The 57,671-nt window shown below is 41.8% G+C and carries 53 protein-coding genes and 2 pseudogenes (1 of these 55 running past the window's edge); 22 read left to right on the top strand and 33 right to left on the bottom strand.

What is annotated here, in order from left to right; translation table 11 throughout:
• The coding region annotated (locus H5185_RS04525) for an Hsp70 family protein (RefSeq protein ID WP_259396159.1) crosses the window boundary (this coding region is incomplete at its 3' end): on the bottom strand, nt 1-142 show 142 of its 675 nt. The annotated region extends 533 nt beyond the left edge of the window.
• 699 nt (nt 143-841) lie between these two features.
• On the opposite strand from H5185_RS04525, the gene H5185_RS04520 reads away from it, so the two are divergent.
• Entirely contained in the window at nt 842-1,177 is a 336-nt protein-coding gene (locus tag H5185_RS04520; RefSeq protein ID WP_124017657.1) for a hypothetical protein, read from the top strand.
• A gap of 102 nt (nt 1,178-1,279) precedes the next feature.
• Here H5185_RS04520 and H5185_RS04515 read toward each other — a convergent pair whose 3' ends face one another.
• The 4 genes from H5185_RS04515 to H5185_RS04500 all read right to left on the bottom strand — a co-directional run bounded on the left by H5185_RS04515 (nt 1,280) and on the right by H5185_RS04500 (nt 7,635).
• Nucleotides 1,280-2,554, bottom strand: coding sequence for a glutamate-5-semialdehyde dehydrogenase (locus H5185_RS04515; protein ID WP_182697851.1), 1,275 nt, complete (start codon nt 2,552-2,554; stop codon nt 1,280-1,282).
• Nucleotides 2,555-2,564: 10 nt separating this feature from the next.
• Nucleotides 2,565-3,674 carry a glutamate 5-kinase gene (gene proB / locus H5185_RS04510; protein ID WP_124017659.1) on the bottom strand — a complete coding sequence of 370 codons (1,110 nt, stop codon included), beginning with the start codon at nt 3,672-3,674 and terminating at the stop codon, nt 2,565-2,567.
• Nucleotides 3,675-3,957: 283 nt separating this feature from the next.
• A complete protein-coding gene (locus H5185_RS04505) occupies nt 3,958-5,247 on the bottom strand; it encodes an NCS2 family permease (RefSeq protein WP_182741465.1) in 1,290 nt (429 codons plus the stop codon).
• 846 nt (nt 5,248-6,093) lie between these two features.
• A complete protein-coding gene (locus H5185_RS04500) occupies nt 6,094-7,635 on the bottom strand; it encodes a leucyl aminopeptidase family protein (protein ID WP_182741464.1) in 1,542 nt (513 codons plus the stop codon).
• Between the two features lie 182 nt (nt 7,636-7,817).
• On the opposite strand from H5185_RS04500, the gene H5185_RS04495 reads away from it, so the two are divergent.
• Nucleotides 7,818-9,281, top strand: a complete 1,464-nt coding sequence (locus H5185_RS04495; RefSeq protein WP_182741463.1) for an aminoacyl-histidine dipeptidase — start codon at nt 7,818-7,820, stop codon at nt 9,279-9,281.
• Nucleotides 9,282-9,374: 93 nt separating this feature from the next.
• Here the strand turns inward: H5185_RS04495 and dinB are convergent, their stop codons facing one another.
• The 20 genes and pseudogenes from dinB to H5185_RS04400 form a co-directional block, all read right to left on the bottom strand.
• Nucleotides 9,375-10,454 carry a DNA polymerase IV gene (dinB, locus tag H5185_RS04490; RefSeq protein ID WP_182722054.1) on the bottom strand — a complete coding sequence of 360 codons (1,080 nt, stop codon included), beginning with the start codon at nt 10,452-10,454 and terminating at the stop codon, nt 9,375-9,377.
• 136 nt (nt 10,455-10,590) lie between these two features.
• Nucleotides 10,591-11,058, bottom strand: coding sequence for a bacterioferritin (gene bfr, locus H5185_RS04485; protein WP_124015678.1), 468 nt, complete (start codon nt 11,056-11,058; stop codon nt 10,591-10,593).
• A 12-nt stretch (nt 11,059-11,070) separates the two neighbouring features.
• Nucleotides 11,071-11,541, bottom strand: a complete 471-nt coding sequence (gene bfr, locus H5185_RS04480) for a bacterioferritin (protein WP_124015677.1) — start codon at nt 11,539-11,541, stop codon at nt 11,071-11,073.
• A 232-nt stretch (nt 11,542-11,773) separates the two neighbouring features.
• Nucleotides 11,774-11,997: pseudogene (nqrM, locus tag H5185_RS04475) on the bottom strand ((Na+)-NQR maturation NqrM).
• A gap of 85 nt (nt 11,998-12,082) precedes the next feature.
• Nucleotides 12,083-13,096, bottom strand: coding sequence for an FAD:protein FMN transferase (locus H5185_RS04470; RefSeq protein ID WP_124015675.1), 1,014 nt, complete (start codon nt 13,094-13,096; stop codon nt 12,083-12,085).
• Between the two features lie 122 nt (nt 13,097-13,218).
• A complete protein-coding gene (gene nqrF, locus H5185_RS04465; protein ID WP_124015674.1) occupies nt 13,219-14,466 on the bottom strand; it encodes an NADH:ubiquinone reductase (Na(+)-transporting) subunit F in 1,248 nt (415 codons plus the stop codon).
• Between the two features lie 46 nt (nt 14,467-14,512).
• Nucleotides 14,513-15,121 carry an NADH:ubiquinone reductase (Na(+)-transporting) subunit E gene (gene nqrE, locus H5185_RS04460; RefSeq protein WP_101085796.1) on the bottom strand — a complete coding sequence of 203 codons (609 nt, stop codon included), beginning with the start codon at nt 15,119-15,121 and terminating at the stop codon, nt 14,513-14,515.
• A 5-nt stretch (nt 15,122-15,126) separates the two neighbouring features.
• On the bottom strand, nt 15,127-15,759 hold the full coding sequence (locus H5185_RS04455) for an NADH:ubiquinone reductase (Na(+)-transporting) subunit D (protein WP_011636426.1): 633 nt from the start codon (nt 15,757-15,759) through the stop codon (nt 15,127-15,129).
• Entirely contained in the window at nt 15,759-16,544 is a 786-nt protein-coding gene (locus tag H5185_RS04450) for a Na(+)-translocating NADH-quinone reductase subunit C (protein WP_124015673.1), read from the bottom strand. Before H5185_RS04450 ends, H5185_RS04455 begins: the two co-directional genes overlap by 1 nt.
• Nucleotides 16,537-17,736: an NADH:ubiquinone reductase (Na(+)-transporting) subunit B gene (locus H5185_RS04445; RefSeq protein WP_124015672.1), complete on the bottom strand. Its 1,200-nt coding sequence runs from the start codon at nt 17,734-17,736 to the stop codon at nt 16,537-16,539. The genes H5185_RS04450 and H5185_RS04445 overlap by 8 nt, the downstream gene beginning before the upstream one ends.
• Nucleotides 17,736-19,070 carry a Na(+)-translocating NADH-quinone reductase subunit A gene (locus H5185_RS04440; RefSeq protein ID WP_182697845.1) on the bottom strand — a complete coding sequence of 445 codons (1,335 nt, stop codon included), beginning with the start codon at nt 19,068-19,070 and terminating at the stop codon, nt 17,736-17,738. Before H5185_RS04440 ends, H5185_RS04445 begins: the two co-directional genes overlap by 1 nt.
• 456 nt (nt 19,071-19,526) lie before the next feature.
• Nucleotides 19,527-21,602 carry a TonB-dependent receptor gene (locus tag H5185_RS04435; RefSeq protein ID WP_182741462.1) on the bottom strand — a complete coding sequence of 692 codons (2,076 nt, stop codon included), beginning with the start codon at nt 21,600-21,602 and terminating at the stop codon, nt 19,527-19,529.
• Nucleotides 21,603-21,798: 196 nt separating this feature from the next.
• Nucleotides 21,799-22,308 (bottom strand): S-ribosylhomocysteine lyase, encoded by a 510-nt coding sequence (luxS, locus tag H5185_RS04430; RefSeq protein WP_124015669.1) that lies wholly within the window; start codon nt 22,306-22,308, stop codon nt 21,799-21,801.
• Nucleotides 22,309-22,397: 89 nt separating this feature from the next.
• Nucleotides 22,398-23,535 (bottom strand): annotated as a pseudogene (locus H5185_RS04425) (TRAP transporter substrate-binding protein).
• 145 nt (nt 23,536-23,680) lie between these two features.
• Entirely contained in the window at nt 23,681-23,980 is a 300-nt protein-coding gene (locus H5185_RS04420; RefSeq protein WP_124015667.1) for a BolA family transcriptional regulator, read from the bottom strand.
• A 119-nt stretch (nt 23,981-24,099) separates the two neighbouring features.
• Nucleotides 24,100-25,521 (bottom strand): DASH family cryptochrome, encoded by a 1,422-nt coding sequence (locus tag H5185_RS04415; RefSeq protein ID WP_182741461.1) that lies wholly within the window; start codon nt 25,519-25,521, stop codon nt 24,100-24,102.
• 296 nt (nt 25,522-25,817) lie between these two features.
• On the bottom strand, nt 25,818-26,198 hold the full coding sequence (locus H5185_RS22875) for an alpha-ketoglutarate-dependent dioxygenase AlkB (protein ID WP_310741656.1): 381 nt from the start codon (nt 26,196-26,198) through the stop codon (nt 25,818-25,820).
• A gap of 18 nt (nt 26,199-26,216) precedes the next feature.
• On the bottom strand, nt 26,217-26,477 hold the full coding sequence (locus H5185_RS22870; protein WP_259396158.1) for a hypothetical protein: 261 nt from the start codon (nt 26,475-26,477) through the stop codon (nt 26,217-26,219).
• Nucleotides 26,478-26,506: 29 nt separating this feature from the next.
• Nucleotides 26,507-27,475: a magnesium transporter CorA family protein gene (locus H5185_RS04405; protein WP_182722060.1), complete on the bottom strand. Its 969-nt coding sequence runs from the start codon at nt 27,473-27,475 to the stop codon at nt 26,507-26,509.
• A 41-nt stretch (nt 27,476-27,516) separates the two neighbouring features.
• Nucleotides 27,517-27,843, bottom strand: coding sequence for a winged helix-turn-helix domain-containing protein (locus H5185_RS04400; RefSeq protein WP_182741460.1), 327 nt, complete (start codon nt 27,841-27,843; stop codon nt 27,517-27,519).
• 228 nt (nt 27,844-28,071) lie between these two features.
• Between H5185_RS04400 and H5185_RS04395 the strand changes: the two genes are divergently transcribed.
• Genes H5185_RS04395 through H5185_RS04385 form a run of 3 tightly spaced genes read left to right on the top strand, consistent with a single transcriptional unit; the run spans nt 28,072 to nt 31,013 of the window.
• Nucleotides 28,072-28,815 carry a PH domain-containing protein gene (locus H5185_RS04395; RefSeq protein WP_182741459.1) on the top strand — a complete coding sequence of 248 codons (744 nt, stop codon included), beginning with the start codon at nt 28,072-28,074 and terminating at the stop codon, nt 28,813-28,815.
• The gene (locus H5185_RS04390; RefSeq protein WP_182741458.1) at nt 28,808-30,451 is read left to right on the top strand and encodes a PH domain-containing protein; all 1,644 of its coding nucleotides are present in this window, start codon (nt 28,808-28,810) and stop codon (nt 30,449-30,451) included. Before H5185_RS04395 ends, H5185_RS04390 begins: the two co-directional genes overlap by 8 nt.
• Before the next feature lie 4 nt (nt 30,452-30,455).
• On the top strand, nt 30,456-31,013 hold the full coding sequence (locus tag H5185_RS04385) for a DUF924 family protein (protein WP_182741457.1): 558 nt from the start codon (nt 30,456-30,458) through the stop codon (nt 31,011-31,013).
• Between the two features lie 52 nt (nt 31,014-31,065).
• Here the strand turns inward: H5185_RS04385 and H5185_RS04380 are convergent, their stop codons facing one another.
• Entirely contained in the window at nt 31,066-31,497 is a 432-nt protein-coding gene (locus tag H5185_RS04380) for a universal stress protein (protein WP_124015659.1), read from the bottom strand.
• A gap of 301 nt (nt 31,498-31,798) precedes the next feature.
• Between H5185_RS04380 and H5185_RS04375 the strand changes: the two genes are divergently transcribed.
• Both H5185_RS04375 and H5185_RS04370 read left to right on the top strand, forming a co-directional pair.
• Nucleotides 31,799-33,220 (top strand): coniferyl aldehyde dehydrogenase, encoded by a 1,422-nt coding sequence (locus H5185_RS04375; protein ID WP_182741456.1) that lies wholly within the window; start codon nt 31,799-31,801, stop codon nt 33,218-33,220.
• Between the two features lie 137 nt (nt 33,221-33,357).
• Nucleotides 33,358-33,945 (top strand): TetR/AcrR family transcriptional regulator, encoded by a 588-nt coding sequence (locus H5185_RS04370; RefSeq protein ID WP_259396157.1) that lies wholly within the window; start codon nt 33,358-33,360, stop codon nt 33,943-33,945.
• Between the two features lie 16 nt (nt 33,946-33,961).
• On the opposite strand, the gene H5185_RS04365 is transcribed toward H5185_RS04370, so the two are convergent.
• Nucleotides 33,962-34,279 carry a DUF1289 domain-containing protein gene (locus tag H5185_RS04365; protein WP_182741466.1) on the bottom strand — a complete coding sequence of 106 codons (318 nt, stop codon included), beginning with the start codon at nt 34,277-34,279 and terminating at the stop codon, nt 33,962-33,964.
• A gap of 217 nt (nt 34,280-34,496) precedes the next feature.
• Between H5185_RS04365 and H5185_RS04360 the strand changes: the two genes are divergently transcribed.
• The 3 genes from H5185_RS04360 to H5185_RS04350 all read left to right on the top strand — a co-directional run bounded on the left by H5185_RS04360 (nt 34,497) and on the right by H5185_RS04350 (nt 36,593).
• Nucleotides 34,497-35,036 carry a DUF4136 domain-containing protein gene (locus tag H5185_RS04360; protein WP_259396160.1) on the top strand — a complete coding sequence of 180 codons (540 nt, stop codon included), beginning with the start codon at nt 34,497-34,499 and terminating at the stop codon, nt 35,034-35,036.
• 117 nt (nt 35,037-35,153) lie between these two features.
• Entirely contained in the window at nt 35,154-35,798 is a 645-nt protein-coding gene (locus tag H5185_RS04355) for a DUF2913 family protein (RefSeq protein ID WP_182697835.1), read from the top strand.
• 51 nt (nt 35,799-35,849) lie between these two features.
• Nucleotides 35,850-36,593 (top strand): ABC transporter substrate-binding protein, encoded by a 744-nt coding sequence (locus tag H5185_RS04350; protein ID WP_182741454.1) that lies wholly within the window; start codon nt 35,850-35,852, stop codon nt 36,591-36,593.
• 40 nt (nt 36,594-36,633) lie between these two features.
• On the opposite strand, the gene H5185_RS04345 is transcribed toward H5185_RS04350, so the two are convergent.
• A complete protein-coding gene (locus H5185_RS04345; RefSeq protein WP_182741453.1) occupies nt 36,634-37,206 on the bottom strand; it encodes a DsrE family protein in 573 nt (190 codons plus the stop codon).
• 114 nt (nt 37,207-37,320) lie between these two features.
• Here H5185_RS04345 and H5185_RS04340 point away from each other — a divergent pair, with 114 nt between their 5' ends.
• From H5185_RS04340 to H5185_RS04330, 3 genes are all read left to right on the top strand, one after another.
• Nucleotides 37,321-37,812 carry a GNAT family N-acetyltransferase gene (locus tag H5185_RS04340; RefSeq protein WP_182741452.1) on the top strand — a complete coding sequence of 164 codons (492 nt, stop codon included), beginning with the start codon at nt 37,321-37,323 and terminating at the stop codon, nt 37,810-37,812.
• Nucleotides 37,813-38,444: 632 nt separating this feature from the next.
• Nucleotides 38,445-38,699 (top strand): DUF2960 domain-containing protein, encoded by a 255-nt coding sequence (locus H5185_RS04335; RefSeq protein ID WP_124015653.1) that lies wholly within the window; start codon nt 38,445-38,447, stop codon nt 38,697-38,699.
• Nucleotides 38,700-38,726: 27 nt separating this feature from the next.
• Nucleotides 38,727-39,236, top strand: a complete 510-nt coding sequence (locus H5185_RS04330; protein WP_124015652.1) for an RDD family protein — start codon at nt 38,727-38,729, stop codon at nt 39,234-39,236.
• Nucleotides 39,237-39,331: 95 nt separating this feature from the next.
• Here H5185_RS04330 and lptG read toward each other — a convergent pair whose 3' ends face one another.
• Nucleotides 39,332-40,390 (bottom strand): LPS export ABC transporter permease LptG, encoded by a 1,059-nt coding sequence (gene lptG, locus H5185_RS04325; protein WP_124015651.1) that lies wholly within the window; start codon nt 40,388-40,390, stop codon nt 39,332-39,334.
• Nucleotides 40,387-41,499 (bottom strand): LPS export ABC transporter permease LptF, encoded by a 1,113-nt coding sequence (gene lptF / locus H5185_RS04320; RefSeq protein ID WP_182741451.1) that lies wholly within the window; start codon nt 41,497-41,499, stop codon nt 40,387-40,389. Before lptF ends, lptG begins: the two co-directional genes overlap by 4 nt.
• Before the next feature lie 273 nt (nt 41,500-41,772).
• Between lptF and pepA the strand changes: the two genes are divergently transcribed.
• Complete coding sequence (pepA, locus tag H5185_RS04315; protein ID WP_124015649.1) at nt 41,773-43,281, top strand: leucyl aminopeptidase; 1,509 nt, start codon at nt 41,773-41,775, stop codon at nt 43,279-43,281.
• Between the two features lie 114 nt (nt 43,282-43,395).
• On the opposite strand, the gene punR is transcribed toward pepA, so the two are convergent.
• Complete coding sequence (gene punR, locus H5185_RS04310; RefSeq protein ID WP_182722071.1) at nt 43,396-44,298, bottom strand: DNA-binding transcriptional activator PunR; 903 nt, start codon at nt 44,296-44,298, stop codon at nt 43,396-43,398.
• A 203-nt stretch (nt 44,299-44,501) separates the two neighbouring features.
• Here punR and punC point away from each other — a divergent pair, with 203 nt between their 5' ends.
• The gene (gene punC / locus H5185_RS04305) at nt 44,502-45,785 is read left to right on the top strand and encodes a purine nucleoside transporter PunC (RefSeq protein WP_182741450.1); all 1,284 of its coding nucleotides are present in this window, start codon (nt 44,502-44,504) and stop codon (nt 45,783-45,785) included.
• A 675-nt stretch (nt 45,786-46,460) separates the two neighbouring features.
• Nucleotides 46,461-46,586 carry a hypothetical protein gene (locus H5185_RS22865; RefSeq protein ID WP_259396156.1) on the top strand — a complete coding sequence of 42 codons (126 nt, stop codon included), beginning with the start codon at nt 46,461-46,463 and terminating at the stop codon, nt 46,584-46,586.
• Nucleotides 46,587-46,709: 123 nt separating this feature from the next.
• Here the strand turns inward: H5185_RS22865 and H5185_RS04300 are convergent, their stop codons facing one another.
• Entirely contained in the window at nt 46,710-47,465 is a 756-nt protein-coding gene (locus H5185_RS04300) for an SDR family NAD(P)-dependent oxidoreductase (protein ID WP_182741449.1), read from the bottom strand.
• Nucleotides 47,466-47,581: 116 nt separating this feature from the next.
• On the opposite strand from H5185_RS04300, the gene H5185_RS04295 reads away from it, so the two are divergent.
• The 6 genes from H5185_RS04295 (at nt 47,582) to H5185_RS04270 (ending at nt 54,687) form a co-directional block, all read left to right on the top strand.
• The gene (locus H5185_RS04295) at nt 47,582-48,505 is read left to right on the top strand and encodes a LysR family transcriptional regulator (protein WP_182741448.1); all 924 of its coding nucleotides are present in this window, start codon (nt 47,582-47,584) and stop codon (nt 48,503-48,505) included.
• 13 nt (nt 48,506-48,518) lie between these two features.
• Nucleotides 48,519-48,890: a hypothetical protein gene (locus H5185_RS04290; RefSeq protein WP_182741447.1), complete on the top strand. Its 372-nt coding sequence runs from the start codon at nt 48,519-48,521 to the stop codon at nt 48,888-48,890.
• Between the two features lie 85 nt (nt 48,891-48,975).
• Nucleotides 48,976-49,425 carry a DNA polymerase III subunit chi gene (locus H5185_RS04285; protein ID WP_182741446.1) on the top strand — a complete coding sequence of 150 codons (450 nt, stop codon included), beginning with the start codon at nt 48,976-48,978 and terminating at the stop codon, nt 49,423-49,425.
• A gap of 33 nt (nt 49,426-49,458) precedes the next feature.
• Nucleotides 49,459-52,365 carry a valine--tRNA ligase gene (locus H5185_RS04280; protein WP_182741445.1) on the top strand — a complete coding sequence of 969 codons (2,907 nt, stop codon included), beginning with the start codon at nt 49,459-49,461 and terminating at the stop codon, nt 52,363-52,365.
• A 217-nt stretch (nt 52,366-52,582) separates the two neighbouring features.
• Nucleotides 52,583-52,921, top strand: coding sequence for a PBPRA1643 family SWIM/SEC-C metal-binding motif protein (locus H5185_RS04275; RefSeq protein WP_124015643.1), 339 nt, complete (start codon nt 52,583-52,585; stop codon nt 52,919-52,921).
• Between the two features lie 230 nt (nt 52,922-53,151).
• Nucleotides 53,152-54,687 (top strand): MFS transporter, encoded by a 1,536-nt coding sequence (locus H5185_RS04270; RefSeq protein WP_182741444.1) that lies wholly within the window; start codon nt 53,152-53,154, stop codon nt 54,685-54,687.
• Between the two features lie 647 nt (nt 54,688-55,334).
• On the opposite strand, the gene H5185_RS04265 is transcribed toward H5185_RS04270, so the two are convergent.
• On the bottom strand, nt 55,335-57,671 hold a 2,337-nt coding region (locus tag H5185_RS04265), incomplete at its 5' end, for an OmcA/MtrC family decaheme c-type cytochrome (protein ID WP_182741443.1).

The following is a 57,671-nucleotide window of genomic DNA, read 5'->3' as shown; positions in this document are numbered from 1 at the left end:
TAATTTCATCATCGGTGTACGCGATGATTGAAGGGGTTGTGCGATCACCCTCTGCGTTTTCAATTACGCGTGCTTTGCCGCCATCAAGGACTGCTACACACGAGTTTGTTGTGCCTAAATCGATACCAATAATTTTGCCCATGGGGTCCTCCGAAATTGACGTTATTCGTCGCAAATATGTTATTTGATGTTGATATGGGGATGAACAACCAGTATTTCAAGCATTTTATTGCTTAACTTGAGATTCATATTAACCACTCATATCAGCCTTGATACCTATATTGGGACAGCAAAGTGAATTACAAGGGGAATGCTAAAAATTTATCGTGTTTTACTGATATTATTGACGCAGCATCAATGAGCGAAGGGGTTTTCTCTTCAACTAACAACAACAGCTTAAATAATTGTATTGTCGAGCTTACCACTGCAATGTGAGGCTAAACCGCCTGTTTATTTTATTTTGGTTAGCTGTAGCAAGGCGCAAGCTCTGCCATGTCTTTACTATTACCCCTTAAGCCTTTTACGTCTTATAACAGCATGAACTGCTCGAATATTAGTCTCAAATAATCCAACGTTACTTAGGCACTGATGACTGACCTTTGCAGCCGAGTTTACCGATGGCTAACATCAGCTAACTCAGAGAGAATAGGCACTCGGGTATGTTTTAATCCTCCTCATATTAGCTAACCCTATCAGCAGAACTTATTGTCAGGATATTAAACAGCGACAGATAAGCATTAAATAACGCTATTCATTTGATAAAAACACAACTAAAGTTATAAAAGTATCAAGGATGCTTAGAAAACAATCAAAATGCAATTAATTGAAGAGGTAGTAGGCAATGGGACTGCCAAGATGGAATTTAAGTGATAACACGGAACGTAAAATACGCATTATTATTTTAATCGTTGTAGCATTAATCCTTATCTATGAAAAGTTTTGTGGCATGAGCTCCACTCAATATCCAGCGATGTATTTAAGCGTGTTTTCACTGATAGCCACGTTTATGACCAATGCGGTACAGCGTCGCTATTTCACCTATGTAATGGAATACGCTCAAGCATTTAGAATTGTAGCCATATTAATGACCGGAGCATTTTTTGTGATTTGGTTGTTAACCACCTATGAACGCTTGAATGAATCCGCAATGCCAAGCCATCTTATTTATAATATGTAATGCGCTATTTGATTGTCAAAAACCAGCTCTACATTCACAAATTATCAATAATAAGGACGCTTAACAGCGCCCTTATTATCATGAATACCATCACCCAATCAGTTATTGTCTACAAGTATAATCGCCCCAGGCGAGCCACTTATAAGTCGTCAAAGCATCTAACGCCATGGGACCACGAGCATGCAATTTTTGGGTACTCACGGCAACTTCTGCGCCAAGACCAAACTGTGAACCATCTGTAAAACGAGTACTGGCATTCACATACACTGCAGCGGAATCAACTTGATTCATAAAGTCGCTCGCTGTGTGAATGTTATCCGTTAAAATAGCCTCAGAGTGTCCTGTTGAATATTGACGAATATGCTCCACGGCTTCGTCAATATCATTGACCACTTTGATCCCTAACGTAAGTGATAACCACTCAGTTGAGAACGACTCATCATGCGCTGGAGTAACATCAAAACCTAGACCGTCAAGATAAGGTAAGGCAATGGCACAAGCATGGAAACGTACCCCAAGCGAATGTAAATGTGAGGCAATATTTGGAATAAATTCAGCGGCTACCTGTTGATGTATTAGCAATGTATCTAAGGCATTACACACTGTTGGGCGTTGCACTTTAGCGTTAGCAATCACATCAATTGCACGGACTAAATCGGCCTGTTTATCAACCAATAAATGACAGATGCCAATCCCACCTAGAATAACTGGAATACTCGATTGTTCAGCACACAACCGCTGCAGATTTTGTCCACCACGGGGGATAATCATATCGACATATTTGTCGAGCCTGAGCAAACCACTAACAAGACTACGCTCAGGTGAATCAATAAGCTGCACGGCATCTTTAGGTAAATCTAGGCTCACGAGTGCATCTCGAATGACTTCACTTAGCACTTTATTGGAGGTCAGGGTTTCTTTACCGCCACGCAAAATCACAGCATTGCCAGTCTTTAACGCTAACACAGCAATATCAACGGTGACATTTGGCCGAGCCTCATAAATCACTCCCACTACCCCTAATGGGACACTGCGACGTGTTAAGCGTAAGCCGTTATCTAATACTCGACTTTCAGCTTCTTTACCGACAGGGTCAGCTAGGGCGATGACATTATCAATGTCAGCGATAATCCCGCCAAGCCGTCCTTCGTCCAGCATCAACCTATCGATCATGGCTTCGGTTAAACCACTTTGCTTCGCAGCAATGATATCTTGTGCATTGGCTTGTAAAATATCATCTTTTCGCTGAGCTAAGTGATCGGCAATAGTTGCTAACAACAGGTTTTTCTGTTTTGCCGTTAAACTCGCTAAGATAAAACTGGCAGCCTTAGCGCGTTGGCCGAGTAGGGTTAAATATTCTGTTTCTGTGGCTGACATCTGCTTATCCTTAATTATCGAGTACGACCATATCATTGCGATGAACCACGGCATCCCCGTAGTTATAGCCGAGTAAACTTTCTATGTCATCAGAGTGTTTACCGCTAATTTTAATTAAATCATTGGCACAATAACGGCTAATGCCTTTAGCCAAAATCTTACCGATTTGATTCACGATCAGTAAAGTCGCACCGCGCTCAAAATGACCTTCTACATCAATAATACCTTTAGACAATAAGCTACGACCATTAGCAACTACAGCAACCGATGCTCCAGCATCAATGACTAATTTACCTTGCGAAGCTGGGCCGGCAAGGATCCATTGCTTGCGACTTTCTAATGGATTTTCTATGGCACTAAAATGAGTACCAACAGACTCTCTAGCCGCTACTCTGGCGATAACATCAGGATGATGACCGGAAGCGATGACCACTTCAATACCCGCACGGCGAGCCACATCGGCAGCTTCTAGTTTGGTTGCCATACCACCCGTTCCAAGTCCAGACACAGAACCGCCAGCTAACAAACGCAAACTGTCGTCGATATTAACAACTTGTTTAATCAACTGTGCTTCTGGATGCGTGCGCGGATCGGCATCAAATAAGCCTTTTTGGTCAGTCAGTAAGATCAGTAAATCAGCATCGCAAAGCAAGGCTGCACGGGCGGACAAATTATCATTATCACCCACCTTAATTTCATTGGTGGCAACGGCATCATTTTCATTAATGATCGGGATAATATTATGAGCTAATAATGCATTTAAAGTGTCACGGGCATTTAAATAACGTTCGCGATCTTGCAAATCAGCACGAGTTAACAATAACTGGCCAACATGTAAGCCGTAAATACTGAACAATTGTGACCACGCCAAAATTAACTGACTTTGACCTACAGCTGCAAGTAACTGTTTATTCGCCATAGTGTCGGGCAACACCGGATAATGTAAATGCTCTCGCCCAGCAGCTATTGCGCCCGATGTACATAATACAACTTCAACGCCTGAACGCATAAGCGAGGCCATTTGCCTGGCCAATTCAACCATATGTGCTTTATCGAGCTTTTTACTGCCAGATGTCAGCACGCTGGTGCCTAACTTAACTACTACGCGGCGATAACCCATTTATCTCACTCAGCTTGCAAAAAATATTCAGTTCATTTTTATACCCAATTCACTCGATAATTCATAGTGAAAGCCGCTAATAGTGGAATATTTATCGAGATTAACTATTTTCAGGTTAATAAATGGTTATCAAACAGTCTCTAATCCTGCTAACTCAGTTTCATTAAGCTTAAATAGCTTGGCTATTGGCGCCTTATTAGAAAAACAAAAAAAGGGCTAATAGCCCTTTTTTGTTTTGGCCTTAGCCAATTTATAACCATTTACCCTATTGATGGGCAAAGGATTAACTATAAATAAATTTCGCCACAAACAATGCTGCTACAACTAAAATACCTGAATTTAAATCTTTAAAACGTCCTGTCATCAATTTGATTGCAGCGTAAGAAATAAACCCAAAGCCAATAGCATTGGCAATAGAGAAAGTTAACGGCATTAATAAACATGTCACCACCACTGGAGCGGCTTCCGTTATATCTTCCCAATCAACATTCACCAGACCCGACATCATTAAAATAGCCACGTAAAACAAGGTACCAGTTGTTGCATAAGCTGGCACCATAGCAGCTAACGGCGATAAAAATAACGCCGCAACAAACAACAATCCAACCACCACAGCGGTTAAACCTGTGCGGCCGCCAGCACTTACCCCTGCAATACTTTCAATATAGCTAGTCGTCGTTGATGTACCCAATGCCGCACCGGTAATGGTGGCAACACTGTCTGCTGTTAATGCACGTTTAACTCGCGGCAAGCGGCCTTTTTCATCCAGTAATCCACCACGTTGTGCAACAGCAACTAAGGTGCCGGATGTATCGAATAAATCAACAAACAAAAAAGCAAAGACGACAGATAACATGCTAATTTCTAATACACTAGACAAGTCCATTTTCATGAATGTCGGTGCAATAGACGGTGGCATAGCAACTAAGCCTTGATACTGTACGTCACCAAAAATCATGCCGAGAGCCGTCACGATCAAAATACTAAAAATAACTGCCGCTTTCAGGCCACGATGCACCATAGCAATAATTAAGAAGAAACCTAACGCCGCCATCAAGGCTGGAAATGAGGTAATGTCACCCATAGTCACTAATGTTGCAGGACTTGCCACAACAATGCCGGCATTTTTTAAGCCAATTAATGCTAAAAATAAACCAATACCTGCCGCGATACCAAATCGCAATGACATAGGAATACAGTTAACAATCCACTCGCGGATCCTAACTAGAGATAGAATTAAGAAGCACACTCCAGACATGAACACCGCACCAAGGGCCGTTTCCCAGCTATAACCCATTTCACCTACTACAGTGTAAGTGAAAAAAGCATTAAGCCCCATACCAGGCGCTAATGCGATAGGGTAATTAGCCAATAAGCCCATAACTAAGCACCCTATGGCAGCGGCTAAACATGTGGCAACAAATACCGCACCATGATCCATTCCTGCATCAGCAAGCATCATAGGGTTGACGAAAATAATGTAGGCCATGGTTAAGAAAGTAGTAAGACCGGCTATCGCTTCTTGTTTAAGACTCGTGTTGTGTTGTTTAAGTTTAAATAATTTTTCTAACATGGAGCGAAGGTCCTTGGGCAAAGGTTAACGTTGAGTTTATCGTTTTAATCGTTACAGATGAGGATAAGGCATGCTTACATGCTAAGCCGACATCTTTACGCAGGATAGGTGTGAATCAGCGGGAAATTATAAGTACTTACGACCTTGATAGCTATCAATTGCCTTTTTATTGAAAGATTTCAGTTTTTTATATAACGCACTAACCAATTGGCTAAATTTCAGGTAAAAAAAAGCCTACTCAAAAGAGTAGGCAGACATGTTACAAGCATTCCGTATGGGGAAAGGAAAGCTAGCACCACTGAATGTGATGTGGTAATAAATATATTAGTTTATCACCTTGTCTAAACCGTCAAACGAGACGAACAAAAGGTTGATGGATATTAAAACGACGTAAAGAGGGTCAATTCTTAACGTTTCATGGCGAATATACCGCCACGTAAAACTGTCACATCAGCAAACCAAGTGTTTTGCCAATAAAATTTGCTGCTACCTGTATAAGACATGGTCTTCTCCTGAATAAAGTTAAGTTGCATAAACCTAGTAAAGCTTGGCTCGGTTCCCTGGAACGTACATTTCTCAAATCCATTGAGACAACTTGTCACTCAGATCCTTGGAGGCTATATCCATCCTGGATTAACTAGAGCCGGCAATGATATTCCTTGCCGACGAAATGAATTATACAAAACTGTAATTTAATTACAAGTATTATTTGCTTTAATTCACAAAAACTTCATTAAAAGTGATTTAATTACAATAATTTCTGATTATAACCATGTTAACTCATTGTTATCGGCATGTTATATTTAAAATAATACCATTAATTACAACAGCTTAATCGCGCGACACCTACAAAAAAGAAAACTGTAATAAAGCAACCAAAGGGCTTGCAGTTGGCTTTCCGTAGAGAGGATCGCCCTCAACAGCACTGCCTGCAATATCGATATGGGTAAATGCCAGTTGTGTTTCGGCTAATCCAGACGCTTTTATCAAGAAAGCGGCAGGATATTGATGCCCACGAGCCGTAATTGAAGACGGAGCATTATTCGATGACATCACATCTGCAGCGCCATTTTTATCGGCAACTTTATCAAAGTCTTCTGGACGTAATTGTGAAACCTCAAATGGTTCCCCCCATAATTGCCCCACTTCAGCTAATGTTGCTGCAACACCTTGCTTTTTAGCCACGCTATTTTCAACTAATGCAGGGTAACCACCGTAGGCTCGTACAACATGACCGGTTAACGTCGCCACCGAAAACAATTTTGGATTCACCGCAGTTTGAGCCTGTAAACGTAAATGGGATAACAAATCGGCTAGCACTAAACGCCCTTCAGCATCGGTATTACCTATACGGACTCGCACACCTGCGTGACTGGCAATAATTTCATCGGTAACAAATGCATCACTGCCAATACTGTTTCTCACTAATCCAAGCTCGGCGACCACTTTGATCCCTTTAGGTTTAAGTATCGATAGCGCCTTCATTAAACCGGCAACCGCAGCTGCGCCACCTTTATCACGGCTCATGCCAGCCATTGACCCGGCAACTTTAATATCAGCGCCACCAGTGTCGTAAACCACGCCTTTACCTGCAAAGAATAAGGTTTTGGTAATAGTGCCTTCACCAACATATTCAAGCTTTACCACTCGTGGATGATGACGAGCCACATCAAAAGAGCTTCTGCCAACAGCGCTTAATAATGGATATTGCGCTTTTAACTGCTCGGCTTGATCAATCACAGAGACAGCCAAACCGCTATCAGCAAAAGCATCAACACAATATTGTGCAAACCCAATAGCCGACATACGCTCAGGTTCTGTACCACAAAGATCGCGCGCCAATACTCGTCCAGACTCTGCCGCATTAAGTAATAAACTATGGGTGGCGGTATTCAATAGTCCAATCGCGGTTAAACTCGGTGGCAAAGACTTTGCTTCTCGTGCTTCTAACGGTTGCCAAAGCTCTTGTCCACACGCCAGTGCGGCAACTTGTTCAGCATTAGCAAAACGCTTGTCAGTTACGCTTGGTACAACTAATAAAGGTTTAGTGGCACCTGCGGCTTTAGCAATGGCAATCCCCTCTCGAGCAGCTTTGGCAAAAATCCTCACATCGCTATACTCATTGCCGCTATCAGCCACTGGAGAGATGATCAATCGACCACCGGCCAACCCTGGTGCAAAAAGGAGCGTGGCACTTTTACCGACACGCATATCAATTTGGCGGGCGTGTGCAGCAAGCAAACTCACTTCATCTTGTTTAATCTCAGCTAAACTCGTCGCTATCACGACAACAGCGTCCCAACCTTCGCCTTCAAAAATAGCCCCATCACTTGTGACATCAATAATTGGCACTTGGAACGCGGTAACCGCTTTATTCACTTGGGTCATACAAGATCCTTACTCTTTAGGAATACAGATAAATTAGTGGGTTCATAATTATTTACAGATTTGTGGACTAAACCTTGGCAAATCGGTATCGCAATATCAAGTAACTGCGCAGAATATGTTAAAATAATTGCAGTTATATTCTGTGTCGTATATCGACTTGATTTCATCTTAGAGGGCGTTTCGTGACTGCATTAACTCAATTATATCCTCAGCCTCTATGGCAATGGTTTGAACAAATTTGCGCTATTCCACATCCATCAAAGCATGAACATGCGTTATCACAACATATTCAGCAATGGGCAAAAGCTCAAGGCCTTGCGGTTGTTGAAGACAAAGTCGGTAACTTGATCATCCGTAAGCCTGCCACAGCAGGAATGGAAAACTGTAAAATAGTGGTGTTACAAGCGCACATTGATATGGTGCCGCAAAAAAATGCCGACAAAGTACATAACTTTGAAACCGATCCGATTGAAGCTTATGTAGACGGTGATTGGGTTAAAGCTAGAGGAACAACCTTAGGTTCTGATAACGGTATTGGTATGTCTTCGGCGCTGGCTGTTTTAGGCAGTAAAGACATTAAGCACGGGCCACTCGAAGTACTGCTCACCATTGATGAAGAAGCTGGCATGACGGGCGCTTTTGGTTTAGAAGCCGGTTACCTTGATGCAGAAATCTTAATCAACACCGACTCTGAGCAAGAAGGTGAAATCTACATGGGTTGCGCCGGCGGTGTTGATGCACAGATAAGTGTACCAATGTCTTGGCAAGCACCAGAACAAAGCAACACCAGCTTTTCACTGACCATGTCAGGATTAAAAGGCGGTCACTCTGGGGTTAACATTCACCTTGGACGTGGTAATGCTAATAAGTTATTAGCGCGCTTTTTGTTTAAATACAGTGACGAATTAGCCCTAGAGCTAGTTAGCTTTAGTGGTGGCTCGCTGCGTAATGCCATTCCGCGTGAAGCTAACGTGCAATTTATGCTACCAGTAGAAAATATTGACGCACTAAAGCAAGCCATTGAATCGTTCCAAGCCCTAGTTCGTGAAGAATTAGCCGTTGCAGACCCAGGCATGCTACTGAGCTTAGCCACCATAGATGCACCCACCAAAGTCATGGGCGAAGAAGCGCAAAATACCTTAATCGACTTATTACATGCTTGCCCTAATGGTGTAATGCGCATGAGTGATGAAGTGGAAGGCGTCACTGAAACATCACTAAATATAGGCGTTATCAGCACTGAAGATGAAAGCGTAGAAATATTATGCCTTATTCGTTCATTAATTGATTCAGGTCGTGAAGAAGTCACCGGTATGCTAACCGCACTATCAAACCTATCGGGTGCTAGCATTGATTTAAGCGGTGCTTACCCGGGTTGGAAACCAGATACTAGCTCACCTGTAATGGCAATTGTGCGAGACACCTATAACGATATTTATAAAAAAGATCCAACCGTGATGGTTATCCATGCAGGTCTAGAATGTGGTTTATTTAAAGAGCCTTATCCACTAATGGACATGGTCTCTATTGGGCCGACTATTCGCTATCCACATAGCCCTGATGAAATGGTCAACATCACCACTGTTGGTCAGTACTGGGAATTGCTACTTGCCGTATTAGAGCGTATTCCAGCTAAAGAAGCGTAATCAGTAGCGATGATTTATGCGTAAAACCAAAAAACGACAGAAATGTCGTTTTTTAGTTTTAGACTTGAGCGTTTTTCATTGCAACTCTAACCTTTAAAACTGCAAATCAAGCTGAGTAATATGTGCCACTGGATTATCTGTAACAGCCAATGTTGTATCAGCTAAACCAACACTAACCCCCAATAAGCGAATACCTCGCCCTTGGCTGCGCAGCAAAGCCTGTTGCAGTAAATCATGAAACAAATTAATCGACATTTCATCACTGCGATGTTCGATGGTGGTCTGTTTAAAATCATTAAATTTCAGCTTCACAACTTGCTTGTGGATCTGTCTATCTTTAGCACTGCGATGAACCCGAGCACTCAGTTCTTGAATCAGCTGTGGTAATACTTGACGACATTGCTCTAAGGTAAAAATGTCTTTGGCTAACGTAGTTTCAACCCCAACAGACTTTCGTACCCGATGCGGACTAATTTGTCTTGGATCTATCCCTTGTGATCGCTCAGCTAATACATGACCAAATTTGCCAAATACCTCAATTAATTGCGCTTTTGGATACTGTTGCACGTCGTAGCAGGTGGTTAAGCCAATATCAGCTAACTTTTTTGAAGTGACTTTACCGACGCCAGGAATTTTACTCAGAGGAAGATCTTTTACAAAATCACTAATTTGATTAGGAGTGATGACATATTGGCCGTTGGGTTTATTTAAATCGGAAGCGATTTTAGCTAAAAACTTAATCGGTGCAATACCCGCTGAGGCGGTTAAACCTGTGGTCTCAAATATATCATTTCGAATAGCCTTGGCAATTAACGTGGCGCTGCCTTGGTGAGCATCGCAATCAGTCACATCAAGATAAGCTTCGTCTAGAGACAAGGGTTCGACAAGATCTGTGTATCGATGAAAGATCTCACGTATTTGCACAGACACCGATTTATATACATCCATGCGCCCTGGCACTAAAATTAACTGCGGGCACAGCTGCAGTGCATGATAACTAGACATAGCACTTCGCACGCCAAATTTGCGGGCCTCATAACTGCAGGTACTTATCACACCGCGACGATCACTTCTGCCGCCAACAGCAATGGGCTTTCCTCGTAATTCAGGAAAATCTCGCATTTCTACTGCAGCAAAATAACAATCCATATCGATGTGAATGATTTTACGCATTCTATAACCATCATCATTTACTCAATTAAAAACAATGATACTGTATATAAAAACAGTATTCAATCATTGTCTCACGAACACAAAAAAGCCCAAACTGAGTTGGGCTTTACTAACATGTAACGTGTCGACTAAGTCGTTACATTTTAGTCTGTAAATAGTTCTGTAAACCAATACGTTCAATAAGACCTAATTGCTTTTCTAACCAATACATATGATCAGATTCAGTGTCATCTAATAACACCTCTAAAATTTCACGGGTTTGGTAATCAGCCTTTTGCTCACATAAGCCGATAACCTTACGTAAATGATCAGCCACATGGTATTCATATGCAAGATCATTTTGTAGCATTTGTTGCACATCTTTACCTATGTTGAGCGCTTCACGACTGGCAACATCTGGAGTGCCTTCTAAAAATAAAATACGTTGGATCAACTTAGCTGCATGTAATTTTTCATCGTCTGATTCATGTAGAATACGGGTATAAAGTTCGTTAAATCCCCAATCCTCATACATGTGAGCATGGACAAAATATTGATCCATAGCAGATAATTCGCCGGTTAATAAACTATTGAGCGCATCGATGACTTCTGGATGACCTTTCATAATAATGTCCTATTAATCGTTAATTTGTGATTGAAGGTAATTTTGAATACCCGTTTGAGTGATGAGCTCTTGTTGTGATTCAATCCAATCTAAATGCTCTTCTTCATCTTCGAGTAAATCTTCCATTAAATCGCGACTAACATAATCTTGCTGAGTTTCGCATACCTTAATGGCTTCACGCAAAATGGCAATTTGTTCCGTTATCGCAGTGAGATCGCAGCTAAGCATTTCTTCAGCATGTTCACCAATACGCAATTTATCTAACTGTTGTAGGTTAGGTAAACCTTCAAGAAACAATACACGTTCAATCAGCTTGTCAGCATGCTTCATGTCTTCAATCGATTTTTTATATTCTTTCTCATTAAGCTTTTCCAATCCCCAATGCTTAAACATACGAGCATGTAAAAAGTATTGGTTAATAGCGGTCAGCTCACAAGTAAGTACACGATTGAGTTGGCTGATGACTTTAGGATGACCTTTCATAGTAGTGTCCTCGAGAAGTAATGTGATCTTGATCAATTACAAACAGAATAAAACACTATAGGGTAAAATGCAAATTATCCTTTATTTTCACACACTTACAATTGATAACCATTATCATTATAACTAAGCTTTGTAACTGACCAGCAATACTCAAGCATAAAAAAAGCCTTCAAAATGAAGGCTCTTTACAAAGCATTAGTGAAATAACCTAAGCTTAAAATAATTAACGAGGTTAAATAATGCGATTTTGGTTAAGCAACTTATTTCGAGCTTGCTCTTTTTCCATACGGCGTTTGCGTTTATCACATGGATCATCACAGTCACAGGCTTTCTCTATACCTAAAACACCTAAACCACCGCAACTGCCTTCTACCGCTTTTTTCTTTACGATATAGCCAATGGACATTAGCAAAAAAATAATAATAAAACCACAAACGCTGCAATAAATGTACTCATCACAAACTCCTATTGACTCATTCAGATTAGGGTAAACTGGTTCAATAAATTAGTAGCTCAATCAACCAGTTTAAAAATAAGCAAGCTACTTAAGATACGATTTAAACGCATCACTGTAATAGACCTGATATCCCTGCTCTTGCTTCTCTATCAACATTACCGCTAAATTGTTCTTTTTAGCTAACGCCAATGAAGCCTCTGTACCTAACACCATCATGGCCGTTGCATATCCATCTGCGGTCATACAACTAGAGTGTAACACGGTTGCTGAAGCTAATTGATGCTTTATTGGATAGCCGGTACGAGGATCAATTAAATGTGAGAAGCGCTCACCATTTTCTTGATAAAAGTTACGATAATCACCCGAAGTTGCCAATGACATAGTGCCAGGTTCAATGATTTGCTGAACCGCTTGACCTTCGCTGGTTGGTTGCTCTACAGCTACTCGCCAAGGGGTATTATCACTCTTAGTTCCTTTGACATTCAGTTCGCCACCAATTTCAACTAAATAACCAGATACATGATATTTATCTAATAAAGCGGCAACCTTGTCGACGCCAAAACCTTTGGCAATTGAAGATAAATCGACATACAAATCTGCATTATGCTTGGTTAATGTCAAACCGTTTACAGACAGCTCATGTATGCCCATTTTAGCTTTTGCTGCATCAATTTGAGCTTGAGTAGGTTCTGATATAGGGCGCTTATCGGGACCAAATCCCCATAAATTAACCACTGGGCCTAAAGTGATATCTAATGCACCATCAGTCTCATTATAAAGACGCATGCCCTCTTTAATCACCTTAATTGTATCGGCCGAGACGCTAACGCTCTGCTGCACCTGCAATTGATTAAACTTAGACAGTTCTGAGTCAGGACGGTAAGTCGACATTTGATCGTTAACCACCTCCAATGCCATGTCAATTTCAGCTTGCAGTAGTTGTGGTTCGGGTAAGCTTTTATTACTGACCACTTTAATATGATAAGTGGTACCCATTGTACTGCCAGATAATGAAATAATAGGCTCTGGAGAGCTACATGCACTCACAAATAATAAAACCGCTGGCAATAGCAGTAACTTGATTGAATTTACAGTCATCTCAAATTTACACTTGTATTAAATGAACAAAAAAAATTGCAGCATGCGAGACCTGTGTTTAACCACCCTGTCTGCACTGCTGCAATCTCATGACTTACATGTCGATGTTATGGGTTAACTCATTAACCACCGAAATCATCTAATAAGATATTTTCGTCTTCGACACCTAAATCTTTTAGCATACCAATAACAGCTGCGTTCATCATTGGAGGTCCACACATGTAGAACTCACAATCTTCTGGCGCATCATGGTCACGTAAATAGTTTTCATACAATACGTTATGGATAAATCCAGTATAACCAGTCCAGTTATCTTCTGCTTGCGGATCTGATAACGCGACATGCCATTTGAAGTTCTCATTTTCAGCCGCTAAGCCATCAAAGTCTTCTACATAGAACATTTCACGTTGAGAACGCGCACCGTACCAGAAACTGATCTTACGCTTAGATTTAAGACGCTTTAATTGGTCAAAAATATGTGAGCGCATCGGGGCCATACCTGCACCGCCACCAATAAATACCATTTCTGCATCGGTATCTTTAGCAAAGAACTCACCAAATGGACCAGAAATAGTCACTTTATCACCGGCTTTTAAGCTCCAAATATATGAAGACATTTTACCGCAAGGCAAGGTTAAATTACGTGGCGGTGGCGTAGCAATACGCACGTTCAACATAATAATCCCAAACTCTTCTGGATAGTTAGCCATAGAGTAAGCACGAATGGTTTCTTCGTCTACTTTAGACTCTAACTTGAAGAAACCAAAGTGTTCCCAGTCACCACGATACTTATCAGGCACTTCAAACTCAGCATACTTAATATGATGAGCAGGCGCTTCAATCTGAATGTAACCACCGGCGCGGAAAGGCACAGACTCGCCATCAGGAATTTGCAGCTTAAGTTCTTTAATGAACGTCGCTTTGTTATCGTTAGAGATAACAGCACATTCCCATTTCTTGATGCCGAAGATTTCTTCATCAAGTTCAATTTCCATATCAGATTTAACGTTTACCTGACAAGATAAACGACAACCTTGACGAGCTTCGCCCTTGCTAATGTGATCAAGTTCGGTTGGCAGAATATCACCACCACCAGACTTAATATTCACACGACACTGACCACATGAGCCACCGCCACCACAAGCACTTGATACGAAGATGCCGTTGTCTGCTAAAACGCCAAGTAACTTGCCGCCAGCACCTGTTTTAATTGCTTTATCTGCGTCGCCGTTAATACCAATAATGATATCACCGCTTGCCACTAGTTTTGATTTAGCGAATAAAATCACTAACACCAAAACCAAGACAATCACAGTAAACATACTCACACCTAGATAGACTTCTAGTGGAGTAGATTCAAGAATACCCATTCACTTATCCTTAAAGGTTCAAATTAATGCGTCGTCTCAGTGACTCTTACAGAGAAACACCTGAGAATGACATGAAACCTAGAGCCATAAGACCTGCAGAAACGAAGGTAATCCCTAAGCCTCGTAAGCCATTTGGCACGTCAGAATATTTCATCTTTTCACGGATACCGGCTAGCAATACGATTGCTAACGCCCAACCAATACCAGAGCCAATACCAAATACTACGCTCTCGCCAAGGTTATAATCACGCTCTACCATGAAAGATACTGCACCGAAAATTGCACAGTTCACGGTAATCAAAGGTAAGAAAATACCCAACGCGTTGTACAAAGGTGGAAAATACTTGTCTAAAGCCATTTCCAAAATTTGCACAAGTGCTGCAATCACACCGATAAAGGTGATGAACTTCAAGAAGCTCAAATCAGCATCAGGGAAACCAGCCCAAGCTAGAGCACCTGGAGCTAACAGACCTTGATAAATAATTTGGTTAGCAGGAACCGAAATAGCCAGTACCACGATAACTGCAACACCTAGGCCCATCGCAGTAGTGATTTTCTTTGATACTGCTAAGAAAGTACACATACCTAAGAAGAACGCTAGCGCCATGTTTTCAATGAAAACGGAGCGAATTAATAAACTAATATAATGTTCCATTGCGTTTACCCTTTTGCTTCAACTTGCTCTGGCTTATACGTACGGATCAACCAGATCAGACCACCGATCAAGAAGAATGCACTCGGTGGTAGCAGTAATAAACCGTTAGGTTGATACCAACCACCGTCAGAGATTTTACTGAGGATTTCTACGCCGAATAATGAACCATTACCAAATAGTTCACGCACTACGCCGACAGACAATAGAATTGCACCGTAACCTAAACCGTTACCGATACCATCCATAAAGCTCATCATAGGCGGGGTTTTCATTGCGTAAGCTTCAGCACGACCCATTACGATACAGTTAGTAATAATTAAGCCAACGAACACCGATAACTGCTTAGAAATAGCGTAGGCATAAGCTTGTAATACTTGGTCAACCACAATCACTAACGAAGCAATAATGGTCATCTGTACAATAATACGCACACTGCTTGGAATATGATTACGGATAAGTGAGATAAACAGGTTAGAAAACGCTGTTACCGCAGTTAATGCAATCGTCATTACCAATGCTGTTTCTAACTTACTGGTCACAGCAAGTGCGCTACACACACCCAGAATTTGCAATGCAATTGGGTTGTTATTGATAATAGGTCCGGTTAGAACCTGTTTAAGTTCTTTAGCGTCAGCCATTAGCTTAACCCTCCGTTGTGTGCTTTAGCGATAAAGTTTGCAAAACCTTCTTTACCTAACCAAAACTGCAATGAGTGTTGTACACCGTTACTGGTAAGTGTTGCACCGGAAAGTGCATCAACACCATGAACAGAACTCGCCACTACAGGGTTTTTAGTTACACTAATCGCCAGATTGCCTTGCGCATCAAATAACTGCTTACCTTTCCACAATGCTTTCCATTTTGGATTTTCAACTTCGCCACCTAAACCAGGCGTTTCGCCTTGGTCATAGTAAACAAGTCCTTGAACTGTATTTAAGTCAGCTTCAAGTGCCAAAAGTGCATACATGGTTGACCACAAACCATAACCGTGAATAGGAAGAATGACGCTAGTCAGTTTACCTTCATCATTATGAACAAGGTAAACCACTGCGGTATCTGCAACACGTTTAATCGAGGCAATATCGTTTTCTGGCACAGACGAAGTGTCAGTATCACGAGACGCTTTACGTTGATCGTAAAGGTTAGCATTACCTTCAACAAACTCACCGGTTTTAAGATCAACTAAGCGAGCTTCAACATATTGTTCGTACTTGCTTAGGATTTCTTTCTTGGTGACTTTACCTTCTTTGGTATTTATCAGGCTCGCCGCTTCAAGAATATACTTTTGCTTATCGAGTAACTTATTTTCTTGCTGAATAGGCTTTAACACCACGGCAGCGGTCGAAACCAGTACTGAACAGATAAGACATAAGCCGACAACAACAAATAGCGTTCTTCCGAACGAATCTTTATTACTAGCCACGAGCAATCCTCCGCTTGATATTTGACTGTACGACAAAGTGGTCAAATAAAGGAGCAAATAGGTTAGCAAACAAAATAGCTAACATAATACCTTCAGGGAATGCAGGGTTAACCACACGGATAAACACTACCATTGCACCAATAAGGAAACCGTATGCCCACTTAGCGGTATTAGTAAACGACGCAGAAACAGGGTCTGTCGCCATAAACATCATACCAAATGCAAATCCACCTAACACTAAGTGCCAATACCAAGGCATTGCAAACATCGGGTTGGTGTCACTGCCAATCATGTTAAGTAAAGTCGCAATAGCAACCATACCTAAGAAAACACCACTGACAATTCGCCAAGAGGCAATGCGGGCATAAATGATAACCAGACCACCGAGTAAAATAGCAAAGGTAGAGACTTCACCGACTGAACCAGGAATGAAGCCCATGAAAGAGTCAATCCAGTTAGCCGTTGAGGCATAGTCAAACGTACCTTGTGCTGCTTGGCTTAATGCTGTTGCACCTGAATAACCATCAGCAACAACCCAAGTAGTATCACCAGACATGCTTAATGGGTAGGCAAAGTACAAGAAAGCTCGACCAGCCAATGCAGGGTTTAAGAAGTTACGCCCTGTACCGCCAAAGATTTCTTTCGCTACAACCACACCGAAGGTAATACCTAGTGCAACCATCCACAATGGAATAGTAGCCGGTAAAGTCAGAGCAAATAGTACCGAGGTAACAAAGAAACCTTCGTTAACTTCATGACCACGCACTGATGCAAATAGCACTTCCCAAAAACCACCGACGATGAAAGTCACGGCGTAGATAGGTAGGAAGAAGCACGCACCGTAGAACATCAAGGACGTAATGCCAGAGTCTGCAGTAAGTTGAGCGCCAAATAACTCAAATAAGCCAACTTGCCAAACATCTGGCGTACCGAAACCGGCTGCCATCGCGACTTGAGCTTGTAAGCCTACGTTATACATACCAAAAAACATTGCTGGGAATGTACATGCCCAAACCGTAATCATGATACGTTTTAGGTCAACATTATCGCGAACGTGGGTTGCCCCTTTGTTCACTTTACCCGGAGTATAAAATACTGTGGCAGCCGCTTCATAAAGGGCATACCACTTTTCGTACTTGCCGCCTTTTTCAAATTGCGGCTCAATACGTTCGATAAAATCTTTCAAACTCATTAGCCTTCCCTCTCGATCGTATCTAAACAATCACGCAAATATGAACCGTAGTCATACTTACCTGGACATACGAACGTACACAATGCCAAATCTTCTTCATCTAACTCTAATGCGCCTAAACGGGCTGCGCCGTCAAAATCGCCAGAGAGTAAATCACGAAGTAGCATAGTAGGTAGAATGTCTAGAGGCATCACGCGTTCATAGTTACCAATAGGTACCATTGCACGGTCTGAACCGCAGGTGCTAGTGGTCATATTAAATAGACGCGATGGGCTTAAGTGGCCTAAGAATGCACGAGTGATAGAGAATTTATCTGCGCCAGGCATAGCCCAACCGAACAATTCTTTTTCTGTCCCTTCTTCCAGTACGCTCACCTGCTGATGATAACGCCCCAGATAAGCTTGAGGTCCAACCGCTGTGCGACCGCTTAACACTGAGCCCGAAATCACACGAACACCATCACCAACTGTTTCATCAGCAGTCAGTTCAGTCATGCTTGCACCCAAAACGGTACGAACTAGACGAGGTTTTTTCGCTTTAGGACCACCAATTGCAACCACACGTTCAGTGTTTAATACACCTTGAGTGAACAGTTGACCAAAAGCAATCACATCCTGATAGCCAATATGCCACACAGTACGAGTTGCTGAAGCTGGAAGAACGTTGTGAATATGCGTACCCACAAGGCCTGCTGGATGTTTACCCGCAAACTCTTGGACTTGAGCATTGGCTGCTGGGATATCGGCACCTTGTGCTTTACATAGGTAAACTTTACCTTCAGTCAATCGTGCTAGAACCTTAAGGCCGTTAGCAAAATCTTCTTTATGTTGAGCTATGACTACCACAGGATCGGCAGCAAGAGGTTGGGTATCAATTGCAGTAACAAAAATACCTGCAGCAGTAGCATCTACAGCCGGCACTTTACTGAAAGGGCGTGTACGTAAAGCAGTCCACAAACCTGAGTCAATCAGATTATCACGAACAACTTGTACGTCTAACGTGTCTAACTTATCAGCATCGTATTGAGCAAAAGTAACGCTATCGTCACCTTCCACAGCAATAACAACTGACTGAAGTACACGTCTTGCACCTCGGTTGATTTCTAAAATAGTACCACTGGCTAAAGCCGTATATTTAACGCCTAAGTTCTTTTTATCTTCAAAAAGAACTTGGCCTTTTTGTACTTTATCGCCCACTTTGATTTTCATCGTTGGACGTAAGCCAATATACTCTTCACCCAAAGTCGCTACGTGTCTAATGGCTGGGCCATTATGGATAACTTGCTCTGGTCCGCCTGCTATAGGCAGTTCCAATCCTTTCTTAATTGTAATCATATCCACAAGCACTACGTTTGAAGGAAAGACAATGCGCCACGTTCCGCTGCAAAAACAAAGCATTAACAAATGCCTCACGTTTGAGCTAGCGCAGATTTAACTCGAAAATGCGATCGTAATCACGCTGGTCGCGCGCATTTTACCGCAAATATGAGACTATCGCCACGAAAATTATAGGTGTTTTCATACCAATACATTACTTTGTTAAATGATTTTTAGATCAGACTGAACGAATAAGAACCTGCAAGGTTATGCCGTATACGAAAATCTGATAAAAAAACTATCGCATTAATTTTAAAGAAATAAATTTCAGCTGTTCAACCACGAGAACAATTGTGACATAAATAATACTCCCCAAATGAGTCATCACTTGAGGAGTATTGGTATTTTGACATCAAAGTCACATCAGTTGTGATCGACTATGTCTACAGCTTACCTTAGCCTATAAACGATTCTCTAGAAATGGCCTTGATAACCAAAGTAAGTCGTCATTTCAGACTGTCCTTGGGATCCCATTACAGTGCGATTTGCCACTAACTCTTCGTCTAACAAATTCTCTACACGAACATACAGCTCGTGCTGCTCAGTCAAACGGTAAGTTGCGGCGATATCAACTTTCCATTGACTATCGATAGCACGCTCATTTGTGAAGCCACCTTGATAACCTAATTCAGATTGATACAAGGCTTGAGCCATAATAGAAAAGTCGCCATAAACAACACCTGAGCTTAAGGTCAGTTGTTGTTCAGGTACCCAAGGTAGTTGACTATTAGCAGCAAAACATCCCATCAACTCATTGCAATTAGCATTATCTGTTTCAGCTTGGGTATATTGATATTTGGCTTTAAGAGGAATTGAAAAACTATCAAAACTAACGCCATAGGCTATGCTCAAATCTGCGCCGACAACTGAGACATCTTTAATATTCTCTTGTAATGATATTTGCTCATAATCACATACCATGCCCGGCAAACAGCTCACATGCTGGCTATCGTAATCATGGATATAAGCCGTCATGGCAATCGATAAAGCATCTTGTTGATAGCTTAACGCTAATTGATATTGCAGTGCTTCTTGCGCCGTTTGCTCAATATTGCCAGCTGATGCGGCGGTCCAAGCTTGTTTGGCTTGTAACGCGACTAACCAAGGCCCACTCTGATAAGCCACTTCAATAGATGGCAACCAGCCATCATCAGAAAAATCAGCAGCATTAAGACTCGTATTTACATCACCAAGCTCGCGCGAAACACTGACATGCTCATAACCTAAACCAAGGTTAACAGACCACTGACCATAATTTAATTTGGTATCTACCGCAGATGAAAAAGCTGAAGCATCGTCAGTATATGTTAGGGCATATTCATTGTCTGTGGTGGGCAAAAGTACCAAATCATTGCCCCATAACCAATCTCGTTGACCTAAACGCATTTCAGCTTTGTCGGTGTGATAACGTGCACTATAAGTCACTTGATGTTGACCATACATAGTGACACCTTTAGTTTGCACACCAAAGCCAGCAAAGTCGTTGTTTTGCGTTAACGCGCCTAAGTTCATGCCATCGACAGTGGGTGATGTTTCAAACGTCGCAATGTCAGTTAGTGAGTCATTATCAATCTGCACACCATCAACAAAACGCATTTCTTGAGTTTGTTGCGAATAGGTTTGATAGTAAAAATCAGTATCCATGGTTGACGTCGCTGACAATATCACCTTATGAGCGAGTACATAACGTTGACGTTCGCCATCTGTGTTATCTGTGCTGGATGCGGAATATAAGGCAGTCGGGTTTAAGGCGAAATCTGCAGAGGTTAGCCCTAAGTTTCCGCGATCACTGTCTTGCGATGAATACTGGTAACTGAATTCGGTAGTCTGTTGGTTGCGCGCACCAGGTAAACTTTTGGCTGCTATTTTAAATAAAATATCTTTTTGGGTGGTATCGGCCTCTTGCGAAATACGATAACCGACATCGTCTGACGCTGATTGATAATCAACCGCCAGTAACATACCAGATTCTTTTGAAGTGCCACTCACTATGACACCACCATTGATGGCGCTATTATCACTGCCTTCAAGGTTAACATCAGTTGCAGCTTTTTTAGGGCTAATTTGTACAGACTGATAATCCAATTTACCAAAAGCGGCTTCAGAGCTTTCGGTGACACTGGTCATCCCCGTAAAGGATACTTGTTGTTGATGCAACAAATTAGGTTGCAATACTAGATGCTGTCCTGAATACGGCGCCGGAGAAAAGAAGATTCCATCTTGTAAAATAGCAACACCGTCTGTGGCACCCGCATGGGTGAACATCACATTTTGATGTGGTGTAGCAGGTAATACTGTTGCGCCCGCCAAACCGAGCACAATATCACTCTGACGATAATGATATTGGCTTATTGATGACTGCTGCAACTCAAGTTGATTATTAATCTTATCAATAGACTCTGTTACCGTTTCGGCAACAGCATTGGTTGAATAGCAAACATAAAGCACTGCGGTGGCTATCACTGACAGGCTAAATGGGTGGTTAGACATATTAATCTCCGTATATGTGTCTGTTCACGCAAAAATCGCTTAATTTGACAAGTTACTAACTAAAACATAAGCATCACAATAACGGTTTTTTTCACATAAAAATAGCGTACTTTTAACGTTTACTCGACATTGAGATGTGCTATTTTCAAAAAAAGCGGCTAAAGCCGCTTTATGATTACCGAGTTAATCAATTGAATTATAATTTACCTAAAATTTCATCACTCAGTTTGAGATCATCATTTTGGTTAACGCTTACGCCAGCAGCAATAATCATCCGCGCAATATCTTGAGCTTGTTCTAATGAGTGCATCTCGTATGTGCCACATTGATACTCATTTAATTCAGGGATATCTTTTTGATCAATCACATTTGTGACGTCAATCATGGCTGCTAACCAAGCATCAGCAACGTTACTTTCTGTCGGTTGACCAATTAAGCTCATGTAAAAACCTGTGCGACATCCCATAGGTGAAATGTCAATAATCTCAATACCATCACCATTCAAATGATCACGCATAAAGCCAGCGAATAAATGCTCAAGCGTATGAATACCACGCTCGCTGAGGATATCTTTATTGGGTGCACAAAAACGCAAATCGAATACAGTAATAGCATCGCCACTTGGCGTGCTCATATGCTTAGCAACACGAACCGCTGGCGCATTCATACGTGTATGGTCTACGGTAAAACTGTCTAATAAAGGCATTGCTTTCTCCAAAATAAATTTAAAAATCTGACAATATAAAGCCTAATAACCAGATACTATCACTATTCCAGCATTGTCACAGTCAGAGTTTACTGCGGATGTTGTTCATCTATTTCAAACTGACTTAACGCATCTTCGGTATAACTAAAATAACGTTTCACAGACTTCTCATTAGCGATATATGACTCTAATACTTTATTAAATAGCGGATCTTTAGCCGCTTCATGATTAAGGACATCATCTCGGGCATTTTTTAATGCTCGCATAACACTATAGGGAAAAGCTTTCACTTGGACATTGTGTTCGTTAAGCAATACGTCCATGGCAGCAATATGGCCTTGAGTATAATCATCTAACATATCTTGGTTAATGGCACTTGCCGCAACTTTAACCATCATTTGTAAATCTTCAGGCAAGGCAGAGAAAGCCTGCTTGTTAATGAGAAATTCCATAGTCGATCCAGGCTCGTGCCAGCCTGGATAATAGTAGTACTTAGCCACCTGATACAAACCTAGCGATAAATCATTATAAGGTCCGACCCACTCAGCAGCATCAATAGCCCCGGTTTGAAGCGCGCTGTATAATTCCCTGCCAGCTAGCGCATCAACAGGAACACCACCCAGTTTCTTAAGCACCTCGCCCCCAATGCCAGGTAGGCGCATTTTAAGACCTTTAAAATCTTCAGGTGTTGCAATGACTTTATTAAACCAGCCGCCCATTTGCATGCCGGTATTTCCTCCTGCTAACGGTAACACGCCAAAAGGCTGATAAACTTCCTCCCACAATGCCATCCCACAATGCCATCCCACCACCATAATGAAGCCATGCATTCATCTGTTGTGCGGTTAAACCAAAAGGAATTGATGAAAAAAACTGCGCGGCGGGAGCTTTGCCTTTCCAATAATATGAAGCGCTATGCGCCATTTCAATGGTGCCGTTACTTACACCATCAAAAACCGATAATGCAGGCATCAACTCTCCGGCGCCATAAACCGTAATCACTAAACGTCCGTTTGACATTTGTTTGACTAACTGCGCAAATCGTTCTGGGGCCATGCCTAAACCGGGCAAGTTTTTCGGCCATGAGGTTGCTAAACGCCATTTAATAACTTGATGAGGGAGTAAATCAGTTTGAGAAACAGAGTTTGCCTTTGCTGGCGCCTCTTGTTGACAGCCAAATAGTAATATAAGAACCATTAACCAGCAGATTGGTACCACCTTGCCCATGTCTATATCCTTTATCAATCAGGCTCTTCTACTCCATGACTGTAACATATTCATAACGAGTGACAAATACAACTGATTTACGACAAAAACAAAAAACCTCACGTCATCGGTGAGGTTTTTTATACACTAGACAAAGTGAGAAACATTAGCCTTTACAGTTAGGCGTTTTAGGTACTTCATCTAAAGCTTGCCATTCTGGCTGGCTGTAAGCATTGATAGATAAGGCATGTACACCGTTGGCTAATTCGTCTGCAAGTGCTTGGTTAACCAAACGGTGACGAGCAAGTAAACGCTGTTCGCTAAATTGATCGCTAACTACAACCACTTTAAAATGGGTTTCTGAATTAGGCGGCACATGATGACGGTTACTTTCATTAATCACCTCTAGATGCAATGGCGCAAAAGCGTGATTCAATTTATCGGTAATGATTTGTTCGACAGACATAGTGATACTCTTATTAATCCATATCGATGAAATCGCAGGGTACTGGTTTGCCGAATAAAGGTCAAACAAGCAGGGTAAAAGTTAACGTTTGAGCACAGCTTTCTCAAGTTGAACTGACATTAACTCCTTGGCCAATCGGTTATATCGACACTATCGATACAATATAACGCATGGCTCTCATCATGTTGCTGTAATGCCTCACGTCCCAACCATGCATTAATAAATAATCCTTGTGGATCGTATGTCTGCTGCTGTTTTTGCAGATTAAAACGTCTCGAACCGCGTGGGTCGGCGCCAACTCCGGCTAGATACTGCCAATTGCCCCAATTCACAGCTGGATCATAATCAATTAATTGCTGTTGAAAATACGCCGCCCCATAACGCCAATCACATTGCAGTTCATTGACCAAGCAACTTGCTACAATTTGCCTGCCGCGGTTTGACATATAGCCAGTGTCATTTAACTGCTTCATCAATGCATTCACAAACGGATAAGGTGTAGTGGCGGTTTTCCAAGCTTGAATGCGTTGGGCGTAAAAACTGGTTAATGGTTTACGCCCATTAATGCCTGAAAATCTAAACACCAGCGTATTGAATTTATGCGCGTAAAAATGGAAATACTCACGCCAAAGCAGCTCATACAAAATACACTCGGTCGATTCGTTAGCTCCTTGTTGCAACTCAAATTGCTTTAATGCTACCACGACTTGTCTTGCCGATAAGCAACCATTGGCTAACCAAGGCGAAAACTTTGTTGAGCATTCCCAGCCATCAAGTTCGTTGCGTACGGCTTTATAGTTATGGGCTAAATTTGACGAAAAGTAACTGTCTAATTGCAATTTTCCTTGTGCTTCACCACCGCAAAAGACATTGTTCATCGTTTGGGTTTGTGGCAACCAACTAGGATAAGCCAGCCAAGACTGAAGTTGTTTGTCTTGTTGCTTAAGTGCAACCATAGGCGGGAGCCAAGATACTGCATCAGTGGCTGGGCTGATATTAACGTTGTCGACCTTTTTACGAAACTGGCTGAATGTCGCAGCCAGATCGGCTAATTCAAAAGGCAGTTGCTGCAGCTCAAACAGCGTTTGCGTAGTAATAGTCGAATATTCAACATTGGGGCATTGCTGCTGAATCACTTGCCAAGCCGTTTGCTCATCGGCACCACTATGGTTACTACGGTATACCCTTGAAATATTATGAGTTTGAATTATATAGGGTAACGATTTTTGCGCTGAGGCATAAACAATATGCACCTGTTGACCATATTGATTCAACGTTTCGTCTAAAGCCCGTAATGACTCCAGTAAAAAACGCAGTCGGTACTTACCAACATACTCAGCCTGATATTGAGCTTGACGAAACCAGCTAGGGTCGATGCAGTACACCACCATCAACTGTTGTGCATGCAGGGCGATATCTGCAAAAATGGCATTATCTGCTACCCGCAGATCATCACCTAACCAATAAAGTGCATTGACAGTAGATTGGGACGTCGATTGTAGGTTCGAGTCTTCGAAAGTTTGCCCACCAGCATTATTCATCTATTCATTACCACAGTTTGTACTAATGCTAATGAGTACGTAGACATAGCGGTTAACGGTTCAATAATGATCCATTTTAGCGATATTCTCAAACTAGCTCGACCTTCGGTCTTCGAGGTTCTAGAGTCGCTTCGCTGCTAGTTCGCTACGCGGATACAGCACTTCAATTTGACTCGATATCGCTTGTCATCTCTGGGATAGAGACTGCTTAGCTGCTGAGATTCTATAGCATCTAGCCGCGCAGCGTCCTAGCCTCTAGGCCTTTCGCTTTTAGCTATGGCCATTAACGATATCTGTTAACCATAGTAATTAGGGATAATTTGTCGAAAAGTAAAATTAATACGCGGTTCAACCACCTTAAGGCGTTTAGGTAAAGCATGTTGCCAGTCTTGCTGCATACTGGGATGCATAATGAGTAAATCGCCAGATCCAAGTGCAAAATTCACTTTTATTTTAGTGTTTTTGTGACGCACAACAAAGTCTCTACAGGCGCCTAAAGTAACAGAGGCGATAGCAGAACCGCTGACAATCTCAGGTTCATCATCACTGTGCCAGCCCATACAATCATGGCCATCAGCATAACGATTAACCAATACTGAATTAGTGTCTATTTGATGATCATTAAGTAATTTGGCACGTAATCGGCTCAGGACTCTGGGCCAAGGTAATGCGGTAATGTGTAATTTAGAATAATGCTAATCGCATCCAGGATCACCAAACCACACTTGGGTTCGAGGAGTCAGATGCTGTTTACCGTATACCTCAATTGAAACCCGCTCTAATGGATATTGATTCACTTCATTGAGCAATAACTGCTGTTGCTTGGGCGATAGAAAACCTTTAATCCAAGTAACTGGGGGGCTAATTGGATTTTTAGCCGATGGCTCGACAACATAATCTTGGGTTAAGCCGTCTTGGGACCCACCGAAATCTAACCCATGTTGAAATCCTGCCACCTCAATTACCCTCTTATCACTCAGCCTAGTTAATACCAACGCTTAATCTTGGCAATCCATAAACCTGATACCGCAATAACAGCCATTAGGATCAATACCGCAAAATAGCCAAAGCGCCATTTTAATTCAGGCATATTATCAAAATTCATTCCGTAAATACCCGCCACTAAGGTTAACGGTAAAAAAACGGCGGTAACTAGGGTTAATGTCATCATGACCCGATTGGTTTTATGAGCACTCACCGAAATAAAGCCATTAATGAGGCTATCCACTAAGCCTTGATAAAGACTGGCACGACTGGATAATCGCTCAAACTGATTATATAAATAGCTTAGCTGTTGATAATCCATCTTAATATGTTGATGGCTGTCATCGCGAAGCAATTGTTGCAATATCTCTTCGAGATAACTGAATGAACGTTTTGCTTTTTGTAATTTACTGCTATAACCGATTAACTCTGCCAGTAAATCATCAGATGACACCTCAAAAATCTCATCTTCTATGTCACTTAAACGCTCTTCTAACGCTAACATCACAGCTAAGTAATCAACCACAATTTGGCGCATGAGATCAAAGCACACTTGACTCATATCAGCATTATCAAGCTGACCATGCTCACAGATCCGTTGGGTAACCTTACTGACACTGACTGACGGTTTAATATGTTGAGTGACTAAAAAGTGATCATTTACATGCAGTAGTAACTGGCTGCGTTCAAGCAGAAGATACTCTTCTCGGTCCATAAGCTCATGGGTGAGCAAGTATGAATGTGTCTCATATTCTTCAAACTGCGGAGGATGACGTTCACGTTGTGCGTCTTCAAAATCGAGATGATCGATACCAAAGTAAGGATATTGCTTAAAAAATGCTTGGCTATGTTGACTGGTAATATCGACCCATATTAAATGCTGTTGTGGGTCATATTCAGCCATAAGGGCCTCATCTCCTTGAGATAATAATAGACCTTGTGCATTGAATAACATTATCTTTATTGCCATGAATAGCCCTTTTAACAACTCATTATTGCTGTAAAAATAGCCTAACTTACCCTTTCAAGCTCAGCAATCGTCTCAATATGTTGTTTAATCTGCTCAAAATGACTATTAACCCAAGCACTGCTAATTGGTCCCCAGGTTGATATGCGATAATAACCATCATTATGACGTTGGCCTTGTTGCACAAAGTCCACTTCAATCCCAATATCGACAAATGCCGCTATTGCATCTTGCAATGTTCTTCTGGGCATCTGAGTCAGTTTTTGCAGGCTTAATAAGTTGTGCTGTTCTTCATCAAGCAAATGCGCTAAATATAATTTCCGTAAAAATGCTTTTTGCGATTTATTGATCACGTAATTATTTGAAAACATCTTTTACACGCCCTATTGTCTCTATATCACTCAGTTGAAATTACTGTATCAATAGCCCGTCACGCAAGCACTATTACTGGAGTGGCTTTATTACTGCATAATTAATTACTGATTGTTAAGCCACGGCATTGATTTATCGATACCTAAGATGATTAACACTACCTAAGTCACGACAATCTAGTTATAGTTTTTAATAATAGAAATAGCAGACATGGACAGCGAACAAACATGGATACTCCACCGCACGTGAAGAGCCCATTCGAGCAACCACCAATCAATGAGCCTGCAATAATAAGCGATACCGCTATATTATCCGCAGAAAAATTGTCAGCAGAAAAAGAATCATCAACAAATATTTATGATCATGGCCGACGTTTATCTCAAGCCGATTACATTCAGCTGGCCGACTTACCACTGAGCAATATTGATGCTAACTATCCTAAGCTATTGCTCATCATTAGTACGCTTATAGCAGTGGTTACCTTATCGCTATTAAGTGTATTTCAATTAATCGCTCAACCGCTGCCATTAATGATAGCCCTACTAGGGCTAGTTTCAGCAACCTTGTTGGCCGCTATAATCATTAAACTTATCCACCTCAAAGCCAGCAAAATTGCTTATGGATTGTTTAAACATGAAATGGTGCTGCGTGAAGGATTATTTTGGATATCGACAACAGCGCTGCCCTATACTCGGCTGCAACATGTTAATTTGTCTCAGGGACCTCTTGAGCGAAAATACAACTTGGTCACCTTAAAATGCTTTAGTGCTGGCAGTGGATTAGCTGAAATAGATTTACCAGGCATCAATGCTGATTTAGCTGAACATTTACGCCAACACTTATTAAGCCAAGCGGCAGCGAGTCACCCGTCAGACATCGCCGAAGATGATATGGTTGAAACAAGGGCACCTAACCAAGAAACTGATACTTTATCCATTTATCCTGCGCAACAGGATAACCATAATGAATAAGCCATCAACAGCAGATAACCATCAGCCGCATGGAACGGAAGCCGTTGTCACTGTTCAACCAGTTGATGCAGCACGCAGCGATATTAATCATACGCTAACCGATAACATCAATATCGCAAGTGATTTACAGCAATGGCAAGCACTGTCAGCGTGGTCTATCGTCAGTAATATTTTCAGTACCTTAAAAAGCATCCTTAGCAATGGCTTTGCTATTGTGCCCATTGTTTACACTGGATGGAAACAAGGTTTTGATATGCAATGGGGCATATTGGCGTCTGGCATACTATTATTGCTGGTGACATTATTGGCAATAATAGAATGGCGTAAATTTCGCTTTCGTCTGAATAACCATCAACTTGAAGTAAAACGCGGCTTATTGTTTACTAAAAAAGATGAAATCCCCCTTAGCCGTATTCAAAATATTCGTTATGAACAACCCTTTTATTTTAAGCCACTGTCACTTGGAACCTTAGTAATTGAAACTGCAGGATCTAAGAATGATGAGGCTCACTTAGCGGCTTTAGATACCCAACAAGCGCAAACCCTAAAACGTTTGCTGCTAAATTTACCCCACGCAAAAACACTATCAACAAGTGAACATTCACAGGTTAACGAACAAGATAGCGCAGATACCTCCCAGACTGTCGTGCGTAAAAGTTTATGGGATTTAGTGTTATTTGGCTTTTATCAAAACAACTTTATTTGGTTTGCAGTCATTGCCGGCCCCATAGCAGGCCAAGTCAATTGGGATAACATATTTGACTCACCAGTGGCGCAGCAATTTTGGCTATGGGCCCAACAACAAACCCATCAAAATATTGGCCTACAAACCATCATGGTCATAGTGGTGTTGTTTGGGGTTTACAGCTTGTTTTCGTTAATTTCAATTATCGCGGCAATCTTAAAATATCATCCATATCAGCTCGACAAACATGATGATACTTTACAGCGCAGTGGCGGTGTGATTTCACATCAACAAGATGCCTTGGCTATAAGGCGTATTCAATTAGTGCATGTTCAACAACCTATCATTGCACGTTTATTTAACCGATGGACCTTATACTTCAAACAAGTCAAAGGCCATGAGGTTGAACATAAGACCAAGCAACACATGTTAGTTCCAAGCGTTAAGTCAGCTGAAATAGAATCTCTTTTGGCAAAAATACCTCACCTCAGCGGTGGAGCAAGCGCACTGCCCAACAGTTACTCGCCTATTCATGTTAATTGGCTAACCAGAAGAATCGCGCTGCCACTGACCCTAGCCAGTGTAATCAGTATCATGGGGTATTATGGCAATCAAAGCCTTGGTTTTTTTGAAGTGATTTGGTTTGCCGCCATCATGGTAATAGTTGCACTGTTTATCCGCTATAAACAGTGGGGTTATGTCGTAGCAGAACAGGTGATTTGGCAGCACAGTGGCTTTTTAGGTCAACAATGGAAACGAGTCACATTTGAAAAAGTTCAACACGTTTCGATTACTCAAACTCAAAGCCAAAAACAGGCTAAACTAGCATATGTTGAAGTTGGATTAGCCAGTGGCAGTGTGGTGTTCCCATATATACCAATACAAGTGGCCGAACTGATTATTACACGATCACTTAATGCAACGAGTCACGATAACCGCAATTGGATTTAGCAAAATGAATCAAATAATAACAAGTGTTACCCCAGACCATGTAATTGATTTTTGGTTTGTGCAACTATCCTCTAAGCAATGGTGGATAAAGGATTTAGCGCTTGATTTGCAGATAAAACAAGCTTTTAGCACCACGCTTGATGCAGCCGTAAAAGGTGAATTACAACATTGGCGTACTAATGCTCAAAGCCGATTAGCTGAAATTATCGTGCTAGACCAATTTTCACGAAATATTCATCGCGATACCCCAGCGGCATTTGCCGCTGACAATATCGCGTTAGTACTTGCACAAGAAGCTGTAACATTAGGTTGTTTAGCTCAGTTACCAACACAACAGGCGGGCTTTTTAATCATGCCCTACATGCATAGTGAATCAATGATAATCCACCAACAAGGCTTGCCATTATTTGAGCAATTTGCGCCCAATAATCTGCCCAGCCAACAGCAACATCAAGCTATTATCGCGCAATTTAATCGTTATCCACATCGAAATAAAATATTAGGGCGCGACTCTACAACTGCCGAAATCGAATTTTTAACTCAACCCGGCTCTAGCTTTTAAGCAGATTAAAAGCATCGTTTGGTAATACCCTAGCCAGCTTCAACAAGCCATGCTATTTAACCACTAATACCGGGCAATCAGCTTTATTGGCAATGGCTTCGGCTACATTATCATGTAAAAAATGAGCCAACCCGCTTCTGCCATGACTGGCAATTACTACCATACCAATATCACCTTTATTGGCTTCGGCTAAAATTTCGGTAATCGCATCGCCACGGCGGATAACCGTTTCAATTTTTAAATTAGTATTTAGCTGCCCAAGCAGTTCATGCATTCGACTCGCAGCCGCTTCTTCCATACTTTTAGCTAACTCTTCGGGAGTAATCGCAAGTACCATATAATTTTCATCACCAAAAGGCTGATCAACTACGTGCACAATACGAATCCCAACTTGGTATAAATTTGCCATTTCAATGGCATAACGTAATGCATGTGACGCCGTATCAGAAAAATCGGTAGGCCATAAAATATTACGAGTACGCATATTATCTTCCTCCATATCATTTGCTAAACATTACATACCAGATAAACACACTCTGTTTCGTTTCACCAATATAAGTTTCATCAACGCTGAATAACACCCCACGTTTAAAGATATGTTCAGCATTGAAATTAAGTATAGTCAATATTAAAGAGTCACTTAGTGATCAAAGTCAAATCAAAACCGAAAACTTGCTTTAGATCAAAAAACAACCTAACATTAGACCGACTAATCAGTCGGTTTATTGAGTTGTTCAACATGACACTCAATAAACCAACATCGTTATTTTTGTTGGAGACAAAATATGAATATGGCCGTTGATAATATTGAAACACAACTACAACAATCACTAGCCGATCAACGCGCGCGTTTCCAGTCTAATCCAGCACCTGATTATCAATCACGAGTCGATAAATTAACTCGTCTAAAACATGCATTACTCGATAACCAGCAAGCTATTATCGATGCCTTAATCAATGATTACGGTCATAGATCGCCAAATGACACTATCATTTCCGATATTATGCCTTGTGTAAATAACATCAATTACACCATCAAACAGCTTAAATCATGGATGAAACCCAGTCGACGCCATGCCGGTTTATTACTGTCGCCGTCTAAAGTTTCGGTGCAATATCAGCCATTAGGCGTGATAGGCATCATAGTGCCGTGGAACTTCCCGGTCATGTTATCAATGGGTCCGCTAATCACCGCCATTGCCGCCGGTAATGGCGCAATGCTCAAAATGTCTGAGTTCACTCCGGCAACGAATGCGGTATTAAGTCAGATGTTGGCAACAATATTTGACCCTACAGAAGTTGCAGTCGTTGAAGGTGAAGCCGATGTGGCCGCGGTGTTTTCAGGATTACCGTTTGACCATATTCTGTTTACCGGTTCTAGCGTTGTTGGCCGCCATGTTATGCGCGCCGCAGCGAATAACTTAACCCCAGTCACCTTAGAGCTAGGGGGCAAATCGCCAGCGATCATTGCTCCAGATATGCCAATAGACACAGCAGTAGAGCGACTTATTTTTGGTAAGTGCTTAAATGCGGGGCAAATATGTGTCGCCCCTGACTATGTCTTATGCCCAGCAGAAAAAGTTGAGGCATTTATTGCCGCTTACCAACGTCGATTTAATAAAATGTACCCTAACTTCGACACCAACCCAGACTACGGTAATATCATTAATGATCGTCAGTACCATCGCCTAATCAAAGTGTTAGACGATGCAAAAGCCAAAGGTGCAAGCATCACTTCCGCCATTACAGGCCCAATATCAACAACACAGCGGAAAATAGCCACTCAACTAGTGACTAATACCACTGATGATATGCTGATTATGCAAGACGAGATCTTTGGACCTTTATTACCGATTATTAGCTACCAGTCGATTGATGAAGCGATGGCTTACATCAATAAAAACGATCGTCCATTAGCCTTATATGTGATGAGTTTTGAGCCACAAACTCAACAAAAAATATTAGCTCACACTCATTCTGGTGGTGTATGCATTAACGATACGGTATTTCATGTTGCCGCCGATGATGCGCCCTTTGGTGGCATTGGTCCATCAGGTATGGGGCACTACCACGGCAAAGAAGGTTTTTTAACCTTTAGCCACGCTAAAACCATTCTACACAGCGGTAAAATAAATAGTGGTATCTTGGTTCACCCGCCTTATGGCGGTATTATCCAACGGTTATTAATGAAGTTTTTCTTGCGTTAACACCGGTTTATCGCCATTGCAATTATTGTGTGACAAGCAATAATTGCTCAGCGTAATGAAGAGTCAAACTGATTTAACAGATAATCATCAACTCTCTCCTTATAAACAGACTTTAGATCAACAGGTATCTTGATTCGATGAGCCGTAAAGCAGTGATGACCACAGATAAGAAACAAGCCATTTTAGATTCAGCTTTACAGCTGTTTGTTAAGAAAGGCTTTAATGCTACATCGACCGCCTCAATAGCCAAAGCGGCTGGCGTGGCAACGGGCACCTTGTTTCATCATTTTCCAACCAAGAAAGACATCATGAGCCAGCTGTTCTTATCCATTAAACAAGAATTTGCGACCAATATGATCAGCAATACTGATTTTAGTGGAGATATTGAACAAGATGCTAACACCCTATGGCAAAAAGCCATCGATTGGGCGATTGCACAACCGTTAAAGCAACTGTTTTTTTTGCAATATTCGATGTCAGCAGACATTGATGCTGACGTCAGAAAGCAAGCGATGAATAGCATTTTAGGATTTGTGGTCGAGTTGATTGAGCAAGGTAAACAACAGCAGATTATTGCAGACTTTCCCAATGCCTTATTACTCGAAAACTGCCATGGGCAGTACTTAGCGGCGATTCGATTCTTTACCGACAACCCCAATTTAGGCGACGATGATGTGCACAGGAACGCTAGTTTTAGATTATTTTGGCAAGCAATGAAAGCGTAGCGTACTGAACACTGTATTATTCATCTACACTAAAACCGCTTAAATCAATTTCTTCATTGTCTGCTGTTATCTTGGTTTCAAAATCTAATTGAGGTGTATGCGCGGTTTGCAGGGTTTGAAGCTCAAGCTGTTTCGCTTTATGAATGGCATACTGGCGACGTCGTTTACGCTGTAAACACAAACGGATCACATCTTGCTTTTGTAACTCGCTAAACGTCATCCAGTTAAAACGTTCATCGCGACTACGATGGCAGCCCATACAGTAGCCGCGACTGTCTGACTGACAAACGCCGATACAAGGGCTTGGCACCGCAAAAAAACTTAACTGTTCCATCATTAGAATGCTTAACCTCAGCGAATATTGTTAAATGCCAAATATACGATATAGTCATTAATAGTTTGCTTTGATAACGGCTCAGAACCGACTAACGTCGTTATCGAACACCTTGATATTAAGGTTATACTAATTGAGTTAATTTTGTACATTATTGCACGTTAAAGGAGGTCTTATGACAACACCACAGCGTTCAGGTAAGTTTTTTACTCAAAAAATGGCTTATTATCAATCTATTACCCTAATCTGTAGCCTGCTATTACTGACATCTTGCACGGTAAAACCCAAGCAAGATTATGATGTTAATTATGATTTTTCTGTACTCAAAACATTCAGTCAGCTCACCGTAAAACAAACCGATGATCCGTTAACCGCTGATCGTATTAATGCCGAAATTAAACAAACCTTACTTAATCAAGGTTATGTCTTTACTAAAGACAATGCTGACTTTTTAGTGAGTTACGCATTTTTCACTGAAGACGAAGAGCAAGATTCTGGGTTATCTTTTGGTTTAGGCTCTGGAACGTGGGGCGCTAATGGTGGGTTAATCGTTGGAACAAGTATGGGGATCCCTCTAGGCAGTGACACGGCTAAAATTCAAACGATTCAAATTGATATTATCGACCCTGCCAGTAAACGCTTAATTTGGCGTGGCACTAGTCAGTATCGCTATGATCAAGGTGGCGAATATAAAGTGAAAAGTATCCAGCAAACTATCATCGCTATTTTGGGGCAATTTCCACCCAAAAAAGAATAATAGCCTTAATTTTACTCTCGGTAATAATCGATGCACAGTGGCTGATCAAATATCTATTTAGCAATGAGTCACTTCACGGTAAACTAAGCGCCACATTACTTTATTGACCCAGTTGAAATGACGACAGAAACATACAACCAAGCTTTATTAACACTTGCGCTAGCTGGAATAGAAGCCATAAATACTTCGGCATCACAACACAAATCCGTCAGAACACCAGCACAAGAAAGCCATTTTTTATGTAACTGGATGGTTGAGTCGTTAAAAACAAAACGCTTTTCAAAGCTCATGGCAGACGACTTAACAACTTGGATCAGTCAAGCACGAAGTCAAGGTGCGGGAGCTCAACTGAAACGTTTGTTAACCTGTATTGCAGATCAATATCAACAAGCTAACAACAGTACTATTGCGACCGGTGCAGGACTTAAAGGCCTTTTAGCCGCCTTGACGGAACAAAAGTGGGTGGTGATCACCGATACCGATATAGATGTAAAATTAAAACTCGGCAGCGATGGTCAATCCAGTATAGTCATCTCAGCAAAACAATTTAATCAGCATATTGTTGACGATAAAATTGTTAAACCCATCTCAATGTACATTCGCGGCGACGAAAAACTGGTCGCTCGCTTAGCACTAGAACAAGGTTTATTACTCAGTCAAGCCAATAAAAAGACTTCTCTGATCAAACACCATAAAACTTACATGCTAATGCCAAGTAATTTACATCCAAGTTTATGTTTGCTGTGTCTTGACCTTTATTAACTATCAATAGTTGATATAGTCTTGATACAAAAATAAAAATAAGGAATCACCATGAAAAAACGTTTTATAGCACTGTCTTGCTTTGTGATGTTTTTTTGTGGTTCGACAGCTCAAGCCGCTACAGTTCTTAAGTACAACGTCAATGCCTCAAGCGGTTGGGTACCTTATTATATTGCTGACTCAGCAGAAGAGCCTGGAATACTAGGAGAGCTGGTACCTTTACTGCTGGCAAAAGCCAATATTGACATTGAAAAACATAACTTCCCGCCAAAAAGAACCAATTATGCCCTCGATAACGGCTTATTAGATTTCGACTTTGTTAGCCCCGATTGGTTTCCTAATAAGGATTTAGGCACGCTTTTTGTACAATCTGATCCCATAATAGCTATCCAAGAAAATATTATTACTTTGGAGGAAAATGCTAAAAACTGGCAAAATATCAACAATATTAAAGGCAAAGAAATAGGCACGGTACGTGGTTATTTGTACCATGATGATGCGCAATATACTCGGGTCGATTTTGTTTCAGAACGCGATCTCATCAAAGCCCTGTATAAAGAAAGAATTGATGCGGCTATCTGCGGCGACTTACCCGCTTTATATTGGGCTAAAAAACTCAACAGTCCTATCAGCCTTGCGGCAATTCATACACAAGGCGAGTTAGTGATGCGTCTTCGTAAAGAGCACCTAGCCTTGTTACCACAAATCAACGCCGCTATTGCAGAATTTAATCAAAATGGTACTACTCAAAATATTATCGATAAATACACCAAGCAAGATGTATTTAATCGATAATGCGATTGCCTACTAGTACTGGCAACATTCTACAGGCAAATTAAAACGGATTTACACTGTAGCCATCATGAGCCAACACGGCATGGGCAGTTAACGCCGATAATGCCATCTCAACGCCTGGCAATAAATCGTCAGGGGTAATGCCATAATATGCCGCGGTTTGACCACATACATAGAACTTTGCGCCATGCTTAACTAGCTGAGCAATTAAGTCTTTATTGACATTTTTTTGTCCCGCATTGAGCTGCTGGTAAACACTATCCTTGGTCATATCATTCGCGGCTTTACCATGCACCACCATAGCAACTGAAATATCTTCAAGCTTAACCCCAGCTGCCACATGCATGTTGATAAAACGCGCTAAGGTATCAATACTACGATTCAATTCTGCAGGTTTTGCTGCACTACTTAAATCAAAAGCGACTTTGAACTTCATTCCAGCAGGTATCACTAAGCTACTATTTACTTCAGCTATTTTGCCATAATCCTTAATTATCGGCCCTGATTTAAATGCCTCAGTCCCAGCGGAAGCGGTAAATGATAAAGAGGTCATTAAGGTAAATATCGCCGCTGCCAAAACACATTTACGGGCTGAATGTAAACTGACTGTCATTATATTGATATTCCTTATAGCTATTATTATGGTTACTCTAGCACTGATTTATACTTATGATTCATGCCGTTTCTGAGTATAATTACGCCCTCAAAACTACCACGAAAGAATGATATGTCAATTCGTCCAATTACCGCTAATGATTGGCCCGCTATTATGGCGATCCAAGCGCAATGTTATGTTGAACTAACACCAGAATCGCTTGAGGTTATGCAAAGTAAATGGCAAACCTCCCCTGCTAGCTGTGTGGTATTTGAACAACAAGGTAATGTGCTAGCTTATGCTCTTGTTCACCCGTGGCAAAGAGGCGATGCCCCGTCACTGAACCGTGAATTAAAGGGGCCTATTGAGAGCAACAGCTGGTATTTACATGACATGGCTATCTCACCCAATGCACAAGGTATGGGTGTTGGTAAGCAGCTATTTACCTACCTAATTAATCAGGCTAAAACATTAATGGTCAATGGTATTGGATTAGTTGCAGTGCAAGGCGCACAAACATATTGGCAACAGCAAGGGTTTAAACCTGAGCCCACCTCAGCAAAGCTAGCACAATCATTAGAAAGCTATCCTACTGGGGCATGTTATTTATATTTACCCTTATGATAAAAGCTCGCGCCATGTTGCTATCGGTTTATAACCACTGTGCGTTTAATACTCTATGACATTACTAATCAACTTAAGCAGTAACGTTGCGGCTTTATTAGGGATCTCGGCGATTGAGATATCCTAGGGTGTGTTGATGTTTCAAGGTTATTTTGCAGTGAATGTTTGGTCTATAACGGCAACAGTAGCCAATAAGACTAGGGCTTAGGAATGAAGTTATGCAGCATAAAAGCCGATAACGCAGGAGCGATGGCCAGTAAACACTGCCCGAAGGTCCAGCTAAAATCGTGTTGCTGTTTGTTGAGCGAATCTTGCTTAAATTGCTAGGCGGCTATCCACTCGCCTCGATTAATAAACGTTTACATTGAACAAAATGCAACCAACAAAGTTCAATTGTTTCTAGTGGTGAAAAATTTATTGCCAGTTACAGCAAATCGGCTTGGTTATAACGAGATGAACGTGGGACAATTAACCGCTATGCAAGAGGCCGCTAACTTTACTGTATTTGCCCTTTTGTAGTTTGGTATCTCAAAGCCCCACGAATAGCTTAACGACTTGCAGGCAGAATCTGCATTTTTAGGTACCATATTGTTTATTTTTTACAGTGAATTACATTAATTTCAGGAGTTTACATGGCGCGCCAAGTGATTTACACCTTTAAAGGTCAAACCAAAACCATCGCTTTTAGCTACGACATACATCGCGATCTTTATGAAGCAGCCGCTGAAGCTGAAGGGATTGACTTAAAGAAATTTTTGGCCATGGAACAACAAGTTGCCTTAACGTCAAAAAAAGGCGCTAAAGCAGAAAAAGAATTTCGCAAGACCGAGTTTGCACGTTTTGGTTTTAGTAGCATTAAATTTGTTCGTGAAGATGATGATATTTAATCATTTTGATATCAATAAGGACTGTCTATGTTGAATTCAGATCATGCTAATTTCCCTCGTGCGAGTTTTATTCGACGTTTAGGTGCTATGGCGTATGATTCAATGCTCGCAGTAGCCGTTTATATGTGTGCTGGTGCCTTGGGCTTTGGGGTGTTCTTTGCTTTACAAAGCAGTGGCCTTATCGCGATGAATGGTCATGAACACGTGTCAGATCTTCTTAATAACACCCCCATTTACCATGGATTTTACCAACTCTGGATAGCGCTTTGTGTTGGCGGATTTTATGCCATATTTTGGAGTAAAGGCGGGCAAACCTTAGGTATGCGCGCTTGGCGACTCAAAGTGCAACATCCTAACGGTCAAAACCTGAGTTTTATTACCGCATGTGCTCGAATCGTGTGGTCTTTACTGGGCATTGGTAATCTATGGATTATCATCAATGATGACAAATTAGCATTACAAGACAAGATGACTCGTTCAGAAGTGGTAGTGCTGTCTGTAGAAGCCAATCAAATGCGAAATTGGCGCGGCGCATAGCACATTCACCCACGGCTAATGGGTAGTGTTAAAGCAAAAAAATGGCAACCAGAAGGTTGCCATTTTTTTACAGATTATCGATTAAATGTTCAGTGTTATTTGCGAATATAATACAAAGCTAATCCGGTAAATAACATGCTAGGAGCAATTGCACCGACTACTGCGGGCAATTCGTACACTATGCTCATAGGCCCAAATATCTCATTACTAATATAAAAGCTAAACCCAGCGACCACACCCAACAACACGCGAGCCCCCATGGTTACGGTACGTAATGGTCCAAACACAAACGATAACGCGACTAACATCATTACAGCGACGGTGACTGGCTGCATAATCTTGCGCCATAATGCCAGCTCATAACGACTCGGATCTTGTTGGTTAACTTTTAAATAATCTAAATAATCAATTAAGCCACTTATGGATAATGCTTCGGGCTTAATCGACACAACACTCAACTTATCTGGGGTTAATGTAGATTGCCACACATCGGAATCAAGAAAATCTCGCACCACTCTATCATCGACCACAGTGGTGTTCTCAACCACAGATAATTGCCAAGCATCATCCCTAAATTGAGCGCTTTTAGCATGTGTCACTCTGGTTAATTCTTGTTGGTCATTAAACTCATATAAACTAATATTATTCAGAGTATTAACGTCTTGAACCTCACCGATATTGACGAATAAATCACCATCTTTCGCCCAAATACCTCGATGAGATTTGATTAAACTCCCGCCAGATATTTTAGTCGCTTGAAGCTCTTTAGCACTTTTCTCAGCAATAGGTGCACCCCACTCCCCCAGAGCCATAACCAGAATCATCAATGGAATCGCTGTTTTCATCGCCGACTGGGTGATTTGTAAGCGCGACATACCTGAAACTTGCATCACCACTAATTCAGAGTTAGATGCCAGCATGCCCATACCAATTAGCGCACCAAGCAGCACTGCCATTGGGAAAAACATTTCAATATCTCGAGGGATCAAAAACAATACATAGATAGCAGCATCGAGCATGGTATAAGCACCCCGCCCAACCAAACGTAATTGATCAACCCACTTAATGATGCCAGATAAACCGGTCAAAATAAGTAAACATAAGCCAGATGTACTAACGATCATCCGCGCAATATACAGGTCTAATATTTTCATAGCGCCACCTGCTTACGTTTAAATAAGCCCAAGAACTTCATCCCTGTTGGTCGCTCTTTAATTAATAACAATAATCCTAACATCAGTGCTAATGCATGGATCCACCACATGCCTAAGAACTGCGGCACCACCTCATCTTGCAGTGCTTTTCGCCCTGCAATCATTAATCCGAAATAACCTAAATACAGTAAAATAGCGGGGAACATTTTGGCAAACTTCCCTTGGCGAACATTCACTCGCGCTAATGGCACGGCAATTAAGGTCAACAATGGAATTGAGATAGGGATCGCCAGTCGCCATTGAAATTCAGCCGCCGCTTCCGACCCTGGGGTATCCAATAGTTCATTGACTGGCAGCGCAGAAAGTTTACGTCGGCGCTCATCGACTTCTTGTTCTTTGATTTCCATTTTATAGCCGCCAAACTCAATTACTTGTAATTCGAGTGATTTAGGGCTGCCTTGATAACGAAAACCATTGTCGAGTTGTAATTGTTGACTACCGATATTATCTTCAACCACCCGACCTTTTTTGGCCACAACAATATTAGTTAAGCCATTCTCATCTTCTGGGTCTGGCAATTGCGCGACAAAAACTTTATCTAACGTATTGTCTTTATTTATTTTTTCAACAAACAATACCGCGCGGCCATTTGGGCTTGCTTGAAAACGGCCTTGAGTTAGTGCAGCAAGACCAGCTTCAGACTGAGCCTTTTCTAGCACTTGATTTTGGCGTTCTTCTGCCCAAGGTCCGACGTAAACAGACAAATAGGCCGTGAACAATAAATTAGCAAATGCGACTAATAACGTTACTCGAGTGACATACCACTCACTGACACCAACACCATGCAAAACGACCATTTCATTTTCAGAATACATGCGCCCGAGAGCCAACAATATCCCTAAAAAGAAACTCAGCGGTAACACCAATACGGTTAATTGAGGCAAGTTTAAGCCCAATAATGTCATCACTAAAGAAGCCGGAAATTCACCATCTGAGGCATCTGCCAACACGCGCACAAACTGTTGGCTAATAAAAATAGTTAGCAGTACCAAAAGTACCGCAAATTGCGCTTTTAAAACTTCACTAATAAGATATCTAAATACAATCACAAGTATGATCCGGTGGCTAAACTTATCTTTTTACTGGTATCAGAGCAACTTTCATGTAAACTGACTACTTTCAGCAGTTTTGCTAGTTTTCTGACCAGCGCGGAAGGTGCTTTGGGGTCAAGGTTAACATCTATTTGGGCTGCCAATTTGCGCCTCTTTTTCGTTAATAATCCCAAACAGTTATCACCTTTTCGTTGATTATATGCCAGATGGCCTAATGCAAACATTATCTAATAAATATAAAAATTTGTCTTTAAGAATCTAGGAGTGCTCATGGAGTTTAGCGTAAAGAGCGGTAGCCCCGAAAAGCAACGTTCAGCCTGTATCGTTGTTGGCGTTTACGAACCTCGCCGTCTGTCTGGTATCGCAGAGCAATTGGATAAAATCAGTGAAGGTTACATTAGTAACCTCCTTCGTCGTGGTGACCTTGAAGGTAAACCAGGACAAATGTTGCTATTGCATCATGTACCAAACGTATTGAGTGAACGTGTTTTACTGGTTGGTTGTGGCAAAGAGCGTGAGCTAGACGAGCGCCAATACAAACAAATTATCACAAAAACCATCAGTACCCTAAATGAAACCGGTTCAATGGAAGCTGTTTGCTTCTTAACTGAACTGCATGTCAAAGGCCGCGACACCTACTGGAAAGTTCGTCAAGCCATTGAAAGCACACAAAATAGCTTATATTCATTTGATGCATTAAAAACCCGTAAAGGCGAAACTCGTCGTCCATTACGTAAAATGGTATTTAACGTGCCAACACGTCGTGAATTAACTATTGGTGAGCGTGCCATTGAACACGGCACCGCAGTATCTGCAGGTATGCATTTGTGTCGTGATGTCGCAAACATGCCACCGAATATTTGCAATCCAGCTTACTTGGCTTCACAAGCCCGCCAAATGTCTGAAGTTTACGAAAGCTTGAAAGTGACCACCATAGGTGAAGAGCAAATGGCCAAGTTAGGCATGAACTCTTATTTAGCCGTAGGCCGTGCAAGCAGTAACGAATCAATCATGACCGTGATGGAATATCAGGGCGCGGTTGATAGCACCGAAAAACCTATTGTGCTTGTCGGTAAAGGATTAACCTTCGATTCTGGCGGAATTTCATTAAAACCTGGCGAAGCCATGGATGAAATGAAATACGACATGGGCGGCGCTGCTGGTGTGATTGGCACCATGAAAGCACTATGCGAAATGAAGTTGCCTATCAACGTCATTGGTATTTTAGCCGGTTGTGAAAACATGCCTGCGGGTAATGCTTACCGTCCTGGTGATATTTTAACGACTATGTCAGGTCAAACAGTTGAAGTGCTTAATACCGATGCTGAAGGCCGCTTAGTATTGTGTGATGTATTAACTTACGTTGAACGCTATGATCCTGAATTAGTGATTGATACAGCGACCTTAACCGGTGCCTGTGTTATTGCACTCGGTAAACATGCGTCTGGCTTATTCAGTTCACACAACCCATTAGCCCATGAGCTATTAAATGCTGGTGAGCAAAGCGGTGACCGCGCGTGGCGCATGCCGTTATGGGATGAATATCAGGACATGCTAGACAGCCCATTTGCTGACATGACAAACTTAGGTGGTCGCCCAGCTGGGTCGATTACTGCGGCGTGTTTCTTGTCTCGCTTCACCAAAAAGTACAACTGGGCGCATTTAGATGTCGCAGGTACAGCTTGGAACAGCGGCGCGAATAAAGGCTCTACTGGTCGTCCGGTACCGATTTTAAGCCAATTCTTAATTAATCGTGCTGGAGTTGAAATCAACGAGTAATCGTTTGGTTTATTTAAGTACATATTGAAAGGGTAAAGCCTCGTGCTTTACCCTTTTTTGTTATCAATCAGGTAAATTAAAATACAAGCTCACCCACATGATTGATGTCATCGATTAGGCTAACCATTGACGATGTAATTGCTCACTATCACCTAGGTAATCTAATACCCAAGCCAATGCAGGTGACATTTGATCGTCATTCCAAGCTAAACAACAAGCACTAGGCTGTTTCACTTTATGCAGTTTTTTACACACTAATTGACCAGATTTAATCAAAGGTGCAGCCAAATGTTCTGGCATGTAACCAATCCCCAGTCCTTCAACAAAACAGTTAATTGCGCTGTGCCAGTCAGGCACCACTAACCGTCGCTGATTCGTTAACAACCAAGTGATCCGCTTGGGGATCTCACGGGAAGTATCTTCAAGACAAATAGATGGAAAACCTCGTAACTCATCATCACTTAGTGGACGCATTATCTTGGCTAATGGATGCCCTGCACTGACCACAAACAGCCAATCAATATTACCCATGTTAGTGTATTTGAATGTCCCGCCAACGGGATTTGCAGTTGTCGCACCAATGGCGATGTCACTTAAGCCTTTGGCAAGCGCTTCCCAAACACCGTTAAAAACTTCGATACGAATAATCAGTTCAACATCATGAAACTGTCTGTAAAAATCTGCGATTAATGCATGCATGCTGTCAGTTCTGGCAATATTATCTAGCGCAATAGATAACATAGGTTTCCACCCATTAGCGACTCTAAGGGTATCTCGTTTCATCAATTCCATCTCGCTAAGAAACTGACGTGCTTTGGCTGCAAAATGTTTTCCCGCAGGAGTAAGGCTAACGCTTCTATGGTGGCGAATAAATAGTTCAACCCCGAGTTCTGTTTCAATTTGCTTAACTGAGTAGCTTATAGCAGACGGTACTTTATGCAGTTTTTTTGCTGCAGCAGTAAAACTGCCAGTTTGAGCAACAACATCAATTAGCTCAAATATTTGTTGTGAAAGCATATCTATTTAACTCATTTAATGGCGGTATTCATGGGATATAACAGGACAAAATGAATCATGTGCTAAGGGCATAATCGGATTCAATTATGCTTTACAACAAGCATCCAATCAAATTTTTTGATGACAGAATTCAAAAATAAACGTTTTAAGCTAATTAAGTAAACCATTAAGCTAACAGGCTTTATTGAAACAACGAAAAAGACATGTTTAAAATGAGTAGCAACGACCTAATAATTAACAAAAAAAACACTAACATTACATTTTACCTCTTCCTGTTTTATTTAGCCTTAATGAGTATGTTAGGTTTCATTGCTACCGACATGTACCTGCCATCATTCAAATCTATTGAAGGGACTTTTAATGCCAGCACTTCTGAAGTGGCCATATCGTTAACCAGCTTTTTGGCAGGACTTGCAATTGGACAGTTATTATATGGACCATTAGTCCATAAAATAGGTAAACGTAATTCACTGTTTATTGGCTTAAGCGTATTTATGTTGGCAAGTGCACTGATTGCACTCAGTGACAGTATGATGGCGATGAATATTGCCCGCTTCTTCCAAGCGATTGGCGCTTGCAGTGCCGCAGTCATTTGGCAAGCGATTGTGATAGAACAATACCCAGCCGATAAAGCTCAAAATATTTTCTCTAATATTATGCCTTTAGTGGCATTATCTCCGGCATTAGCGCCCATTGCTGGCGCAATGATACTGAATAGTTTTGGCTGGCGCGCGGTGTTTATTAGCTTGTGTATTATAGCTGTGCTGTTGATTGTCATGACCTCTATTTTTGTCCCCAAAGAAACTGTGAGCTTGCATAAAAGTAAGCCTAATATTGGCTATCAACAATTACTGGCTAATACACGATACTTAGGTAATGTGATCATTTTTGGCGCCTGTTCTGGTGCTTTCTTTGCTTACCTAACGCTTTGGCCTGCGGTGATGGAACAGTATGGTTATGCTGCGACTGAAATTGGCTTAAGTTTTATACCTCAGACCATTATGTTTATTGTTGGTGGCTACTCGAGTAAGTTGCTGATTAAAAAGTGGGGAACTCAAGTCAGCTTGAACTGTTTACTTATTTTCTTTGGTTGTTGTGTTACAGCCATTTTTGTATCCAGCGTAATCCTCGATACTGAAACGATCTTACCACTGCTAGTTGCATTTTCATTACTCGCAGGAAGCAATGGCGGTATTTACCCGATTGTGGTTAATAATGCCCTGCAACAATTCAGCAATAACGCATCCAAAGCTGCTGGTTTACAAAACTTTCTTCAAATCACCATCGCTTTTGGGGCATCAAGCTTGGTTGCCGTGTGGGCGAGTGCTGGCGATAATGCCATTGGTTGGGGAATTCTAGCCTGCTCCATTCTGGTTGTGGTAGGCCACTGTATTAAAAGTCATGATTCTTGGGCGAGCATTCGCGAGAATTTTACCTTTCCCGACCCGGCAAGACTATCTCAAGCCTTCACTAAACATGATCAATAACTGTGATGTGGCGATAAAATAATCATCATATTTTAGGTTGTTTATCGAACAATTTAACGCTAACGCTCATAGTCAAATTAACAATCACAAGGAAGTGATTGAATGATGTGAATCAACCACTTGATAATGTCATTAGCAGTGGCATACAAATAAAGAAGCGGTTACTTTGCATATACGCCAACCAACGAGCTCTTTGCAAAAGACCATCCGCAAGTTCATTTCATCCCCCATCCTTTACCCTATTTAGTTACCTAGACGATGACCGTTTAAACGGTTTTTCAATCGATATTATTCAAGCGATGATGGAATATACCCAGCCAACATTGAAATGCCTCCCCTTAATAGAGCTTTTCAGTTATTAAAGTCGCAACCAAACACGGCGTTATTTGTCATTGCTAAAAGGCCGGAAAGAGAAGTAAACATGAAATGGGCAGGCCCCATGATTAGTAGCGGAGTGTATTTTTACCAAAAGCGTAATTACGGACTATCACTAGCAGATTTAGAAGACATAAAACGTGTCCGAAATGTTGGTGTAGTGCTTGGTAATGCTGAGCACCGACTTAGATTCCCAAGGCTTCACCAACCTCAGTACTGACAAATCCCAATTGCAATCGCTCAAAATGCGCAGTTACGGCAGAGTTGATGTTGCACCTATGAGCGAGCTAGTGATGCCTTTTGGCAAAAGCAGCCGATATCGATATCAACTCAATAGAGCGTACTCCTATTAAGTTGTACGACTCTATCTTATATATCGCATTTTCAAACGACACTTCTGATGAGGTTATTGCACTATGGCAGTAAGTATTTGATGAGTTAACATCATCAGGGATGTACCAAACCATTTAGCAAGATTATTTTCCAACTGATACCGATTTTACTAAGCGATAATAAGCTTACTGCTGGTTATCATCACTTCACCATTAATTACAAATGAATTCCTCCAGACACTTCAATTCTCTGGCCATTTAACCACTGTGCTTCGTCGCTTAATAGCATCAACATAGCCTTACCAATATCATCCGGCAAACCAACACGACCAAGTGCCGTTTTTGATGCGATAGACTCATTTAGTGCAGTATTATCACGCACAACACCACCGCCAAAATCGGTTTCTATTGCCCCGGGCGCTAAGGTATTGACACTTATTTGACGTGGCCCAAGCTCCAAAGCTAAATAGCGGGTCATTACTTCTACACCTGCTTTCATCATGGCATAAGCACAGAACCCCGTTTCACTAAAACGAGTTAACCCAGAGCTCACATTAATCACTTTGCCACCATTGTTTATTAAAGGAAGTAACGATTGAGTGAGAAAAAAAGCTCCCTTTAAATGCACATTCATTAATCCATCAAACTGAGCTTCAGTTGTGTCTGCAAATGCAGCGAACTCACCCATTCCAGCGTTGTTAATCAATGCATCAATATTCTCGCGTTCAAAATACTGCCTTAGTAAGTCAGATAGCTCATTTTTAAATGAGCCAAACATGGAAACATCGCCAACATTCAGCGGTAATGCAGCAGCTTTTTGCCCTAACCAACGTATGCTTGCCACAACCTCATCCGCAGCCTCCTTGTTATGTAAATATGTAATCACAACATCCATGCCTTTAGCCGCTAACATTAATGCGGCATTCTTGCCTAAACCACGACTACCGCCAGTAACTAACACCAATTTATTCATATATGCCTCTTATTCATCTCACAGAAGTGCAATGATAATAAAACACTCACCTACTATGATAAACAGCATAAAAGTGACATTATTGTTTGCTTTATACGAACAACAACAAGGTGAGTATGAATAAATTTGAAGCCATGAGACGGTTTGTTCATGTCGCGCAAACCGGTAGCTTTACGCAGGCTGCTGCGGCATTGCACTTACCTAAATCGAGCATTTCAGCTGCCGTCGAGTCATTAGAGCAACTATTGGGCACTCGACTTTTTCAGCGCAGTACCCGGCGGGTGACGCTAACCCATGATGGGGCTGTCTATTTGGCACAATGTCGACAAATATTGCACGATATAGATGCTTTAGAAAGTCAGTTTCAGCATGAAAATGACAGTGTACGAGGGGTCATAAAAGTCGATATGCCGAGTCGTTTTGCCAATAAAACCGTACTGCCTCGACTCAGCGAATGGTGTGAGCGTTATCCCCATGTCAATATTGTCATTAGCAGCACCGATTATCATATCGATCCAATAAAGTCTGGGGTTGATTGCCTGATCAGAGTAGGACATCAAGGCAACAGCTTACTGATAGCCAGACCCTTAACTCAATATCGCATTATCAACTGCGTTAGCCCAACCTATATCCAACACTATGGTACGCCAAGCACCTTAGCAGACTTACAACACCACAGGATGATTGGCTACGTTCCGACAGTGAATCATAGCGCCTCTATTGATTATAATTCGGCCGAGTTTGACTATGTAGAACAAGGGCAGAATTGCCAGCTCACGGTTCCAAGTGTGATATCGGTGACTAATTCCGACGCTTATACCTCGGCATGTTTAGCTGGGCTGGGTATTGCGCAAATTCCACAAATGGGGGTAACAGACTACTTAAATACTGGTCGTTTAATCCGAATTTTGCCTAAATTTGAAGCCGCTCCCATGCCAGTGAGTATCTTGTACCCTTCACGCAGACAACTACCTAAGCGCCTAAGTTTGTTTATGGACTGGCTCGACAATATTGTTAAAACCGCAGTAATGAATCAATAAACAGGGTAAATTAATGGCCATGACTCGTCAGCAACACAAAGTACATTTAATTGATAATCAAAAAATAGCTGCCTGTTACGACCGCTTCAGCACTCGTTTTAGCTTATCAGTCAATCAGCAACAAGTTTATAGTCGACTACTACTGCTAGGCCCATGGCGTAAACAGCTAATAATGATTAATAACATCCCCTATAATTTAACCATTAGATGGTTTGTACTGTGGCGTTCAAGCTTAACGCCAGATCACCCATCTCCTCAACGTCCATCCATCACAGAGCTATTACCGCAACGGCGTAGAAAATCCATTGTGATAGCGATATATGCCGGATTAATAAGCGCGATTAAACTCACGTTGGTGATATTGAGCTATTCTAACCTCATATAAATATCGCACCTCACAGCCATTAACCCACGGCCTATTTTAGTGTAAACTCGAGTTCATCTTTTTAACCTGTTAAAAGCATCACTACATGACTCAAGCCTTGTTTTACCTTATGCCTGATAATCATAATCAAATGAGTGCATTAGATGCGCTGTATTTAGCTGCGTGCAGGTTAGCTGAACAACAATATCACCAACAAAAAACCGTCTACATTCACTGCAAAGACAAACAGCAAGCGTATGCAATTGACGAATTACTGTGGCAATTTGAGCCCAACGCTTTTGTACCACACAACTTAAAAGGTGAAGGCCCGATGACGGGCGCACCTGTGGAAATTGGTTTTGATACCTTAGGGCCAAATAAAAGTCGCCAAGTTCTGATTAATCTTGCAGACCAAATGCCCAGTTTTGCGGTAAACTTGCCCCATATTATCGATTTTGTCGCTAATGATGACGAACTCAAGCGCATTGCTCGCAATCGCTACCGTCAATATCAGAATGTAGGCATTACGCCCAGCACTCAAACATTAGCTGAATAAACACTTAATTTAGATAGAGAACATAACGCTCCTATGGAAAAAACATACAACCCAAAGTCTATCGAACAAGCCCTTTACCAAAACTGGGAAGAGCAAGGTTACTTCAAGCCGCATGGTGATGAATCAAAAGGCAATTACTGCATCATGATCCCGCCACCGAATGTAACTGGTAGCTTGCACATGGGTCATGCCTTCCAAGATACCATCATGGATACCCTTACCCGCTTTGAGCGCATGAAAGGTAAAAATACCTTGTGGCAAGTCGGCACCGACCACGCGGGTATCGCGACGCAAATGTTGGTTGAGCGTAAGCTTGAAGCCGAAGAAGGTAAAACTCGCCATGATTTAGGCCGTGACGCTTTTATTGATAAAGTGTGGGACTGGAAAGAACAGTCTGGTGGCACTATTACCAAACAGCTTCGCCGCATGGGCGCATCAGTTGACTGGGATCGCGAACGTTTCACTATGGATGAAGGCTTATCAAAAGCCGTTCAAGAAGTGTTTGTTCGCCTGTACGATGATGAATTGATTTATCGTGGTAAGCGCCTAGTTAACTGGGATCCAAAGCTACACACCGCCATTTCAGATCTGGAAGTTGAAAACAAAGAGAAGCAAGGCCACATGTGGCATTTTCGCTATCCTTTGGCCCAAGGCGCATTAACTAGCGATGGTAAAGATTACCTAGAAGTCGCCACGACTCGCCCAGAAACCATGCTAGGTGACAGCGCAGTAGCCGTGCATCCAGATGATGAACGTTATCAGTCATTAATCGGTAAATTCATTCTATTGCCTGTCGTAAACCGTTTAGTACCGATTGTTGCCGACGATTATGTCGACATGGAATTTGGTACTGGTTGTGTAAAAATCACTCCCGCCCATGACTTTAACGACTATGAAGTTGGTAAACGCCATCAACTGCCTATGTACAACATCTTCACCTTAGATGCCGCCGTACGTAGTTTTGTTGAAGTGATAAACACTGATGGCACCCCAAACAAAGACATCGAAATGGCCTTACCAGAGCGTTATGCTGGCCTGGATCGTTTTAAAGCCCGTGATGCTATCGTGGCTGAATTTGACAGCTTAGGTCTACTTGAGAAAGTTGCTCCGCACGGCTTAAAAGTGCCTTATGGCGATCGCTCAGGTGTGGTAATTGAACCATTATTAACCGACCAGTGGTACGTGGCCGTGCAGTCAATGGCCAAAACGGCGATTGAAGCAGTTGAGAATGGCGACATCAAATTTGTACCGCAACAATACGAAAATATGTACTTCTCGTGGATGCGCGATATTAAAGACTGGTGTATTTCACGTCAACTTTGGTGGGGACACCGAATTCCAGCTTGGTACGATGAAAACGGTAAAGTCTACGTTGGCCGTAACGAAGCTGAAGTCCGCGCTAAACACAAATTTGCCGACTCAATAATATTACGTCAAGACGATGACGTATTAGACACTTGGTTTAGCTCGGCATTATGGACTTTCTCAACCTTAGGTTGGCCTGACAACTTAGAAGACTTAAAAACCTTCCACCCAACCGACGTGTTGGTCACAGGTTTTGACATCATCTTCTTCTGGGTTGCGCGGATGATCATGATGACCATGCACTTCATTAAAGATGAAGATGGCAAGCCACAAGTACCATTTAAAACCGTTTACGTTACCGGTCTTATCCGTGACGAAGTCGGCAATAAAATGTCAAAGTCTAAAGGTAACGTACTTGATCCATTAGACATGATTGACGGTATCGAGCTTGAAACCTTAGTTGAAAAGCGTACTGGCAACATGATGCAACCGCAACTGGCGGCAAAAATTGAAAAAAGTACCCGTAAAGAGTTTGCCGACGGCATTGAAGCTCATGGTACCGATGCACTGCGCTTTACCTTAGCTGCAATGGCTTCAACCGGCCGCGACATCAACTGGGACATGAAACGTCTTGATGGTTACCGCAGTTTCTGTAACAAGTTATGGAATGCGTCACGTTACGTGTTAATGAACACTGAAGTGCAGACAGATCCAGATAGCGATGAAGCTGGTGAGCCTTTAGATTGCGGTCAACTATTAGTTGATGGCAAACCAGGTGCGATGGAATTGTCGCTAGCCGATCGTTGGATCATTGGTTTATTTAACCAAACCGTGAAAACCGTTGAAGACCATATGGCAGCTTACCGTTTCGACTTAGCCGCTAACACCTTATACGAGTTCACTTGGAATCAATTCTGTGACTGGTATTTAGAATTAACCAAGCCTGTTATGCAAAATGGCACTGAAGCGCAAATGCGCGGCACTCGCCACACTTTGGTCAATGTGCTTGAAAAAATGCAGCGTTTAATGCATCCATTTATGCCGTACATTACCGAAACGATTTGGCAACGCGTTAAACCGTTAGCAGGCGTCACTGGTGACACCATCATGCTAGCATCGTTCCCAACTTATCAAGCAGATCAGGTTGATGCGACCGCGATGGCCGATCTTGAATGGGTTAAGCAAGTGATTGTAGCGGTACGTAATATTCGTGCAGAGCTTAATATAGCCCCATCAAAGCCGCTTAATGCGTTACTGCGTGGTGTCAGCTACGAAGATCGTATACGTCTTGAAGCAAACCAAACATTCTTTGCTAGTTTGGCTAAACTCGAGACGATGACTATTTTAGCGGAAGGTGAAACGGCACCAATGTCGAGTACTCAGTTAGTCGGCAATATGGAGCTATTAATCCCAATGGCAGGTTTGATCGATGTTGGCGCCGAAATGGCCCGTATCGATAAACAGCTAGAAAAGCTTGCTCAAGAAATTGCCCGTATTGAAGGTAAATTATCTAATCAAGGTTTTGTGGCTAAAGCCCCTGCGGCAGTTATAGATAAAGAACGCGCTAAGATGGCAGATTTAACTCGTGACATTGAAAAATTAAACGAACAAAAAGTCGAATTAGCTAAGATTTAACTGAAAGCCTCTATTTACCTTGGGGTTTACTCAGTTTACACAAAGCGTTCTATAAAAAACCAGCGAGTAATTCGCTGGTTTTTTATCTTTGTTGATGTGACTCATGGCAATAATTAACGCTTTATTTTGTTCAAAATTGAAACTTTGATATCTCACTTTACATTTTTGGTGTATAAGCTTCGGCCAATATCATCATTCTATTTAATGGGCTAAAACCATGTCTGATAAATTCTTTTTTAAAGGTCGTCAAACCCCTAAGCCGGCTTATGGCGAAAGTGGTTATAACACCAAGCGCACAGCTAAACCTGGTACAGAAGCATTACCACTTAAGTTGTCTGTGCAAACCGAGGCGCGTAAAACGGAAGTTGCCGCAATGGTTGCTGAAAAACAACTCTTTGCCAATATCACTATTGATGCTGACAAGCCTGAAAACATTATCGAATTAAGTGGTTTATTGAATAAACCTAAAACGGTAAAGTCTGAAGCTAAGCCTAATCGCAATGATGCTTGTCCTTGTGGCAGTGGTAAAAAGTACAAAAAGTGTTGTGGTGCCTAAACCGTAACAACAAGCTTAGCCCTGAGTATTTGCATTTCTATCTCAACATCCAAATGAGCATGGCCGTTAAGCAGTTATAGATTTTTAAGCTGTTACGAGCCAATGATTAAATAAAAAAGCGGATCATTTGATCCGCTTTTTTATTGGTTTTGGATATTTCTGCAGAACTTAGGTAAAGTGTCAGCCTTTGTTATAAAAATGATATAGAACATAAAATAAAAGGGTGACTTATGAGCACTAATTCACACTCAGGCAACGATCTGAGTGAAGTAAAACAATTGGGAATGTGGGCCTCTATCACCAGTCTTGGCTATATATTTTGGCTTGTTGGCGGCATGGAGCTGGTTGAACGTATCGCCTATTATGGCGTCAAGGCCAGTGCAGGCTTATACGCTAAATCTCCGGTGTCACAAGGCGGTTTAGGCATCGACTTGCACGACTACGGTATTATTCTTGCTGTTTGGGCAATGCTACAAACCTTTATTCCTGTTATCACTGGCGGAATTTCTGATCGTGTAGGATATAAAGAGACTATCTTTGTGTCCACGATTATAAAAATTTCGGGTTACCTCACCATGGCTTTACTGCCCAATTTTTGGGGTTTCCTTATTGGTGCGATGTTACTCGCTGCAGGTACAGGGGTCTTTAAACCCGGTATACAAGGCACTTTAGTGCTGTCGACAAAACGCGAGAACACCTCTATGGCTTGGGGGATTTTCTACCAGGTCGTTAACATTGGTGGCTTTCTCGGCCCATTGGTGGCGGTGCACATGCGTCAGCTATCTTGGGACAACGTCTTTTATGCTTGCGCCGCGATAATCTCATTTAACTTCTTATTTTTACTGGCTTATAAAGAGCCGGGTAAAGCTGATCGCATAGAGCGTGCACGCCAAGTAAAGTCAGGAGAACGGCAACAAGAAGCACTGTGGAAAGATGCCTTAAGAGAACTTATAAAACCGATAGTAATTTACTACATGCTGGTGTTTGCTGGTTTTTGGTTTTTATATAATTCACTGTTTGACGTATTACCGATCCACATTGCCGAGTGGGTTGATACTAGCGTTATTGTCACCTCGCTATTTGGCCCTGAAGGCACCAGTAACGGCATATTACAGTTCTGGTTGGGATTAAATAATGACGGAACTAAGGTCATGCCAGAAGGCATGCTAAACCTGAACGCCGGTATGATCATGACCACCTGTTTTTTAGTGGCCGCGTTTACCGCAAAATACCGGATCACCACCACTATGCTATTTGGCTGCATCTTAAGTATTGCCGCGATTATGTTAGTGGGCGTATTTAATGCGGCATGGATGATTGTGCTGGCAATTGTGATGTTTTCTTTCGGTGAAATGATGATTAGCCCAAAGAAAAACGAGTTTATGGGTAATATTGCCCCTGAAGGCAAAAAAGCCATGTACTTAGGCTTTGTCATGTTGCCGCAAGGGATTGGTTGGACATTAGAAGGCTACTTTGCCCCTAAGCTTTACCAAATTTACGCCTCTAAAGAGATCATCTCTCGAAATGAACTGGTTAGCCGTGGCATGAGCCAAGTAGATGTTGATAGCATTCCGCAAGGTGAAGCCTTTATGCGCTTAGTCGACTTTACTGGCATTGAAGCACAACCCCTAACGCATATGCTTTATGAAGCCAATAATATCGGCATGGCTTGGTATATTATCGGTGCGATTGGGATTATTTCTGCGGTGGGTATTTTTATCTATGGAAAATGGTTATTGACCATGCAACGCCAACAAGCAGCGTAATTAAACAGATGGCATACACTTACCAGTAGGTTTATGTTGATGAATAAAAAGGGAAGCAGCAATGCTTCCCTTTTGTTTTCTTGTCCTAAATACATTGGTCGTTTTTAATCAACACCTAAGAAAACGACCCTGTAGTTAACGTCAATCTTATTAACCCTGTTCTCATTAGCGACTCTGTTTATTGCCTATTTGTCGCTACTGTACCTCAAATGGCATCCGCAAAATAACAGACGAGAGCCTGCAACCTCAATAACTTACAGATTTATGTATCCAGCTAATGAAGCCATCGTCTGTTGTAGGTAAACACCGCCACGCTTCATGATGCAATTAAGGTCAATACGGCATTAACCTCAATTCAGTGGCCAATTAAATAGCGATAACTCAAGCTGCTAGCTTTCAGAATTGATTGAGTTGATTAGATTGAGTTGGTTAGATTGAATTGGATTGAGTCGAATTGGATTGAGTCGAATTGAACTGGGCTGGATTAAATCTAATCAGCTTGGATAGCTAATTTTTCGAGTAGTTATACTGATCACGGATGAGCATTAAGTGCTTATACCCTGATAGATAAAATGAATAAAAAAGGAGGCATTGCTGCCTCCTTCTTACTTACTTTCTTAAGTGATGATTAAGAAGTTATTTTATAACTAGTGCGCTGCACCTGAGTGAACTTTATCAAGACCATAAGTTTTACCTTCAGCATGACAAGTCGCACAAGACTCAATTGGTACACCGGCAGCAGACATTACGTTATCACCAGTAACTGTCGCACCATTACTCTTGAAGTGAGCTAGAGCAGCAGGACCAGAGTGAGCGTGACAACTACGACATGCTTCAGCGACAGGAGAAATAAATTCGCCACCACTGATTGCAATTGCAGTTCTACCAGATGTTAACGTACCAGTACCAGAGAAGAATGGCATAGCATCTCCCGCAGCATTGGCATCTTTATGACAAGCTTGGCAATTTGTTTTAGTTGCAGGATAGTTAACCCAAGTTTCACCATCTGTACCTAAGTAAATGCCAGCACCTGTGCTACCTGCAAACAAACCACTGTGGAAACGGTGAGCAACAGTAACTAAGTCACGATTGGTATAAGTTAATCCTTCAACCACTTCAAACGTAGGTTCGCCATCAGCATCTACACCAGCTTGCTTGTAAACATCAGCATGATATGAACCTGCATAGTTGTTGTTATGACAATCAGCACATTGTGTAAAGTTAGTCACACCATGGTTAGGTGATTTAATGTGAGATAAGTTGCCATGACAAGCATTACATTTAGCTTCATCAGCCGTTGTACGGTCGTTACCAGCCTGTGTAGGTGAGGTATAAGCTGTCAACTCAGGACTAACGAAACGTAGATTGTCCTCAGTTAATACGCCTTTAGCCGCAACTGCATCAAACATAAAGAACTTAGTCACTATGTTTGCTGGAACAGGTACATCACAAGCACCAGTATCGGTACCTGCACCTTCAGCTAGTTTGGTATTAACAACAACCATATCGGTCGTTGTATTGCCACACATGTTCATTTCAGAAGAAACTGAAAGTATTTTGCCGTCTAACTGGTTAGGGTTAAGTGCTTTAGTTAAGGTTAACTTGCCACTTTGAACCACGAACATTTCAGGATTAGAAGCAGTATTGATACTTAAGCCACGCACATAATCGCCATTGCTATCAAGTGTACCGATTAAAATATCATCGCCTGCTTTAGCTTTGTTTAAGTACTGAGTTAAATCAGTACCATCAGCCGCAACCGCACCATTTAATTTAACATCAATGATGACAGTTAATACGTCTGATGCGACTTCAGCTGAAGCGACTTCTAGTACCAAACCATTTTCAAAGGCTGCACGGCGGTCAACGCTGTGAGCTTGCATTGGGCTTAAACTACCAGCGCCATGACAACCTGAACAATTCGCGTCACTTGCTGGCACAATACCTCTGTGATTTTCACCAGTCTTTAAGTTCACATTGACGTGACATGACAAACAGGCTTCTGCATAGATATTGTCGTTCCACTGGGTGCCACTATCATGACAAACAGTACATTCGTTTAACTCAGCAGGAAATCCGATTCCACCAAACATATCTTTGGCGTCACCAGTTAGAGAGTCAGCAATATGATGACCCGCATGAATGGTATGGATCATGGCATTGAAGTTGACGTTAAAACCAACTGCAGGGTCGTCTTGTCCACCAGCATAAGCAGGATTATGACAAGCTACACAATTTTCAACTTTTTGGTAATTATGATGAGCACCAATGTTGCTAATGCGCATATCAGTATCAGCGTAACCTTCCATTGGGCTATGACATTTAATACATGCAGCATTAGACACTGAGTCTTTTGCAGAAATAGCAAGTTCGCCAGTAGCAGGAATAAAATCAACCGGAGTTGATAAAATCTTATCACTTACTGCTGTACCATCAGCCATAGTAACGTCATAAACACGGATCATCACCCGCACTAAATCGTTTGCATCACCACTTGCTAGTACCACAGGCGCATTACCATCATGTGCCCAAGAACCAGTATAAGTACCTGGGTTAGCAGGATCTTCAACTAATGTACATGCATCAACGACAGACCCATCACGTGCTGTCGTACTACCCTCTAAATTACAATACATGCTGCTACCAAAATCATTAGCAAGTGCATGGTTTGTCCATAACATTGGCGCACCAGTGTCAGTAGTATTCGCTGATTGACTGGTCACATATAACGCTACTCTCTCGAGTCCTGAATATGGAACGTCCGCTCCGCCACTTCCTTTACCTGTTGCAGTAAATTTGAGGCTAAAAGGATCTGTACCTACTACTACAATATCTGTAGGAGCCAGTGTTAAGGTAAAGTCATAGGCATTTTCAACTGTTGTAACGACTGAACCAGCTGGTGTACCTGGAGTTCCATCAGCACCCGGTGCTCCAGGAGTACCTGCTTCACCTTGGGCACCATCACTGCCATCAGATCCACAACC

Origin of the sequence: Shewanella sp. SG44-6, assembly GCF_014164185.1 — a bacterium.
Lineage (GTDB): Bacteria > Pseudomonadota > Gammaproteobacteria > Enterobacterales > Shewanellaceae > Shewanella > Shewanella vesiculosa.
This window is presented reverse-complemented; position numbering and strand designations above follow the sequence as displayed.

Excerpts from the sequence above, each read along its gene's own strand:
- punR (WP_182722071.1), bottom strand. The coding sequence starts at position 44,298 with ATGCTTTCACAACAAATATTTGAGCTAATTGATGTTGTTGCTCAAACT.
- H5185_RS04300 (WP_182741449.1), bottom strand. The coding sequence starts at position 47,465 with ATGAATAAATTGGTGTTAGTTACTGGCGGTAGTCGTGGTTTAGGCAAG.
- H5185_RS04370 (WP_259396157.1), top strand. The coding sequence starts at position 33,358 with ATGAGCCGTAAAGCAGTGATGACCACAGATAAGAAACAAGCCATTTTA.
- proB (WP_124017659.1), bottom strand. The coding sequence starts at position 3,674 with ATGGGTTATCGCCGCGTAGTAGTTAAGTTAGGCACCAGCGTGCTGACA.
- H5185_RS04455 (WP_011636426.1), bottom strand. The coding sequence starts at position 15,759 with ATGGCTGACGCTAAAGAACTTAAACAGGTTCTAACCGGACCTATTATC.
- H5185_RS04345 (WP_182741453.1), bottom strand. The coding sequence starts at position 37,206 with ATGACAGTCAGTTTACATTCAGCCCGTAAATGTGTTTTGGCAGCGGCG.
- pepA (WP_124015649.1), top strand. The coding sequence starts at position 41,773 with ATGGAGTTTAGCGTAAAGAGCGGTAGCCCCGAAAAGCAACGTTCAGCC.
- H5185_RS04500 (WP_182741464.1), bottom strand. The coding sequence starts at position 7,635 with ATGACCCAAGTGAATAAAGCGGTTACCGCGTTCCAAGTGCCAATTATT.
- H5185_RS04395 (WP_182741459.1), top strand. The coding sequence starts at position 28,072 with ATGGATACTCCACCGCACGTGAAGAGCCCATTCGAGCAACCACCAATC.
- H5185_RS04405 (WP_182722060.1), bottom strand. The coding sequence starts at position 27,475 with ATGGCAATAAAGATAATGTTATTCAATGCACAAGGTCTATTATTATCT.
- H5185_RS04520 (WP_124017657.1), top strand. The coding sequence starts at position 842 with ATGGGACTGCCAAGATGGAATTTAAGTGATAACACGGAACGTAAAATA.
- H5185_RS04505 (WP_182741465.1), bottom strand. The coding sequence starts at position 5,247 with ATGTTAGAAAAATTATTTAAACTTAAACAACACAACACGAGTCTTAAA.
- H5185_RS04415 (WP_182741461.1), bottom strand. The coding sequence starts at position 25,521 with ATGAATAATGCTGGTGGGCAAACTTTCGAAGACTCGAACCTACAATCG.
- H5185_RS04355 (WP_182697835.1), top strand. The coding sequence starts at position 35,154 with ATGACGACAGAAACATACAACCAAGCTTTATTAACACTTGCGCTAGCT.
- luxS (WP_124015669.1), bottom strand. The coding sequence starts at position 22,308 with ATGCCTTTATTAGACAGTTTTACCGTAGACCATACACGTATGAATGCG.
- H5185_RS04340 (WP_182741452.1), top strand. The coding sequence starts at position 37,321 with ATGTCAATTCGTCCAATTACCGCTAATGATTGGCCCGCTATTATGGCG.
- H5185_RS04280 (WP_182741445.1), top strand. The coding sequence starts at position 49,459 with ATGGAAAAAACATACAACCCAAAGTCTATCGAACAAGCCCTTTACCAA.
- dinB (WP_182722054.1), bottom strand. The coding sequence starts at position 10,454 with ATGCGTAAAATCATTCACATCGATATGGATTGTTATTTTGCTGCAGTA.
- H5185_RS04365 (WP_182741466.1), bottom strand. The coding sequence starts at position 34,279 with ATGGAACAGTTAAGTTTTTTTGCGGTGCCAAGCCCTTGTATCGGCGTT.
- H5185_RS04375 (WP_182741456.1), top strand. The coding sequence starts at position 31,799 with ATGAATATGGCCGTTGATAATATTGAAACACAACTACAACAATCACTA.
- nqrE (WP_101085796.1), bottom strand. The coding sequence starts at position 15,121 with ATGGAACATTATATTAGTTTATTAATTCGCTCCGTTTTCATTGAAAAC.
- H5185_RS04380 (WP_124015659.1), bottom strand. The coding sequence starts at position 31,497 with ATGCGTACTCGTAATATTTTATGGCCTACCGATTTTTCTGATACGGCG.
- bfr (WP_124015678.1), bottom strand. The coding sequence starts at position 11,058 with ATGAAAGGTCATCCAGAAGTCATCGATGCGCTCAATAGTTTATTAACC.
- H5185_RS04350 (WP_182741454.1), top strand. The coding sequence starts at position 35,850 with ATGAAAAAACGTTTTATAGCACTGTCTTGCTTTGTGATGTTTTTTTGT.
- H5185_RS04435 (WP_182741462.1), bottom strand. The coding sequence starts at position 21,602 with ATGTCTAACCACCCATTTAGCCTGTCAGTGATAGCCACCGCAGTGCTT.
- lptG (WP_124015651.1), bottom strand. The coding sequence starts at position 40,390 with ATGAAAATATTAGACCTGTATATTGCGCGGATGATCGTTAGTACATCT.
- punC (WP_182741450.1), top strand. The coding sequence starts at position 44,502 with ATGTTTAAAATGAGTAGCAACGACCTAATAATTAACAAAAAAAACACT.
- H5185_RS04335 (WP_124015653.1), top strand. The coding sequence starts at position 38,445 with ATGGCGCGCCAAGTGATTTACACCTTTAAAGGTCAAACCAAAACCATC.
- H5185_RS04275 (WP_124015643.1), top strand. The coding sequence starts at position 52,583 with ATGTCTGATAAATTCTTTTTTAAAGGTCGTCAAACCCCTAAGCCGGCT.
- nqrF (WP_124015674.1), bottom strand. The coding sequence starts at position 14,466 with ATGGGTATTCTTGAATCTACTCCACTAGAAGTCTATCTAGGTGTGAGT.
- H5185_RS04440 (WP_182697845.1), bottom strand. The coding sequence starts at position 19,070 with ATGATTACAATTAAGAAAGGATTGGAACTGCCTATAGCAGGCGGACCA.
- H5185_RS04400 (WP_182741460.1), bottom strand. The coding sequence starts at position 27,843 with ATGTTTTCAAATAATTACGTGATCAATAAATCGCAAAAAGCATTTTTA.
- H5185_RS04270 (WP_182741444.1), top strand. The coding sequence starts at position 53,152 with ATGAGCACTAATTCACACTCAGGCAACGATCTGAGTGAAGTAAAACAA.
- H5185_RS04295 (WP_182741448.1), top strand. The coding sequence starts at position 47,582 with ATGAATAAATTTGAAGCCATGAGACGGTTTGTTCATGTCGCGCAAACC.
- H5185_RS04290 (WP_182741447.1), top strand. The coding sequence starts at position 48,519 with ATGGCCATGACTCGTCAGCAACACAAAGTACATTTAATTGATAATCAA.
- H5185_RS04515 (WP_182697851.1), bottom strand. The coding sequence starts at position 2,554 with ATGTCAGCCACAGAAACAGAATATTTAACCCTACTCGGCCAACGCGCT.
- H5185_RS04390 (WP_182741458.1), top strand. The coding sequence starts at position 28,808 with ATGAATAAGCCATCAACAGCAGATAACCATCAGCCGCATGGAACGGAA.
- H5185_RS04285 (WP_182741446.1), top strand. The coding sequence starts at position 48,976 with ATGACTCAAGCCTTGTTTTACCTTATGCCTGATAATCATAATCAAATG.
- H5185_RS04470 (WP_124015675.1), bottom strand. The coding sequence starts at position 13,096 with ATGACTGTAAATTCAATCAAGTTACTGCTATTGCCAGCGGTTTTATTA.
- H5185_RS04385 (WP_182741457.1), top strand. The coding sequence starts at position 30,456 with ATGAATCAAATAATAACAAGTGTTACCCCAGACCATGTAATTGATTTT.
- H5185_RS04360 (WP_259396160.1), top strand. The coding sequence starts at position 34,497 with ATGGCTTATTATCAATCTATTACCCTAATCTGTAGCCTGCTATTACTG.
- H5185_RS04420 (WP_124015667.1), bottom strand. The coding sequence starts at position 23,980 with ATGTCTGTCGAACAAATCATTACCGATAAATTGAATCACGCTTTTGCG.
- H5185_RS04330 (WP_124015652.1), top strand. The coding sequence starts at position 38,727 with ATGTTGAATTCAGATCATGCTAATTTCCCTCGTGCGAGTTTTATTCGA.
- H5185_RS04445 (WP_124015672.1), bottom strand. The coding sequence starts at position 17,736 with ATGAGTTTGAAAGATTTTATCGAACGTATTGAGCCGCAATTTGAAAAA.
- bfr (WP_124015677.1), bottom strand. The coding sequence starts at position 11,541 with ATGAAAGGTCATCCTAAAGTCATCAGCCAACTCAATCGTGTACTTACT.